The sequence below is a fragment of the Vibrio sp. genome (assembly GCF_984391705.1).
The window spans coordinates 172,559-230,229 of the sequence record NZ_CFHWOM010000002.1 but is presented as its reverse complement, the minus strand read 5'-3'; the positions used below and the strand labels follow the sequence as shown (position 1 = coordinate 230,229).

General features: G+C 45.4%; 52 protein-coding genes (2 of these 52 running past the window's edge). 23 read left to right on the top strand and 29 right to left on the bottom strand.

Annotated elements, in window-relative coordinates; translation table 11 throughout:
* Both AC4MRV_RS03390 and AC4MRV_RS03385 read right to left on the bottom strand, forming a co-directional pair.
* Nucleotides 1–125: the beginning of a 2OG-Fe dioxygenase family protein gene (locus AC4MRV_RS03390; RefSeq protein WP_491186012.1), read on the bottom strand. 619 nt of this gene lie to the left of the window's left edge; only the first 125 of its 744 coding nucleotides appear in the window; its start codon is at nt 123–125; the stop codon falls past the left edge of the window.
* 16 nt (nt 126–141) lie between these two features.
* Nucleotides 142–1,356: an argininosuccinate synthase-related protein gene (locus tag AC4MRV_RS03385; RefSeq protein WP_491186011.1), complete on the bottom strand. Its 1,215-nt coding sequence runs from the start codon at nt 1,354–1,356 to the stop codon at nt 142–144.
* 105 nt (nt 1,357–1,461) lie between these two features.
* Here AC4MRV_RS03385 and AC4MRV_RS03380 point away from each other — a divergent pair, with 105 nt between their 5' ends.
* The gene (locus tag AC4MRV_RS03380; protein ID WP_491186010.1) at nt 1,462–2,370 is read left to right on the top strand and encodes a LysR family transcriptional regulator; all 909 of its coding nucleotides are present in this window, start codon (nt 1,462–1,464) and stop codon (nt 2,368–2,370) included.
* A 57-nt stretch (nt 2,371–2,427) separates the two neighbouring features.
* On the opposite strand, the gene AC4MRV_RS03375 is transcribed toward AC4MRV_RS03380, so the two are convergent.
* From AC4MRV_RS03375 to AC4MRV_RS03365, 3 genes are all read right to left on the bottom strand, one after another.
* Nucleotides 2,428–3,357 (bottom strand): Gfo/Idh/MocA family protein, encoded by a 930-nt coding sequence (locus AC4MRV_RS03375; RefSeq protein ID WP_491186045.1) that lies wholly within the window; start codon nt 3,355–3,357, stop codon nt 2,428–2,430.
* 7 nt (nt 3,358–3,364) lie between these two features.
* Nucleotides 3,365–4,546 (bottom strand): MFS transporter, encoded by a 1,182-nt coding sequence (locus AC4MRV_RS03370; protein ID WP_491186009.1) that lies wholly within the window; start codon nt 4,544–4,546, stop codon nt 3,365–3,367.
* 274 nt (nt 4,547–4,820) lie between these two features.
* Nucleotides 4,821–8,063, bottom strand: a complete 3,243-nt coding sequence (locus AC4MRV_RS03365) for a S41 family peptidase (protein ID WP_491186008.1) — start codon at nt 8,061–8,063, stop codon at nt 4,821–4,823.
* 398 nt (nt 8,064–8,461) lie between these two features.
* Here AC4MRV_RS03365 and trhO point away from each other — a divergent pair, with 398 nt between their 5' ends.
* Both trhO and AC4MRV_RS03355 read left to right on the top strand, forming a co-directional pair.
* On the top strand, nt 8,462–9,442 hold the full coding sequence (gene trhO, locus AC4MRV_RS03360) for an oxygen-dependent tRNA uridine(34) hydroxylase TrhO (protein ID WP_491186007.1): 981 nt from the start codon (nt 8,462–8,464) through the stop codon (nt 9,440–9,442).
* Nucleotides 9,443–9,647: 205 nt separating this feature from the next.
* Nucleotides 9,648–10,139, top strand: coding sequence for a GNAT family N-acetyltransferase (locus AC4MRV_RS03355; RefSeq protein WP_491186006.1), 492 nt, complete (start codon nt 9,648–9,650; stop codon nt 10,137–10,139).
* Nucleotides 10,140–10,183: 44 nt separating this feature from the next.
* Here the strand turns inward: AC4MRV_RS03355 and AC4MRV_RS03350 are convergent, their stop codons facing one another.
* A complete protein-coding gene (locus AC4MRV_RS03350; protein WP_491186005.1) occupies nt 10,184–11,173 on the bottom strand; it encodes a phosphotransferase in 990 nt (329 codons plus the stop codon).
* Nucleotides 11,152–11,430 (bottom strand): GNAT family N-acetyltransferase, encoded by a 279-nt coding sequence (locus AC4MRV_RS03345; protein WP_491186004.1) that lies wholly within the window; start codon nt 11,428–11,430, stop codon nt 11,152–11,154. The genes AC4MRV_RS03350 and AC4MRV_RS03345 overlap by 22 nt, the downstream gene beginning before the upstream one ends.
* A gap of 159 nt (nt 11,431–11,589) precedes the next feature.
* Here AC4MRV_RS03345 and AC4MRV_RS03340 point away from each other — a divergent pair, with 159 nt between their 5' ends.
* Nucleotides 11,590–12,333, top strand: coding sequence for a flagellar brake protein (locus AC4MRV_RS03340; RefSeq protein ID WP_491186003.1), 744 nt, complete (start codon nt 11,590–11,592; stop codon nt 12,331–12,333).
* Nucleotides 12,334–12,382: 49 nt separating this feature from the next.
* Here AC4MRV_RS03340 and gltS read toward each other — a convergent pair whose 3' ends face one another.
* Entirely contained in the window at nt 12,383–13,609 is a 1,227-nt protein-coding gene (gene gltS / locus AC4MRV_RS03335; protein ID WP_491186002.1) for a sodium/glutamate symporter, read from the bottom strand.
* A 688-nt stretch (nt 13,610–14,297) separates the two neighbouring features.
* Between gltS and AC4MRV_RS03330 the strand changes: the two genes are divergently transcribed.
* Nucleotides 14,298–15,218 carry a polyprenyl-phosphate transporter gene (locus tag AC4MRV_RS03330; protein ID WP_491186001.1) on the top strand — a complete coding sequence of 307 codons (921 nt, stop codon included), beginning with the start codon at nt 14,298–14,300 and terminating at the stop codon, nt 15,216–15,218.
* A 62-nt stretch (nt 15,219–15,280) separates the two neighbouring features.
* Here the strand turns inward: AC4MRV_RS03330 and choV are convergent, their stop codons facing one another.
* The 6 genes from choV to betI form a co-directional block, all read right to left on the bottom strand.
* Nucleotides 15,281–16,465 carry a choline ABC transporter ATP-binding protein gene (gene choV / locus AC4MRV_RS03325; protein WP_491186000.1) on the bottom strand — a complete coding sequence of 395 codons (1,185 nt, stop codon included), beginning with the start codon at nt 16,463–16,465 and terminating at the stop codon, nt 15,281–15,283.
* Between the two features lie 2 nt (nt 16,466–16,467).
* Nucleotides 16,468–17,310 carry a choline ABC transporter permease subunit gene (gene choW, locus AC4MRV_RS03320; RefSeq protein ID WP_491185999.1) on the bottom strand — a complete coding sequence of 281 codons (843 nt, stop codon included), beginning with the start codon at nt 17,308–17,310 and terminating at the stop codon, nt 16,468–16,470.
* A 76-nt stretch (nt 17,311–17,386) separates the two neighbouring features.
* Nucleotides 17,387–18,325 (bottom strand): choline ABC transporter substrate-binding protein, encoded by a 939-nt coding sequence (locus AC4MRV_RS03315; protein WP_491185998.1) that lies wholly within the window; start codon nt 18,323–18,325, stop codon nt 17,387–17,389.
* Nucleotides 18,326–18,362: 37 nt separating this feature from the next.
* Nucleotides 18,363–20,054, bottom strand: a complete 1,692-nt coding sequence (gene betA / locus AC4MRV_RS03310) for a choline dehydrogenase (protein WP_491185997.1) — start codon at nt 20,052–20,054, stop codon at nt 18,363–18,365.
* A gap of 21 nt (nt 20,055–20,075) precedes the next feature.
* On the bottom strand, nt 20,076–21,536 hold the full coding sequence (betB, locus tag AC4MRV_RS03305; RefSeq protein ID WP_491185996.1) for a betaine-aldehyde dehydrogenase: 1,461 nt from the start codon (nt 21,534–21,536) through the stop codon (nt 20,076–20,078).
* Nucleotides 21,537–21,556: 20 nt separating this feature from the next.
* Entirely contained in the window at nt 21,557–22,153 is a 597-nt protein-coding gene (gene betI, locus AC4MRV_RS03300; RefSeq protein ID WP_491185995.1) for a transcriptional regulator BetI, read from the bottom strand.
* Between the two features lie 490 nt (nt 22,154–22,643).
* On the opposite strand from betI, the gene AC4MRV_RS03295 reads away from it, so the two are divergent.
* Nucleotides 22,644–23,375: a siderophore ferric iron reductase gene (locus tag AC4MRV_RS03295; protein ID WP_491185994.1), complete on the top strand. Its 732-nt coding sequence runs from the start codon at nt 22,644–22,646 to the stop codon at nt 23,373–23,375.
* Here the strand turns inward: AC4MRV_RS03295 and AC4MRV_RS03290 are convergent.
* Nucleotides 23,372–24,580, bottom strand: coding sequence for an MFS transporter (locus AC4MRV_RS03290; RefSeq protein WP_491185993.1), 1,209 nt, complete (start codon nt 24,578–24,580; stop codon nt 23,372–23,374). The two genes, AC4MRV_RS03295 and AC4MRV_RS03290, sit on opposite strands and share 4 nt — an antisense overlap.
* Nucleotides 24,581–24,733: 153 nt before the next feature.
* On the opposite strand from AC4MRV_RS03290, the gene AC4MRV_RS03285 reads away from it, so the two are divergent.
* The 8 genes from AC4MRV_RS03285 to AC4MRV_RS03250 all read left to right on the top strand — a co-directional run bounded on the left by AC4MRV_RS03285 (nt 24,734) and on the right by AC4MRV_RS03250 (nt 36,757).
* Nucleotides 24,734–25,501: an ABC transporter ATP-binding protein gene (locus tag AC4MRV_RS03285; RefSeq protein ID WP_491185992.1), complete on the top strand. Its 768-nt coding sequence runs from the start codon at nt 24,734–24,736 to the stop codon at nt 25,499–25,501.
* A 22-nt stretch (nt 25,502–25,523) separates the two neighbouring features.
* Complete coding sequence (locus AC4MRV_RS03280; RefSeq protein WP_491185991.1) at nt 25,524–26,417, top strand: ABC transporter substrate-binding protein; 894 nt, start codon at nt 25,524–25,526, stop codon at nt 26,415–26,417.
* Nucleotides 26,417–28,408 (top strand): Fe(3+)-hydroxamate ABC transporter permease FhuB, encoded by a 1,992-nt coding sequence (fhuB, locus tag AC4MRV_RS03275; protein WP_491185990.1) that lies wholly within the window; start codon nt 26,417–26,419, stop codon nt 28,406–28,408. The genes AC4MRV_RS03280 and fhuB overlap by 1 nt, the downstream gene beginning before the upstream one ends.
* 192 nt (nt 28,409–28,600) lie before the next feature.
* Nucleotides 28,601–30,406: an IucA/IucC family protein gene (locus AC4MRV_RS03270; RefSeq protein WP_491185989.1), complete on the top strand. Its 1,806-nt coding sequence runs from the start codon at nt 28,601–28,603 to the stop codon at nt 30,404–30,406.
* A complete protein-coding gene (locus tag AC4MRV_RS03265; protein WP_491185988.1) occupies nt 30,399–31,316 on the top strand; it encodes a GNAT family N-acetyltransferase in 918 nt (305 codons plus the stop codon). The genes AC4MRV_RS03270 and AC4MRV_RS03265 overlap by 8 nt, the downstream gene beginning before the upstream one ends.
* Nucleotides 31,316–33,079, top strand: a complete 1,764-nt coding sequence (locus tag AC4MRV_RS03260) for an IucA/IucC family protein (RefSeq protein ID WP_491185987.1) — start codon at nt 31,316–31,318, stop codon at nt 33,077–33,079. Before AC4MRV_RS03265 ends, AC4MRV_RS03260 begins: the two co-directional genes overlap by 1 nt.
* Before the next feature lie 62 nt (nt 33,080–33,141).
* Nucleotides 33,142–34,452, top strand: coding sequence for a lysine N(6)-hydroxylase/L-ornithine N(5)-oxygenase family protein (locus tag AC4MRV_RS03255; RefSeq protein WP_491185986.1), 1,311 nt, complete (start codon nt 33,142–33,144; stop codon nt 34,450–34,452).
* A gap of 139 nt (nt 34,453–34,591) precedes the next feature.
* The gene (locus AC4MRV_RS03250) at nt 34,592–36,757 is read left to right on the top strand and encodes a TonB-dependent receptor (protein WP_491185985.1); all 2,166 of its coding nucleotides are present in this window, start codon (nt 34,592–34,594) and stop codon (nt 36,755–36,757) included.
* A 60-nt stretch (nt 36,758–36,817) separates the two neighbouring features.
* Here the strand turns inward: AC4MRV_RS03250 and add are convergent, their stop codons facing one another.
* Entirely contained in the window at nt 36,818–37,810 is a 993-nt protein-coding gene (gene add, locus AC4MRV_RS03245) for an adenosine deaminase (RefSeq protein ID WP_491185984.1), read from the bottom strand.
* A gap of 205 nt (nt 37,811–38,015) precedes the next feature.
* On the opposite strand from add, the gene AC4MRV_RS03240 reads away from it, so the two are divergent.
* Nucleotides 38,016–38,681 carry a Crp/Fnr family transcriptional regulator gene (locus tag AC4MRV_RS03240; RefSeq protein ID WP_491185983.1) on the top strand — a complete coding sequence of 222 codons (666 nt, stop codon included), beginning with the start codon at nt 38,016–38,018 and terminating at the stop codon, nt 38,679–38,681.
* Between the two features lie 14 nt (nt 38,682–38,695).
* Here the strand turns inward: AC4MRV_RS03240 and AC4MRV_RS03235 are convergent, their stop codons facing one another.
* Nucleotides 38,696–38,923, bottom strand: coding sequence for a hypothetical protein (locus AC4MRV_RS03235; RefSeq protein ID WP_491185982.1), 228 nt, complete (start codon nt 38,921–38,923; stop codon nt 38,696–38,698).
* 197 nt (nt 38,924–39,120) lie between these two features.
* On the bottom strand, nt 39,121–40,098 hold the full coding sequence (locus AC4MRV_RS03230; protein WP_491185981.1) for an arginine deiminase-related protein: 978 nt from the start codon (nt 40,096–40,098) through the stop codon (nt 39,121–39,123).
* A gap of 313 nt (nt 40,099–40,411) precedes the next feature.
* Between AC4MRV_RS03230 and AC4MRV_RS03225 the strand changes: the two genes are divergently transcribed.
* Nucleotides 40,412–42,268, top strand: a complete 1,857-nt coding sequence (locus AC4MRV_RS03225; protein WP_491185980.1) for an ABC transporter ATP-binding protein — start codon at nt 40,412–40,414, stop codon at nt 42,266–42,268.
* A 49-nt stretch (nt 42,269–42,317) separates the two neighbouring features.
* Here the strand turns inward: AC4MRV_RS03225 and AC4MRV_RS03220 are convergent, their stop codons facing one another.
* The 5 genes from AC4MRV_RS03220 to catB form a co-directional block, all read right to left on the bottom strand.
* On the bottom strand, nt 42,318–43,145 hold the full coding sequence (locus AC4MRV_RS03220; RefSeq protein ID WP_491185979.1) for a helix-turn-helix transcriptional regulator: 828 nt from the start codon (nt 43,143–43,145) through the stop codon (nt 42,318–42,320).
* Between the two features lie 36 nt (nt 43,146–43,181).
* Nucleotides 43,182–43,775: a LysE family translocator gene (locus AC4MRV_RS03215; RefSeq protein ID WP_491185978.1), complete on the bottom strand. Its 594-nt coding sequence runs from the start codon at nt 43,773–43,775 to the stop codon at nt 43,182–43,184.
* A gap of 153 nt (nt 43,776–43,928) precedes the next feature.
* The gene (locus AC4MRV_RS03210; protein ID WP_491185977.1) at nt 43,929–44,777 is read right to left on the bottom strand and encodes a pirin family protein; all 849 of its coding nucleotides are present in this window, start codon (nt 44,775–44,777) and stop codon (nt 43,929–43,931) included.
* Nucleotides 44,778–44,889: 112 nt separating this feature from the next.
* Nucleotides 44,890–45,390 (bottom strand): DUF2867 domain-containing protein, encoded by a 501-nt coding sequence (locus tag AC4MRV_RS03205; RefSeq protein WP_491185976.1) that lies wholly within the window; start codon nt 45,388–45,390, stop codon nt 44,890–44,892.
* Between the two features lie 105 nt (nt 45,391–45,495).
* Nucleotides 45,496–46,125, bottom strand: coding sequence for a type B chloramphenicol O-acetyltransferase (gene catB / locus AC4MRV_RS03200; RefSeq protein WP_491186044.1), 630 nt, complete (start codon nt 46,123–46,125; stop codon nt 45,496–45,498).
* 194 nt (nt 46,126–46,319) lie between these two features.
* Here catB and AC4MRV_RS03195 point away from each other — a divergent pair, with 194 nt between their 5' ends.
* Nucleotides 46,320–47,615 (top strand): alpha/beta fold hydrolase, encoded by a 1,296-nt coding sequence (locus AC4MRV_RS03195; RefSeq protein ID WP_491185975.1) that lies wholly within the window; start codon nt 46,320–46,322, stop codon nt 47,613–47,615.
* 64 nt (nt 47,616–47,679) lie between these two features.
* Here AC4MRV_RS03195 and AC4MRV_RS03190 read toward each other — a convergent pair whose 3' ends face one another.
* Together AC4MRV_RS03190 and AC4MRV_RS03185 are read right to left on the bottom strand one after the other, a co-directional pair.
* Nucleotides 47,680–48,060 (bottom strand): VOC family protein, encoded by a 381-nt coding sequence (locus AC4MRV_RS03190; RefSeq protein ID WP_491185974.1) that lies wholly within the window; start codon nt 48,058–48,060, stop codon nt 47,680–47,682.
* A 102-nt stretch (nt 48,061–48,162) separates the two neighbouring features.
* A complete protein-coding gene (locus tag AC4MRV_RS03185; RefSeq protein WP_491185973.1) occupies nt 48,163–48,696 on the bottom strand; it encodes a dihydrofolate reductase family protein in 534 nt (177 codons plus the stop codon).
* Between the two features lie 101 nt (nt 48,697–48,797).
* Between AC4MRV_RS03185 and AC4MRV_RS03180 the strand changes: the two genes are divergently transcribed.
* From AC4MRV_RS03180 to AC4MRV_RS03165, 4 genes are all read left to right on the top strand, one after another.
* The gene (locus AC4MRV_RS03180) at nt 48,798–49,364 is read left to right on the top strand and encodes a TetR/AcrR family transcriptional regulator (RefSeq protein WP_491185972.1); all 567 of its coding nucleotides are present in this window, start codon (nt 48,798–48,800) and stop codon (nt 49,362–49,364) included.
* 41 nt (nt 49,365–49,405) lie between these two features.
* On the top strand, nt 49,406–49,819 hold the full coding sequence (gene arfB / locus AC4MRV_RS03175; protein WP_491185971.1) for an alternative ribosome rescue aminoacyl-tRNA hydrolase ArfB: 414 nt from the start codon (nt 49,406–49,408) through the stop codon (nt 49,817–49,819).
* Between the two features lie 79 nt (nt 49,820–49,898).
* Nucleotides 49,899–50,540, top strand: a complete 642-nt coding sequence (locus AC4MRV_RS03170; protein ID WP_491185970.1) for an START domain-containing protein — start codon at nt 49,899–49,901, stop codon at nt 50,538–50,540.
* Nucleotides 50,541–50,654: 114 nt separating this feature from the next.
* On the top strand, nt 50,655–50,990 hold the full coding sequence (locus AC4MRV_RS03165) for a hypothetical protein (RefSeq protein ID WP_491185969.1): 336 nt from the start codon (nt 50,655–50,657) through the stop codon (nt 50,988–50,990).
* A gap of 2 nt (nt 50,991–50,992) precedes the next feature.
* Here AC4MRV_RS03165 and AC4MRV_RS03160 read toward each other — a convergent pair whose 3' ends face one another.
* Genes AC4MRV_RS03160 through AC4MRV_RS03150 form a run of 3 tightly spaced genes read right to left on the bottom strand, consistent with a single transcriptional unit; the run spans nt 50,993 to nt 53,781 of the window.
* Nucleotides 50,993–52,165, bottom strand: a complete 1,173-nt coding sequence (locus AC4MRV_RS03160; RefSeq protein WP_491185968.1) for a MerR family transcriptional regulator — start codon at nt 52,163–52,165, stop codon at nt 50,993–50,995.
* Nucleotides 52,166–52,180: 15 nt separating this feature from the next.
* On the bottom strand, nt 52,181–53,227 hold the full coding sequence (gene rsgA, locus AC4MRV_RS03155; protein WP_491185967.1) for a ribosome small subunit-dependent GTPase A: 1,047 nt from the start codon (nt 53,225–53,227) through the stop codon (nt 52,181–52,183).
* Between the two features lie 17 nt (nt 53,228–53,244).
* Nucleotides 53,245–53,781, bottom strand: a complete 537-nt coding sequence (locus tag AC4MRV_RS03150; RefSeq protein WP_491185966.1) for a GNAT family N-acetyltransferase — start codon at nt 53,779–53,781, stop codon at nt 53,245–53,247.
* A 137-nt stretch (nt 53,782–53,918) separates the two neighbouring features.
* Between AC4MRV_RS03150 and AC4MRV_RS03145 the strand changes: the two genes are divergently transcribed.
* Both AC4MRV_RS03145 and AC4MRV_RS03140 read left to right on the top strand, forming a co-directional pair.
* Nucleotides 53,919–54,824 (top strand): LysR family transcriptional regulator, encoded by a 906-nt coding sequence (locus AC4MRV_RS03145; RefSeq protein ID WP_491185965.1) that lies wholly within the window; start codon nt 53,919–53,921, stop codon nt 54,822–54,824.
* 119 nt (nt 54,825–54,943) lie between these two features.
* Nucleotides 54,944–56,911, top strand: a complete 1,968-nt coding sequence (locus tag AC4MRV_RS03140) for an alkyl/aryl-sulfatase (protein WP_491185964.1) — start codon at nt 54,944–54,946, stop codon at nt 56,909–56,911.
* Nucleotides 56,912–56,970: 59 nt separating this feature from the next.
* Here the strand turns inward: AC4MRV_RS03140 and AC4MRV_RS03135 are convergent, their stop codons facing one another.
* Nucleotides 56,971–57,671: the final stretch of a methyl-accepting chemotaxis protein gene (locus AC4MRV_RS03135; protein WP_491185963.1), read on the bottom strand. It continues 1,036 nt past the right edge of the window; the window shows 701 of its 1,737 coding nt (coding positions 1,037–1,737); its start codon lies off the right edge, out of view; the stop codon is at nt 56,971–56,973.

The window sequence follows — 57,671 nt, the reverse complement described above, 5'->3', positions numbered from 1 at the left end:
TCGTCGACATTAGTCTGCAGTAGCGAAGTCATATGTTTGCCACTAACAAAAACATACTGATTTTGAGCCAATATTTGAGTAATAACTGAAATATTTCGGCTCGTTGCTTGTTTTACACTCTCCATGAAATGCACCTCTCTACTACACAACTTGTTGGGCCTTTTCTGTCGCCAAATCCAGGCTTAATGAACGATGACTTCTTTGCTGAGCCACTTCCACTTCCCAGCTGTCTCTGTCACACAGATACCTCGGATTTTCGGCAACGATACTCGTCGCCAGAGCACTCCCTCTGGTGAGATTGAATAGAACACTGCCAGAAATAAATTCGGCAGTGTGGGCAATGAACGCATAGCTAGCGTTTTGCATCATGCTTCCAAAACGGCCCTCGACCGCTTCTTGTGTCCACATTTCGTTATGCAATGCTTTGGCTTTGAGAACATCGGTAGGTAAAGCCGCTGTTTCCAGCAACTTGTAAGCCTTCATCAGAACGGTTGCGGCTGGTGCTTCTCGCACTTCTAGTACCTTTTCGTCCTGATCGAGATGGTCGAACCCTACATATCGACCAATCTCATACGCGCCAACGTGGTTGTTAATGAAGGCAATTAACTCAAGTAAATTGATCGGCTGATCATTTAAAGTGACGGGATAGCCATGGCGAAAGCCGATCTTGATTTGATTGTTTTCAAGGTGTTTCTCTGGCTGCCAACGAGACCAGGTAAACAATGATTCTGATACAGTAAAGCTCTCGGGATTATCCAGTACCCCGGATTCAAACTCGCGGCACCATAGGTTGGAGTCACCACTCACATTGCGGCTTTTGAACCCAACTAAGCCAGAATGAAACAAAGCCTTAGCCTTATCTTCTCGAGGCACAGCGGAGTACTCATAAGGCGAACCGTAATAACCCTGATAGCCCGAACTCTCTATCGCACCATTTAAACGACGCAAACTGTTTTGCGATTGGTTTGCGGTATGGATAATTGCGTCACAGCCTAAAATCTCTGCAAGCTCTACTGCTTTTTTAACGATAATAGGACGTGAAAGTGAAGAGCTCACTGGATAGTCTCCTAGATACAGCGACTGAGCCTGAATCGCTGACACAAGGCTGTGTTCTACAAATTCTTGTCGAGCATCAATGATCTTAAGATCAAAACCATAATGATCAGTAATGAGTTTTAAGCTAGATTCTTCAATCCCATCGCCTAAATCCACGGCAAGTGCCGTTACTTTTACTTTGCTGCTTTTCAAAAGTTCTAGCACATATGAGCTATCCAGCCCTCCACTGAATAAGGTCAAAATATGATTCGAAACGTTGGCAACTGCCTTAACATCCTCGATACTTCTGATCTTCTTCATGTTTCACGTCCTTTATTATTTTTAGTTGTTGTCAATTGACTTAATTAGTATCTATAAGTAACTTGAGCGAAACAATACAGCCATAATGCAAAGGATAATTGCGCCATGGACACAAATAAGCTTATTCCGCTACTTTCTGAGATGGCAATCTTCGTGAATGTGGTTGAATCAGGCAGCTTTTCAAAGACAGCCAAAAAACTGGGTGTTTCACCTTCTTCGGTCAGCCGTTCAGTAACAAGACTAGAGAGTGCTTTGGAAGAAAAGTTGCTTGAACGAACGACTCGGCAAATGCGTCTCAGCTCTACTGGCCAAGAGGTTTATAGCTTATGTGCCGACATGATGAATTCAGCGAAAATGGCCGTCTCAGCGGCTCAAGTTGATAAAACTGATGTATCTGGCTCACTTAGAGTCGCAGCTCCTAAAGCGCTGTCTAGACAAGTATTGATGCCGATGATTCTTGATTTCATCGACGACTATCCAAACGTTTCTTTACAGCTAAAAGTGGCTGACCACTACATCGATCCTATCGGGGATGAAGTCGACATCATCATCATGATTACCAATAAACCCACTGAGGGTTTGATTGCTAAACCTCTAGGTCAATGTCGATTAGTTTTATGCGCGAGTCCAGCCTATATCGAAGAATATGGGATGCCCATTCACCCAGAAGACATATCGGGTCACAACTGCTTGTGCTTAGGGGAAAACCCCCGTGACCGTGTTTGGGAGTTCACTAACAATAACAAGCGGGTATCGATCAATGTCAGTGGCTCGTTTATTGTTAACCATAGCGAGATTCGCCGAGAAGCGGTATTAAGAGGAGTTGGTATTTCCGTATTCCCTGAATTTGCCATTCAATCTTATATTGATTCGGGCCAAGTCGTTGAAGTTTTGAGAGATTGGCATGTAGGGGGTAACTATCAAGGCAAGATTATTGCTCAGTATGCACAGTCGAAGTACATCCCGAGTCAGATTAAAACTTTCATCGAGTACCTACAGCAAAGATTAGTGTAATAAATCTAAAAAAAGCGAAGAAGATGCTTCGCTTTTTAGTTGTGATTCATATTGAGATTAACTGCGTAACTTCTCTAGTCTTGTCACCAATGCCTCAGCGAGTTGGTGCGTTGCGATATTGCGATTCACTACCTCCGAGGCGAGGAGACCGCTGTCAATGACAGACAGCCATTCGTGTATCATGGCTGAGAAGCCTTTGCTGGTTAACATTGGAGTCCAATCTTTCAAAGCTAAAGAGGATTCTCTCCCTTCTTCCCAAAGTTTACCAGCGACAAACGAATCAAACTCAACAGCCCTATTTTTATAGCTCGCTGATACGCTTTCCGTTGTCACACCAAATTGGCGATTCATTGAAGCATGTAGGAGTGTGTCATTCGACTGCCATTGAATATCGAGTCGAGCCAACTGATCACCCGCCCATTGCTGAGTGACGTACGCATCTTGTATTTCGGCCCTGCTATCAAGATTGACGCTATCAAGCGGGTGAATAAAGTCATCAAAAACAAATGTTCGTATATCACCGGAAAGGTCATAGCGGTGCTTTTCCCATCGTAGGGATCTTAAATCACCACAGCCACCGCTCACTAATTCTGGCAACCACTCGTTGTACAAAGGGATGTGACGGCGATTAAACCCAACATAGAGAGGTGTATTGTGCTTACCCGCAATTTCATAAAGCTCTAGAACATCCGCAGCACTGTCCGCTAACGGCTTATCAACGAAAGTCGGTACCCCCAACTTCAAGAAATAACTGGCAATTTGTTTATGAACGCTGGTCGCAGCATGAATCATCACAGCATCTACCCCGAGCGTGGGTAACTCACGATAGTCAGTGCAGGTTTTTAAAACTCGATGCTGCTGCGCTAGCTGCTCTAGCACTGCTGAACTTCGTGTACAGAAGATAGGCTCTACCTGAGATAACTGAGTAATAATGGGAAGGTATGCCTTCTGAGCGATATCCCCTAAGCCAATTATGCCGATTTTTATCATTGTTTTAACTCCACTTTAGCATACGTACTTCATTGCCCTCTTCAGGTTTTCTTGGAATATTGAGCGACAGTAACAAGCTTACCATCGCCATCCCAGCACCGATATAAAACACGGCAGAGGGAGAGATTAACCAAATAAAGCCGAATGAGACTGGAATAAATACCGCCGCAATATGGTTAATAGTAAACGACACGCCTGCCGTCGATGCCATATCGGCTGGATCAGCAATTTTCTGGAAGTAAGTTTTAATGGCTAACGCTAAAGCGAAGAACAGGTGGTCAATGACGTATAGCGCGGCTGCCCATTCTGCGGTTTGGACCATTGCGTATCCAGTGAATACACCGATTAAGCCGATATATTCAAAAATCAGCGCTTTTCGCTCGCCAACTTGACCAATGAACTTACCGATTCTTTTTGCAAATAAGAAATTAAACAGGTAGTTGATAAGAAATAGTAAGGTGATATCCGCAGCCGAATAGCCAAACTTTTCTACCATCAAGAACCCTGCAAACACGGTGAAAATTTGTCGACGAGCTCCACTCATAAAGGTTAACGCATAGTAGAGCCAATAACGCTTTCGCAACACCAACTTTTTATTCTGAGGGACTTTCGACTGAAACTCGGGAAAGGCAAACGCCATCCAAACCACCAGCAAAAATCCAACGCCACCGAATGTCAGGTAAACCCATTTAAAGTCCATATGAAAGACCTCAAGACAAACCCAAAGAGCCCCATAAGTACACAGTGAGGCTAGCGCTCCTATCGATATAAACTTACCCAACATTTCCGGTGCTTCATCTTTCGACAACCACTGAAGTGACAGAGATTGCTTGAGGGTTTCGAAGTAATGGAATCCTATCGACATGAGTAAGGTCGTCATCAGCAAACCAAAGAGCGTGGGAAAGAACCCCGTGATAGCGGTGCCTAGAGTGAGCGCCGCAAGCGAAAGTAAAATAAAACGTTGCTCACGAATAAAAAGAAGTACGAACACGGCGGTGAACGCAAGGAAACCGGGGATTTCGCGTACACTTTGCAACAAACCAATATCTGCGCCATCAAAGTTGGCTTTCTCTATCACAAAGTTGTTTAGCAACGCCATCCAGCTTGAAAATGCGATCGGAACAACGATAGAGATAACGAGCAAAAAGTTTTGCGGTGTTTTCCAAGACGTGGCTTCAGAGTTCATAAACTTATCCTTGGTTTGACGAGTCGCTCCGACACGAATTGCAAGATTCAAATCATTCAGAGTCATAATTACTGGCGAGCTATTCGATATGGAATAATATGCGCAACCTAAGCGGACTCTAACACGTTATTCTCGCTTGATCTGCTCAATTGTCACGACTAGGTCTCTCGAAACAGAATCCCACACATCTTTAAGAGCACTCAAAAAAAGACACCTCCAATAGGCGTAAAACCTAAGTGGAGGTGCGTGGCTATGTTTAGTAAAGCGCGGCAGGCTATTGTTTATCGAGCTGCTTTAACATTGCCTCCACCGCAACTTCAAGTTGACGGTCTTTGTTCTTCGCGACATCTTCTGGCGATTTGTAGACCAAGATGTCAGGGACAATTTCTTGGTTTTCAAACCAATTACCGCTGTCATCTTTGAAGCCTAGCTGAGGCACACCATAGTTGATCCGAGACTCTTGCAGGCTTGGCCAAATTACCGCCGTCCCCGTCCCTGGTACACGTTCGCCGACGAGCATTCCTAGCCCCTCTCGCTTATAAAAGAAAGGCGTGATCGAACCATCAGAGTAGCTGTTTGCATCGGCAATCATAATGCTTGGTTTCGCCCAGCGCCTTTCGGGGAATGACGTCAATTGATACCCATCACGTGTTTCAATCGAGCTATGACGCACACCAGAAAGCACCTCCATCAATTGACTGGTCAAGTTGCCGCCCATATTAAAGCGCACATCCACGACCACCGCTTCCTTGTCGCGGTACTTACCAAACAGATCATTCTGCATTCGCTCAAAGCTATCTGGTCCCATTTCGGCTAAGTGGACATAACCAAGTCGACCATTCGACAGTTTTTCTGTGAGGGCTTGACGCTCCTCAACCCACGCATCATACGCCAGTTGCCCTTCTTGCCAAGTGCTAATAGGAACAAGCTTAAAGTCTTGCGCTGATTCATCGCCCGGCTTCAACACTTTGAGTTTGGTGATACGCCCCTTCTTAAAGTTGAGGTGTGAGTAAATGTCTTGATCTGGCGCGATCTCTACACCGTCTACCGAGTAAATTATACTGCCCGGTTTAATTGGAGACCGGTACGTATCCGCAGGACCGCCCGCCAACACCGCTTTTACTCGAACGCCTTTACCTCGGTAATTATGATCATAAAACAGACCGAGCGAAGAAGGCTCTTCCCAAGTACTCTGCCAGTCATCAAACTGGGATCCTGTATGAGAAGCGTTCAGTTCACCGGCAAGCTCGCTCAGTAGCTCGGCAAAGTCAATGTAGTTGTGAATACCCGAAAGCTGCTGTTTATATAGCTCACCATATTTATCCCAATCAACGCCATGCATATTAGGATCGTAGAACTTCACTTTGGTCAACTGCCAAGCATGGTCAAACATAGCACCAACTTCGGCTGAGAAGTCATAATTGGCCTGAGCCGCGTAGTCAATGTATTCGCTTTCAGCTGTCACAATATTGAGCTTTTCGATGCCTTGATCGCCAATAATCACCAAGGTTTCATCATCGGGTGCCATGGCAGCAGCGCGAACGTCGTAGTAACTTCGAGTGAAGAGAGGTGTGCGCTCCCCCGTTATTAGGTCAATCTCAGAGATTTCCGCATTGTCCCCTTCAGCACTGATGACCACCATATACTGATTGTTGGCGGATAAATGGGTGAACATCGGTGACGTAGAGTAAGCCGTGACACGCTCAGTTCGATATTTCAGTCCCTTCTCTTCAATGACGGTCGGCTCTGGTGGCGAGTTTTCATCACTACTATCGTGGTTTCCCGCAATTTCTTCATCAAGCCAACGCTGTTCATCGGTCTTATTGGCGTTAAACTGCGCTTGCTGATTTAAGTAGGTGATGTAGATATCTTGCAGCTGGGTAAATCCATCAATGCCATAAGAGGAATTGGCATTACTTAACCAATACACCGCTTGGCCATCTTGTGAGAATTTCGGGCGATTTTGGGTGAACCCGCTCTTAGTGATATTGATCGGTGCTTCACTGCCATCGGCTTTGATCAGAACGACATCACTGTCTAATTCAGAGTTGTTGCGAGTCGCCACATATTCACTATCTGGGGACCAGCTGTATGACAAGTCCCCATCCATGTAGGAATAGAGCGCTTGATTATCCAACAAGGTGTACGTTGCATCTTGCTCAAGATCGTACACTTTCAGCGTATTACGATCTTCTCGATACAACACGCGCTTACCGTTCGGTGAATAGAGCGGTTGGAACTCATCGACTGGTTTATCAGACAACTGCTCTTCGACAATATCATACGATGTCGAGAAGCTTTTCCCCGTGTCGTTCACATAACTTTGGAATACATCCCAGTTACCGTTTCGCTCCGACGCGTACATGATGGAGTAACCATCTTTAGAAAATGAAATGTCTCGCTCCGCGGCAGGTGTATCTGTAATTCGTTTTGTCATACCAGATAAAAGCGACACAACGTATACATCCCCACGTGCAACAATCGCCACTTCAGGCGCGTAAGGCGAGACCGCGATTTCCGTGGCTTCATTATTCAAAGTCACGAAGCGTCGCCCCTGATTTAGCGAGGTTTGACGAATAAACACATCAACAGGCTCTGCGTTTGCCTGCTCTGCTTTCTTAAGCCAGATTTGGCCATTGTAACCGTAGGCGAGATCACCGCTTAAACTCGCACTGAGGAAACGAACCGGTAAGGTGTCATGGTTGGTGATTTGCTCTGGCTCGGCGCCATCCTCCATGCGCTTTTTCCACACATTGAATGACCCAGAACGTTCGGACAAATAGTAGAAGTTTGAATCATCATTCGCCCAAACGGCATTTCTGTCTTCTCCGCGAAACGAAGTGAGTTTACGATGCTGCTTAGTTTGCGTGTCGTATCGCCAAATGTCACGAGTGGCGTCTGAAACTGCTCGCTTTCGCCACTCTTGCTCAAATGAAGGCTCATCAGTATAGAGATATGCTGTGCCATCCGATTTCATTGACAAAGCACTCACTGGGTTTGACAGCAGCAGCTTCTCGCGTCCACCTTCGCTTGATACGGAATATAAGTGCTTGCTACTGTTGCCCATAAAACCGTTATTCAGCGTTGCGTCACTGTCACCAAGTCGCCTTGAACTGAACAACACCTCTGAACCATCAAAGCTAAAAGCGTATGGCACGTCGGCGCTTGAGTGGTACGTTAACCTTTTTGCTTGTCCGCCAGTAACGGGCACGATGAACACATCACCAGAACCAAACCGCTTGGATTGAAACGCAATCGACTGACCGTCAGGAGACCAAACAGGATGATCGCTATACACATCACTCCCGGTCAATGGCGTCGCTTCTCCCCCGCTAGCGCTGATAAGCCATATCTGCCCGGCGTAGGTAAACGCGATCTTTTCGCCGTCTGGAGACATCGCGATATCTCTTAACCACTTAGGGCTCGTATTTTTAACGTCTGAAGCAGTGGCGACATTGGGTAATGCAAGTAACAAAGAGAGCGCAAGCAAGCCCTTTCTAGAACTGAGGCACAACATAATGGTCCTTTATTGTTATTTTAAAAAGATAATTACTTATCGTATTACGATAACTTTTTACTAGCAACGATTAGATGAAATTTTAAATAGAATAATTAATACAAATAAGCATTCTTAATGTACGACATAACTCATAGAGTGCATATATGAAGACTTTGAGAAGCGTCTCTATCAGAGTGCTAGGTATGTAAGATATCTGAATGAAAAACACTCTATTCAAAGCATGATCGCAAAATTTACACTTTCCATCATCTGGACAACAAAAGTAAGCGACCTGTTGCGAGCTGCTTTACCCCTAATAACTGTCCGTATTTGTGGGACACGGACTTGGTTATACTCTGCGCGAAATTAAACAAAAAGCTCTGGATTTACGATCCAGCTCGCTAATAGGAATCAACATGAACAACTACGTTGTGTGCGCACTCTACAAATTCGTTCGACTTGAAGATTACGTAGAGCTAAGAGAGCCATTAAAAGCGCTAATGGAAAAACATGAGATTCGCGGTACTTTGCTACTGGCGAACGAAGGGATCAACGGCACCGTTGCTTCCACTCGCGAAGGTATCGATACCTTGCTGACGTGGCTTAAAAACGACGAGCGCCTCGCGGATACGGTTTACAAAGAGTCTTATGAGGCTAACCAACCCTTCAACCGTACTAAAGTTAAGCTCAAGAAAGAGATTGTTACACTAGGAGTTGAAGGCATTGATCCTCGCCACGTAGTGGGCACTTACGTTAAACCAAACGAGTGGAATGATCTTATCTCTGATCCGGAAGTGTTTGTTGTAGACACTCGAAACGATTACGAAATTGAAATTGGAACGTTCAAAAACGCGGTTAACCCAAAAACTGAAACCTTCCGCGAATTTCCTGAATACGTTGCAGAAAACATGGATCCAACCAAACACAAGAAAGTGGCCATGTTTTGCACGGGCGGTATCCGCTGTGAAAAATCAACGGCCTACATGAAAGAGCAAGGCTTTGATGAGGTCTATCACCTCGAAGGCGGTATTCTTAAGTATCTTGAAGAAGTGCCTGAAGAAGAAAGCATGTGGGAAGGTGATTGCTACGTATTTGACGGACGTGTCGCTGTTAATCATCAGCTAGAGAAAAGTGACTACGAGATGTGCAACGCGTGTCGTCTGCCTATCACAGCGCAAGATATGGAGTCAGACGCATTCGAAAAAGGCGTGAGCTGCCCTAAATGTATCGACAAGCACACTGAAGAACAGAAAGCGCGTTTCCGCGAGCGCGAAAGACAAGTTCAGCTTGCCAATGCACGTGGCGAAGTTCACGTTGGCGGAGAAGCAGATCAAGTAATCGCCCAACGTAGGCAGGAAAAACTGGCGCGTAAAGAACAACAAAGAAAAACAAAATAGTTTTTGGATTTCGTATGATTAAAAGGGAGCTTAGCTCCCTTTTTTATTGCGATTAACATACAGATACTATCAAGAAATCTATCAAAAGCTTTTAGCATTCCAAAAAGACAATATATCATTCTAAATATAATTAAAAACAAAGCTTTAACAATTGACAATTTCCCTTTATGGTTGGGTAATGTTTCACCAGTCGAGAGAGTTAACTATGGAAATCATCATACGTCCGACGCAAGTCAGTGATGCAGCAGCATTATCAGAAATTTATTCTCAGCCACGTGCTCAACGCGAGACCCTGCAGCTGCCTAAACCATCAGTGACCATGTGGACCCAACGACTGGCAAACATGCCTACTGGTATCTATAGTTTTGTCGCAGAAGTTGATGGGAAAGTAGTCGGAAATATTGGCTTCGAGCATTCTCAGCGACCAAGAACCAGTCACTGTGCCAGTTTTGGTCTAGGGGTCCACGATGATTATCACGGCCTCGGTATCGGCAGTAAGCTTATCGAAACAGTCATCGATCTTGCCGACAACTGGCTACAAATAAAACGCATTCACCTAGAAGTGAACACTGATAATGAAAAAGCCATAGCGTGCTACAAAAAATTTGGCTTCGAAATTGAAGGGGAATGTAAAGCGGCTTCATTTCGCGATGGAGAGTATATCAACACCTACTCCATGGCTCGCGTAAAGCTGTAACCAAATAGCTCCAACCTAAATGTTTGATCATTTAGGTTGGATTATTAACGAGCTAATTCGCTAAGCGCACGTTCCTTCAGCGACTCAGTATACGAATTAATCTTCCAATGTTCTGGGCTCCAACCTTTCACAAAACGTTGAAAGTCTGCCCATGCAATCGAAAACAGCGGTCGCCACGCTTGTTCTACATCTAGCGCTTCCAACTTAGGTTGGTGGATACTTAACGCATCTCTAAGGTGTGAAAAATATTCATCTAGAATCCAAGCTTCCATCTCTGCGCAGTGCTCAGGAGCCACGGCACTACTCATAAACAAAGCCACGTCTTTCATCGCGCAACCCTTGCCTACATATTGAAAATCAACCGCAGCAGCCCTATTGCCTGACTTTTCAAAACAGAAATTCGCCAACTTTCCATCGCCATGAACCAGCGTTTGGTACGGCGCTGATTTTAACGTTTCATCAATTATCTGAGCAGCTTGTTTGAGGGAGTGGTCAGATAACGCCGCTAATTCATCTGGACGCGTTTCTAGGTGCCAGTAGGTACCACTCTCCCACAAGCCAACACCGGGATTCTCAATATGTTGAGCGTGAAAATGTGCGAACCAGTGAAGGCAAGCACTAAGCTGATGCTTTTCAGCTTGCTGGAGCACTTTGGTGAAGCCGAGCTGATGTAAATCCTCCATGACGAGCAGTAATTCATCCGCGCTATGCTCAACCAATAATGTCCGAGGCACTTTACAATCCGTACTGCATTCATTAGCGAATGCTTGGTAGAAACTAAGCTCAACTTGATAAGACCGAAGTTTGCGTTGATGAGAGAGCTCAGTATTCCAGCCACGAGGGTGATGTTCTGGTTTTGGCAGCAGGACATGTTTTATCACAATACTCGTGGAATCGACCCACAAGCGTACCAGCTCCCCATAGCCTCCCCATAAGGTTTGAAGAACTTGCTTACTGTGAATTGTCTGGTATCCAAGTCTTGCGACAATTGGCAGATAGTTATAGTTATCCATTACGCTTTCAGATGTTCCCATTCTGGATGACGATCCAAGTAGTGCACCACATAACTACACACAGGAACGATTTTTACCCCCATTTTTTCCAGCTCGGGTAGTAAGGCTTCCATCATAACTTTCCCGTAACCTTGACCTTGGAGCGCATCTGGCACTCGAGTAGAAACAATAGAATAGACATCATTTTCTACTGAGTATTTTATCGTCGCGTATTGGTCTGACGCCAAAAATACGCGAAATTGCTGCAATTCGGGCTCAAAAAGCACGACATGATTCATAGTAAACTCCTAAAATTGATACATAGCTCAAATAAATCATTACATTGGCATTTGAACAAACGCCCGTGCATAAATAGAATTTATGTCAGTCTGAGCATTTAGACGTGGAAATAACTATAACCTGCAGCAAACATAGCATGCAGGCTCAACGGAGGCTAGATGAGCACTCAGGCAGTCGCTACGAAGGATCACACTTCAAGTCCATACAATAAGCAAAGAAATGTGGTAACACTCAATAGTGTTGATGCACTGGCCATGATTGAGCATGGCGGAGAGTTTACAATGAGCATCACTACCCCAGTAGGAAGAACGTTTCGTTGTAAAACTGCATTTATCGGCACACATTCAGACAGAATGATTCTGGCTGAGTTACCAAAAGTTTCCGATGAAGATCTTGATTACTACTTCCAAGAAGGTTTCTGGTCAACCGTAAGAGCAATTTCACCACGAGGTGAAGGCGCTATCATTCACTTCAGAAGTCAGCTCCAACATATCCTTAAAGAACCGATGCCAATGGTGATGATGTCGGTGCCGCAAGACATGCAAGTCTCTCAATTACGAAAAGAACCTCGTTTTGACGTTAACCTTGAGGCAAAAGCAAAAAATGAAAACAGAAGTCTAGATTGTGAGATCAGAGATTTATCTAAGAGTGGTTGTCGTTTCTTTGCACCTCCGCTTAGCCGACCTTTTCAAGTCGGTGATGAGGTTTCATTGATTGTTCAAGTTCGCAACGGTAAACAGATCCAGTTTGAGCCCTTGTTTGGCACAATCTGTAATCTACAGCGATCAATGCATTATGCACGCTATGGGGTTCAATTTAATGAACTCGGCAAGAACAATGCGAAGACCTTGCTTGCCCACCTTAAGTTTGATGGAACCAAGCTCGCGTTACGAGCCAATTGATACAAAAACGCCCCGTCATGTGCGGGGCGTTGTCTTAAACGAATCACTGCTAACCGATAAACGAAATGTAGCCTTGTAGAATAATCAGGTTAACAATATCGATGAAAAAAGCACCTACGATTGGCACTACCATAAATGCTTGAGGTGATGGACCAAACTTGTTCACCAGCGAGCCCATATTCATCACAGCCGTCGGCGTAGCACCTAGACCAAAGCCGCAATGGCCGCCTGAAATAACCGCGGCATCATAGTTAGAACCCATTACTTTAAATGTCACAAAATAAGCAAAGAGACCCAGTACCAGAGACTGGACAGCTAAGATGATCAAGAATGGAACCGCGAGATCAAAAATATTCCACAATTTCAAACTCATAAGTGCCATCGCTAAGAAAAGTGACAATGACACAGTCCCTAAGATATCGACAGTTTCTGCGTCAACCTTATGAACTTTGGTAACTTCTAATACATTAGTGATAAACACACCGATAAACAGCGCATAGACAAAGTCAGGGATCATCAACCAGCTGATGTTAAAACTGCTCACCCATTGTTCGAGGTATTTTGCACCAGTCACACAAATGAGAAGAATAAATAGAACTTCAATCACTTTCTTGGCTGTGACTTTATCTTCCTCATACTCATTGTATGTCACCAATTCTGGAAACTTCTCGTGTGTCTGAGTACCACGCCCATACTCTGATTCAATACCGTGTTTATCAATCAGCTTTTGCGCAACTGGGCTGCCAATGATACCGCCGATAATCAAGCCAAATGTGGCAGACGCCATCGCGATTTCAAGCGTATTACTGATACCGTAACTTTCAGAAAAAGTCTGAGACCACGCCGCCCCAGTACCATGGCCACCAGACAAGGTGATGGAACCTGCAATCAACCCCATCAATGGGTCTAGACCCAGTGCGGTCGCCAAAGATACACCAACACCATTTTGGATAATGATGTAAAAGGATGCCACGGCAAGAAAGACAAACACTTTCGCGCCACCTTTCATTAATTGGGTGTAGTTAGCAGCAAGGCCGACTGTGCTAAAGAACATCAGCATAAAGGTGTTCTGTAGCGGCAGAGAAAACTGAAGATCAACGCCGTTAAAATGCATGAAAGTAATCACGACGGCTACAATCAAACCGCCGACAATCGGCTCAGGAATGTTGAACTTCTTCAATACTGGTAGCTTGGAATTTACAAAGTGACCTAAGAACAGAACGCTGATGGCGATTAAGAAAGATTCTAGTGGTCCAATTGAAATTATCTGATTCATATAACCTCTTTATTGTGTGTCACTCATCTTCCCTAACGAGTTAAGAGCCCTTTGGCTCAACGCTTAAGCTTTTGAATCGTCGCCTCGCGGCAGCAAACTTAAACGCGATTAATCACATTTCTCTATTGAAAAACTTCCTCTAAACAGTGGTGATTCCACTCTATTTCAACAGTAAAACCCTTACAAAATTGATAGGGTTGCGAAAAGAAAGCCGACATTATTAATAAAAATGGAGCAATTTGTCGAGTATAGACTGAAAAAACGCTTATGAAGCCAGTGTAAAGATGGATGTCATAAGTCGTCGCAAAACTATGACATATTTAGTAATTTTACGAATTTGAGGCAAAAAAATAGCCAATCGCAAGAAGGGCGATTGGCTTATATATTGTGTGAACAAATTACATTCACTAACAACGTCAGTTGGCTAGGTGACCCTCGGCTTAAAAAGGGTCGATATAAATAATGCAGAATGCGTGCCAACTTTAAAACGGCGATATTTGATGAATAAGCCGCATTTTTATCCGGTTTTTTATTACCATAATGCAATATGAAAATTGCAAAATGCAAAACATTGCAATCTGATATTAAACGAGATTCTTATAAACAGTTCTATCAGTTTATTTTTTCATACTTTTTTATAGCGAGAGTAGATATACTTCCTTCCACCTAAATTTATTAACTGAGTAGCATGAACTATTTTTCAACATTTCTGAAAGGCATGGCGATGGGCGCAGCTGATGTGGTACCAGGTGTATCAGGCGGCACAATCGCGTTTATCACGGGTATTTATGACACTTTGCTAGAAAGCATTCGCCGTATTAACCCAAAGGTTTTGGGGATTTGGAAACGCGATGGCTTTAAAGCAGCCTTTGATCATATCAACGGCTTCTTCCTAATTGCCCTTTTTGGTGGTGTATTAACCAGTATTGCTACTTTGGCAAAACTCATTTCTTGGCTTTTGGTTGCTCATCCAGTACCTATTTGGTCATTCTTCTTTGGTTTGATCTTAGTGTCAGTCTTCCACATCTTGAAGCAAATTGAGCAGCGTTCAATGAGCCGCTTAGTGTTCTTACTGCTTGGTATTGCCTTTGCTTACAGCATTACCGTGCTACAGCCGCTACAAATGGATCCAACCAATGTCAATATCGTTATCGCGGGTGCCATCGCGATCTGTGCGATGATCCTTCCAGGGATTTCAGGTAGCTTTATCCTGCTATTGATTGGTATGTACACTCCTGTGCTTGGCGCTGTTAAGTCATTTGACTTGGTGGTCATTGCTCTATTCATGAGTGGCTGTGTGCTTGGCTTGCTAAGCTTTTCACACGTACTGTCGTGGCTATTGAAGCGCTTCCGTGACTTTACCTTAGTATTCTTAACGGGATTAATGATTGGCACGTTACCAAAAATTTGGCCATGGAAAGAGACTCTAACTTGGCGCACCAATTCAAAAGGTGAGCAAGTGCCTTTGATTGAACAAAACCTATCACCGTTTGACTTTGAAGCAGTGACATCTCAGCCAGCGCAACTAGGTATAGCCATTGTTATGATGCTGTGTGCTATTGCACTGGTACTTGGTTTAGAGAAATTTGCTGAGAATAGAGATATCTAACTCTCAGACAACAGAAAAGGCGACACAATGGTGTCGCCTTTTTTAATCATATTCGGTTTCGATTAGGCAGCGGCGTTATAGTTCCCAAGCAGCGCATCATAGAACTCACTGTCATTAAGTACACCAACCAAAACACCACCTTCAACTAACAAAATGGGCTGACCGCTACGTTGTTTAAGCTCAATGGCCTCACGCATTCCTATATCTGGGCTGGTCACAATAACTGTCGATCTATCAACCTCATCAATTTGGCTGGCTCCAGCTTCCCAATGCATCAATTTCAATGAAGCATTCTCTTTGACTAAGTTTAACTCTTGTTGATTCTGCTCAACCCAAATTGGCTGCGATGAGCATACTTGCAGCTGCGAGTTTTTACTCTTCAGTTCACTGACTGGCAGCATCAAAGATCGACCCTTTAGCACATTCAGTGGGTTAGTATGGGCAACAAAATCACGCACATAATCATTTTCTGGTGTTAGGATGATCTCTTCTGGCTTACCGTGTTGAATCAAGCGTCCAGACTCCATTATGGCAATGTTGTTGCCAATTTTAAGCGCTTCATCGAGATCGTGACTGACAAACAAAATTGTTTTATTTAGCTTTTCTTGGAGTACTAATAACTCATCTTGTAACTGCGCTCTAATCAAAGGATCAAGCGCAGAGAACGGTTCATCCATCAGTAAGATGTCCGTATCCATAGCGAAGGCTCTCGCAAGTCCGACACGCTGCTGCATACCACCAGAAAGCTCATGGGGATATTTGTCTTCCCACTCAGCTAAATCAACCATCTCTAGCTGTTTGCGTGCTTTCTCACGCCGCTCAATTTTGCTCATACCTTGTAATTCAAGACCAAACGCGACGTTATCTAAAACGGTCAACCATGGCATTAAGGCAAACTTTTGAAACACCATGGATACTCGGTGCGTTCTCAGGTGACGAAGGGTGTCTTCATCACAGGTCGCTAAGTCCACTTGCGTACTTCCATCTTTTAGCTCTAGCTTTCCACGAGAAATCGTATTTAGGCCATTCACCGCTCTAAGTAAGCTCGATTTTCCCGAACCAGACAGCCCCATTAAAACGCAAATCTCACCTTCCTTTACACTCATGGACACTTTATCAACGCCAACGACTTGCCCTGTTTCATCTATGATCTCTTGGCGTGTTTTTCCTTGGTCTAAGCTTTGCAAAGCCAATTGCGGCTTATCGCCAAATACGACATCAAGGTCAGTAATCGTAATTGCTTCCATGATTAAGCTTCCTTCTGATTTGGTGATTTACACAAACGATCCAAAATGATGGCAACCAACACAATCGCCAGACCAGCTTCAAAACCTTGCGAGATATTAACGGTGTTCAGGGCTCGTACCACTGGCTTGCCTAGGCCATCCGCCCCAACAAGTGCCGCAATCACCACCATCGAAAGTGAAAGCATGATGCACTGTGTTACCCCTGCCATAATCGATGGCATTGCCGCTGGTAATTCCACTTTGAACAAGAGTTTCATTCGGGTAGCACCAAATGCCTTACCCGCTTCGACTAGCTCTTCAGGCACTTTTGTGATGCCTAAATAAGTGAGTCGAATTGGCGCTGCGATGGCAAATATGATGGTTGAAATCAAACCAGGTACAATGCCGAGGCCAAATAAAACCAGAGTCGGAATAAGGTAAACAAATGTAGGAACCGTCTGCATTAAATCAAGGATGGGTCTGAGCAGTGTATAAAGCCAAGGTCGATGTGCAGCCATAATGCCGACAGGCACGCCAATTAATACAGAAATCGTTGTCGCGGCAAAAACCAAAACAAAGGTTTCTAGCATTTCTTGCCAATAGCCAAGGTTTAAAATGGTCAAAAGGGCACCAACTACAAACAACACCAGTGGTACGCTTCGGTGAAGGTACCAAGCAATCGCCGCTGTCATTAGAATCGGCATCGCTGGCGGCATCCATTTAAAAATATCTACAACAAAAAGAATGATGGTTTCGAGAAAGATCGAGATCGCATCAAATAAACCAGCAGCGTTATCAGTCAACCAATCAACACCAGCTTCCATCCATTGACCCAGTGGGATTTTGTTGTCGGTAATAAAATTCACAATACAACCTATGCGTTACTTATACTTTGTTATGCTGTTTAGGTTTGGGTGGGAACAATCGCCCACCCTTGCCAAATTAAGCCTTCGAGCCAATATAGTTTTGAACCGCTGAATTGGCGTCACCACCTTTCAGTGTTTTAACACCATTTAGCCAAGCTTCTACTTGCTCAGGGTTCGCTTTTAACCACTGCTGAGCCGCTTTAGCAGGTTTGACATTTTGGTTTAAGATGGCCTCCATTAGTTGGTTTTCCATCTCTAAACTAAACTCCAGATTTTTAAGCAACTTACCTACGTTCTGACACTCTGTTAGATAGTTTTCTCGTACGTTAGTGTAGACATTAGCGCCACCGTAATTTGGGCCAAAGTAGTCATCCCCACCAGCTAGGTATTCCATCTCAACATTGCTGTTCATTGGATGCGGAGCCCAACCTAAATAGACGATCCATTGATCACGACGGACCGCTCGCGTTACCTGCGACACCATGCCTGCTTCACTTGATTCCACTAAGCTAAACTCTTTAAGGCCAAATGCGTTAGTGTCGATCATCGACTGGATTAAACGGTTACCATCATTGCCAGGTTCAATACCATAAATGCGGTCACGGAACTTATCCGCATGCGCCGCAAGGTCAGCAAAGCTTTTCACACCAGCGTCATAAACGTATTTTGGTACCGCTAAGGTATACTTTGCGCCCTCAAGGTTCGCGCGTACCGTTTCTACTGTGCCGGCTTCACGGTATTTAGCGATATCTCCCTCCATAGTTGGCATCCAGTTTCCAAGGAAGATATCGATATCACCGTTCGCCATCGAAGAGTAGGTCACTGGCACGGAGAGCAGATCAGTTTTCGTTGTATAGCCCAAGCCTTTCAGTAGCTCAGAAGTGACAGCCGTAGTCGCGGTAATATCCGTCCAACCTACGTCAGCAAAACGTACCGTTTCACATTGGTTTGCGTAGGCATTAAACGCGAGCGTACTTAATGCCATGGTTGAAAGTGTTTTTGTCATTACAGACATAGTGTTTTCCTTGTAATAGTTACTGACTTTATAAGAGTTAATCCAATTCTCTTGTAGGAGAGCCGGTTCGTTGATTGTTTTGCCATTCAGGCGCTATCCAGACGGGCGCATCTTGTTGAGCAAGAAGAGCGTGACCTAAAATCATATCTGCCGCGCGTTCTGCGACCATTATGGTTGGAGCGTTCAAGTTGCCATTAGGTATTGTTGGAAATATCGAAGAATCAACGACACGCAGACCGCTGATACCTCTGACTCGACACTGCTCATCTAGCACAGCGTATTCGTCTTCATCACTGCCCATTTTGCAGCTACAGGATGGATGGTAGGCACTTTCAACATTCTGTTTGACCCAGAAATCAATCGCTTCATCGCTGGTCACATCCATACCTGGTTGAATTTCTTCACCGCGAAATGAATCCATCGCCGGCTGCATTAAGATTTCTCGTGTCAAACGAATACAATCGCGCCAGTCTTGGCGGTCTTGCTCAGTCGAAATGTAGTTAAATTCAATCAAAGGCTTACTCAGCGGGTCAGAAGAAGTAATCGCAACCTGACCACGGCTCTCTGGCTTATTTGGTCCAACATGAACCTGGAAACCATGGCCATCAAAGGCAGCTCGACCGTCATAGCGCATCGCTGCAGGAAGGAAATGGTATTGAATATTGGGCCATTTCAACCCTTCACGTGAGCGTATAAATGCACATGATTCAAAGTGGTTCGTTGCCCCTAACCCTTTGCGAGTGAGAATCCACTCTGCACCAATCAGTCCTTTACTCACCAAATCTAACTTACTGTTTAGTGTAATAGGCTGCTTGCAATGGTATTGAAAGTAGATCTCTAAGTGATCTTGAAGGTTCTCACCTACACCTGGTAATTCATGTTTCAGTTCAACATTGGCCTTACTCAAGACCTCTTTGGGTCCGATACCAGAAAGTTGCAGTAACTGGGGAGAGCCAATCGAACCCGCACTTGAAATCACTTCCTTATTGGCAAAGTACTGTGTCACCTTGTCTGACTTCTGAAGCTCAATCCCAACGGCTTTTTTCCCTTCAAGCAAGACTTTACGAACAACGACGCCTTTAAGAAGCGTCAAGTTAGGTCGTTTTAATGCACGCCTTAAGTAAGCGTTAGACGTCGAAGCGCGAACACCCTTGTCGACTGTCATGTGCATCGGGCCAAAACCCTCTTGCTGATAACCATTGTAATCTTTGGTTTCTGGGTATCCCGCTTCCTTACCAGCTTCGATAAAAGCTTGGTATAAAGGGTTAAGCGCCATATCGTTACCATTACAAGTACCGACAGGTCCCGCTCCACCGCGATATTCATCTTCTCCACCAGACCAAGACTCAGCACGACGGAAATAAGGTAGGCAAGCCGCATAGTTCCAACCTTTCGCGCCTTTCTCCTCCCACTCATCAAAATCGCAAGCATGGCCACGAACATACACCATTCCGTTGATGGACGAGCTTCCTCCCAACACTTTACCTCGCGGACAGTGCAATTTACGTCCATCGAGTCCTTTTTCCGCTTCGCTTTCAAACTGCCACGCGTAACGTTCGCTATTCATTGGATACGAAAGCGCGGTAGGCATTTGAATGAAAATGCTCTTATCTGTACCTCCAGCCTCAAGCAATAAAACTTGATGTTCTCCACTCGCACTTAAACGGTCAGCCAGCACACAGCCAGCAGAGCCCGCGCCGACGACAATATAATCGTAGCGTTGTTCCATGTTATTTCTCCGTGACTGGGCTTATGCGTAAGGGCTGGCGTAGTCGCCTAACTCAATAAGAATGCTCTTGGTCTGAGTGTAATGACGCAGAGTTTCAACGCCATTCTCGCGGCCAATGCCTGATAATTTGTAGCCTCCGACCGGCATCTCTGCTGGAGAGTCTCCCCATGTATTCACCCAACAAATCCCCGCTTCCATTTGGTGTATCACGCGATGAGCTCTTGCTAAATTTTGAGTAAAGACACCCGCAGCGAGACCATAGTCAGTATCATTTGCACGCTGAATCACCTCAGCCTCATCTTTGAACGTCATTACTGACATGACAGGGCCGAAGATCTCTTGCTGAACATGTGGCATATCATCTGTACACTGAGTGAAAATGGTAGGTACAACAAAATTGCCATGCTTGAGATCGCCATCAGTCACCTGATAACCCCCGGTGAGTAACTCGGCGCCGCTTTGTTTCGCTAACTCAATCGCCCCAAGAACTTTTTCCATGTGTTGCTTAGAGATCAACGCGCCAACTTGAGTCGTCATCTCACGAGGATCACCAACGACAAGCTTCTCTGTTCTCTCTTTCAGCTGGGAAATAAACTGCGGATAAATCGACTCATGCACAAAGACGCGAGTTCCGTTGGTACACACTTCGCCCTGAGTGTAAAAGTTAGCTACCATTGCGGCAGAAACAGCATCGTCTAACTTAGTATCTTCAAAGATAATCATCGGTGACTTACCGCCAAGCTCCATCGTCACTTGCTTGAGTGAGCTAGCGCTGTCTGCCATCACTTTTTTGCCTGTACCAGATTCACCAGTGAAAGAGACTTTTGCGATCTCTGGATGCGCAGTGAGCATTTGCCCGACTCTGTGATCACCTTGAACGACATTAAATACGCCATCAGGCACACCAGCTTCAGTGAAAATTTCAGCCAGTTTAATCGCTGTTAATGGCGTTTCTTCTGACGGTTTGAAAACCATCGAATTGCCTGCCGCGAGCGCTGGTGCTGATTTCCACATTGCGATTTGAATAGGATAGTTCCATGCACCAATCCCCGCGCAAACGCCAAGCGGCTCACGGCGAGTGTAGAAAAACTGAGATTCACTAAGCGGCTGTTGCTCACCTTGCATTGCAGGCGCTAACCCCGCAAAGTATTCGATAACATCGGCACCCGAAGCGACATCGACGTCAATCGCTTCTTGTAAAGGTTTACCCGTATCCTGAACTTCAAGCTCAGCGAGTTCATCATTACGTTCACGGAGTATCGCCACGGCTTTGAGCAATATACGGCTCCGCTCAGTAGCACTCATTTTTGACCAAATCGCAAATCCACGTTTTGCAGACTCGATAGCTAAATCAACGTCCTTTTGGCTAGCTTGATCAATCAAAGCCAGCGCTTCCCCTGTTGCTGGGTTATAAGTAGTAAAACGCTCACCAGAGGTGGCCGAGCATGTTTTTCCATCAATAAAAAGTGATTTCGTTTCCATATGAGAATCTGACTTAATAGTTATTTTTTAGAATAGAATGTGAGCTGTTTATCGAGATAGTCGTTAATGATATAGCGTGCTTTGATGGCATCAATTCCCGATGGATTGAGCGTTCCGCGTAGCCAGATACCATCAATTAGGGAAGCAATACCGAAGGCGATCACCTCCGCTTGCTCAGGAGCGAAAAGCCCTTTCAGCTCGATGGTTAGATGTGAAAGCAAGCGTCTTTCATTAACGGATTGGAGTCGTTTTAGCTGAGCGTCATGCATTGAATAAGACCAGAACGCGAGCCAAGTCTTAGCAACCTTGTTTTCAGCTTGGAAACCAACAAAGTTGCCATCAATGATCGCATTGATTCGTTCAAGGTGGTTGCCTCTAGGGATCTGACTCAAACGTGAGGTTATTGTTGAAGATAGCTGGCGCAAAATCTCTCGCATTGTCTCCTCGAGCAAACCTTGTTTCCCGCCAAAGTAGTGGTTAATGATTCCAGTAGAAACCCCCGCTTCTTTGCTGATCAACGAAATGCTTGCAGCATGCAAACCTACCCTGTCAATCACTGCCATCGTAGCTTGGACTAACTGAGGTTTTCTGATTTCAGGCATACCCACCTTCGGCATTTTTTAACCCTTTGTTATTTTTAATTGAACGATTAGTTAAATATAAAATGCCTTAAATTTAGTTTGTACTCAAATTAATTTTCCATAAATCGATCAAACTCAGCAGATAATTTCGCAAAAATTCATTGGAGAACAAACCAATTTCAATCAAAGCAGCGTTGCAACACACCATTCAACACAAAGAGGAAGAAAAAATAATAAAAATCTAAAAATCAATAACTTGAACTCAAGACATCAAGAGTACACAAACCTAGAAACCTAAGATAAAAACTGCCAATTTTTAACGCCATTTAGAAAATTGTAACCAATCTACAAAAATATAGTTAGTACACTAATCATTTACCCACGAAGCTCATCTTTTGTACAAAGAGTCTAACCGTTAGGTTTTCTTCAAATCGCTCAATCAACACACAAATGATAATCAATTGCATTGTTAACATAATTTAACTAGGCTAGCGCTTCACGAACAAAATGATAATTTGCTGTAAAAATGAGCGACCACCAATTCTTTGAGCATCTATTTAAGCATGCGAAACAAGTGACCCCGTATCTTGATGGGAAGCTTGCGAGCCTTCCTGACAATCTCACCTCCGAGCACCTAATCCATATCGATCACACTTGCTCAGAGCAAATCAGACAGCTATATGCTTGCTTAGAGAAATCTCACCCAGAGGCAGGTTCAGCATATTGGTTAACACGCACCTGGACTTTGCTCTGCTGGCAGCCAATTTACGTCGCTTTTATCTCTGTCTACGCGTGCCAGGGGATCCCTGATCTGAGGTCAATCGCGCAGAAAATTCAGCCAAGCTTTGTAAGCGGATTTCAGTTTGTCGACACGACACATCAGCACGGTACTATCGATGAGCTTATTGAACTTGCGGGGGAGGACCTCACTGAACTGTTTGATTACTATCGTCAAGAAATGAACTTATGGACTCGTATTAGGCCTGGGTTTACTAAGCACTTGATCGCGGATGGTATTTTGGGCTGCATTGTAAAGTTAAGCCAATTTGCGCCACACCTAAGTCATGAATACCTCAAGCATCAAGCCTCCCAATGGCTAGAGGCATGCAACTTACCTACAAAACTGGTAAACACCTTACATCTTGATGAAGCCACTTCCTCACTGAAGTTGGTTCGGACGAGTTGTTGTCTTGTTTACAAATGTGACGGTCGCGAGCTATGTAATGACTGCCCGCGACACCCTGATAATAAACGCTAGCCTTGATTTTTAACTAGGCGCATACCACCAGCTTGAGACCGAAAAGCGAGCACGCAAACCAGGGATGAAAAGAGCAATGACAAGTATATTGGATAGTGGGGAGATAGCGTCGCGGTAAAAGCTAGCAGAGACGCAACCCCATAGCCAATGGTATGAGACATGGAAATGTATCCAGCGACAGCGCCTGGTGTATCAGATAAGCGCTCGGTTGCCATTGTTGTATACGCTGGCACTAGTAACGCTGCACCAATAGCGACAATAGCGGCGGCCGCTGCAAATATCCACATGTGTTCCGACAAAAATAGCGTAAAGCCAATAATCAACGCCACCCCACCAAATCGGTACATAAACGTGGGTGTAAGACGCTTTTTCTTGATCACCATTATTTGTGTCAGGAATGTCGCCGCTGCACTGATGGTCAGTAGTATGCCAATAGCATCACTGATTTGGCTCGTTGACCATTCAGTTACCGCATAGATCAATGGAGAGAAACTGTATTGCAGTAAAGCAATGACTGCACATAACAATAAACCACTGATTAAAAATGGCACCAAACTCAATTTTGGCAACCAAGGTGCGGATACAGGCTGTTTAGAATCGTCAATCTCACGATGAGGTGCGGGTAACCATACGGCGGCAAGCAAAGCCACAGAGGGTAATGCAACCATAACCATCAGTGGCGCAAAAGGTGATACCTTCAAAGTTAAAACCGAAATCAGCGGACCAAGTAGCCTACCAACACTCAGTCCAATACTGACTGAAGTAATCGCTTGTAGTCTATTCTCCTTACCGCATAAAATGATCGCCCAGTGCTGACTGGCGGGAACCATCCCTGACACTGTACAACCGTAGATCACCCTAGCTAAAACCAAGCCAGCTAAGGAAACAATAAACATTCCTTCGTGGGCACTACTGACCATCGCGAAAAAACACAGTAAAGAAAAGCTAACCGCCATGCCCACTAAAGCTTGTAACACCACTTTTTTGGGCCCATGACGATCACTGAAGCGTCCCCAAAATGGTGCCGAGGGTAGAAACAAGAAACTTCCAACGGCTATCAGTATTGACCAGGTAGAGAGGTTGAATGCTGATTTCTCAACCAAAAATGGCAACGAAACAAGCAACCCATTTTGTCCAATACCCATCAAAGCAGCAACTAAGCCGATAATTGCAAGCTGACTTCGTGAAGATTTCGCCACTGACATAATATAAAAACTCTTGAATATGAGGTTGATTCTACGCTCATAGTGAACGTGGCATCAGGATTTGTTAATTATGATTTTGAAAATCATTATCATTAAGATTTAGTTGTGATAAGGTTAGCGACTTGTAGACAATAACTCAACTTGTAATCCACTATGTTCCAGCTGGTCGATGCATCGTTCAAAATCGACGATAGAAATATTCTGTCTCCTACATCTCTCTCTTTCGAAGCAGGTAAAGTCACCACTTTACTCGGCCATAACGGCTGCGGAAAATCGACCTTGATGAAATTACTCAGTCGACAAAATACCGCGTCATCCGGTGCAGTGCTCTTCGATGGAAAGCCAGTTGCACAGTTGTCTCCTTTAGAGTTTGCTCATAATGTCGCTTACCTTCCTCAACACCCTCCATTGACAGATGGTGTCACAGTCAGAGAGCTGGTTGGTTTTGGCCGCTATCCATGGAAAGGGGCATTTGGTCGTTATAACCAAGAAGACTACCGACTGATTGACCAAGCAATAGAGAAAGTTGGCTTAGAATCATTCTCAAGCCGATTTGTAGCTACTCTGTCTGGCGGCGAACGACAACGTGCCTGGGTAGCCATGCTGCTTGCTCAACAAAGCCAATGCATTTTGCTTGATGAGCCAACGTCAGCATTAGATGTAGCGCATCAATATGAGTTGCTCGCTTTGATAAAAGAGCTTAATCAGTCAATTGGGCTCACCGTCATTATGGTGCTTCACGACGTCAACATGGCTGCCAAATTTAGTGATCATCTCATCGCCTTACACTCAGGTCATGTCATCGCGTCAGGTGCCCCCGACACAATGATGACACCGGAAACACTACTCAAGATTTACGGAATGGAGCTGGCTTTATTCCCACATCCAACAACGGGGCAACCAATCAGCTATGTCCCTTAACTCAAAATCAAAAGGATCTGTCGTGAAAAAAATATTTTTAACGCTTACGGCGCTGCTGGCCTTAAACGCGAATGCCATTGAAATTAAACACGAAATGGGCGTTGCGACATTCGACAAACAGCCCGACAAGGTTGTAACCCTTGATTGGGCCCTTACCGAAACCGTACTCAGTCTTGGCATTGCGCCTCAAGGCATCGCCGATGTAAAGGGCTACAACACTTGGGTAGTTAAACCTGAGCTCACTCCAAACATTATTGATGTAGGTTCGCGACGCGAGCCAAACCTAGAACTGCTAACGGAGCTAAAACCTGACGTAATTCTAATCAGTAAACATATGGCTCCAGCCTATGAGCAGCTACAAAACATTGCACCTGTCGTTGTGTTTACTGTCTTTAGCGAAAGCAAACAACCTATTGAGTCTGCAAAAAATATCACCATTGCTTTGGGTGATCTTTTTGGTAAAGAAGCGCAAGCACAACAAGTCATCGCCGAAACAGACCTAAAGCTGAAGCAGAATGGTGAAAAAATTCGCTCAGCCAGCCAAACGCAAAAGCCCTTGTTGTTTGCTCGATTCCTAAATGAAAAAACATTGCGCGTTCACAGTGATGGTTCACTTGCTCAAGCGACCATTGAAGGGATGGGCTTAAAAAACGATTGGCATGAAGAGACCAATGTTTGGGGCTTTACGACCGCAGGAACCGAAAAACTAGCTGAGCATCAAAAAGCCAACGTGATGCTATTTGGACCGCTAAAAGCCTCAGAGCGTGAACAACTTGAGAGCAACGCCCTTTGGCAAGCAATGGAGTTTACTCGTACCGATTCAGTTTACGAGTTGCCTGCAATCTGGACATTCGGCGGCTTAATCGCAGCCCAGCGTTTTAGTGATCACATTACTCAGCAGTTAGTCGAGCAGTAATGAACACCACCAGCATAAATAGACCCGCAAGGTACTCATTTAGAGTACCTTTATTTATCCTAGCCACTTTGGCCACAATTGTTGCTCTTATCAACTTTTCTGCACCTTACTCACAAGGCATAACGCTGATTTGGGATACGGTCATGCACTATGACTCAACCAACTACCAGCACCTCATTACTCATCTTACCTATCTGCCCAGATTAGTGGTCGCAATATTGTGCGGTTTTGCTCTTGCAATTGCAGGATGTGTGATGCAGTTTGTGCTCCGCAACCCTATTGCTTCCCCTACTACACTCGGCGTTGCTGCGGGTGCCGAACTCGGTATGGTACTTGGCATTCTATTTATTCCGACTTCGCTTGCCGTTTCAGGTTTTATCCCCGCTTTCTTTGGTGGATGTTTTGCTACCGCTCTGGTATTTGTGCTCAGTGCGTCAAGAGGTTTTGCACCTTTACATATGGTGCTAGCCGGTATGGTAATCAGCCTGTTTTTAGGCTCTCTCAATACCATGTTAGTCATGCTACATGAGCAGCAGCTAACCAGCGTATTCGTTTGGGGAGCAGGGGCCTTAAACCAAAATGATTGGAGTAGTGTTCAGGCGTTACTGCCACTCATCTTAACTCCAACAGTGTTACTTCTCCTACTCCAGAGGCCATTAGCCGCATTGCAATTTGGTGACACTGTGGCGACGTCAATTGGTGTCAATATCAAGCAAATCAAACTGGCTTGTTTATCTCTGGCCATTTTAATAACTGCGGCAGTAGTCAGTGAAGTCGGGTTGATCGGCTTTGTTGGTATCGTAGCTCCCGCAATCGCACGTATGCTAGGTGCTAGAAAGCTGTCAGAACAAATCCTAGCAAGCGGCGTTATTGGCGCGGTCATGCTGCTTATCGTGGATCTCATTATTCAGCCGTTCTCTGGTGTTGGCGGAGAGATGTTACCGACAGGCGCAATGACAGCATTAATCGGCGCTCCATTCTTATTATGGTTATTGCGCAGGACTTCGCTACAAAGTGATCTTAAAGCGCGTTCAGAAACCACCCAATATTATCAACACGCTTCATTTGTAAAAGTTGCAAGCGTACTGGCGTTGCTTCTCTTCACTACTGCATTTTTGGCAATTTATATTGGTAGGAATCAATTTGGCTGGACGGCTAATCTCACCGAATCTTTGTTAGAACTTCGCGCACCAAGAGTATTTGTTGCGCTCCTTGCCGGCGTCGGACTAGCGTTTGCAGGGACCATCATCCAAAGAATTTCCAATAACCCAATGGCTAGCCCTGAAGTCCTTGGTATCAGCTCTGGAGCAGCGCTCGCGTTGGTCTTAGGCACCATGATAGGTGGAGCAGTCACTCGCGATCAACAAATGCTCATTGGTACCCTCGGCGCTCTTTCGGTAACGGGAGTCGTTTGGCTAATGGGTCGCAAACACCAATTCGCACCGACTCAGACCTTATTAACCGGCATAGCGTTAAGCGCTGGACTTGATGCCTTTTTACGCATCGCAATGAGTTCAGGGCACGACGATGTTCGCGCGCTGCTTACTTGGTTGTCAGGTTCAACCTACTTAGTCTCACATGATGACATCATGCTGCTTCTAGTCGGCGTTATACTGCTTGGAATGGCCTCTTTAACCGTGTCTCGCTGGATAGAAATTTTGGGGCTCGGTGAAGTGACTGCAAGCGCAATCGGTGTCAATTGCACCTCTGTTCGTTTGATTCTTTTGCTGCTTGTCGCTGCCTATACGACTTTATGCACTATCGTTATTGGTCCATTAAGCTTTATCGGCTTACTGGCACCTCATATGGCCCGCTCAATGCACCAATACCGGGCAACACCGCAAATGATCACGGCAGCTCTTATTGGTGCCTTAGTCATGGTCGCGGCAGATTGGGCAGGTCGAACGCTTTGGTTTCCTTGGCAATTTCCTGCGGGCCTGCTGGCTTCCATTATCGGCGGCGGATATTTCCTCTACCTCATGAGGCGATAACAAAAACTAGGCCGACTGCCCCCGGATTCGGCCTTATTCACTTCCTCTGCTCGATTCTCCATCAAATGAAAGTGTTTGATATTCAATTCGTTTGTTAAAAATATCGATTATTTATAAAAAACAAGTTGATCATAATAATGATAATAATTAGCATTCGCATGTCAGTTTTGTTAATAACAATCGAGAACTATAATGAATCGTACAAACGATCTGCTCAACTCAGCTTCATTAGAAAGCAAATTGCCCAAAGAGATAATCGGTAATGCACCGCCTATTGCCTGTTTCCTCAACTCATTAGCACGTGAATCTCAATCCGTTCAAGTGCAGCATCAAGACAATCAACCAACACTCTCTATCCCTTTAACAGCTCAGCGAACAATACAAGTTCCTCTTCGCTACTACTCTTTGTTAGGGAGCCATGAGTACCAACTTCCAGCCACGTTAGTCGAACCAAACGGTTCGAGGGTTATCGAAGTCAAAGAACTCATTGAGCTCATTGCCGCTGACCCCGGCTTAGTCGGCATGATAACTCCAGAGCAAAAAGAGATTTTCATCAGTCGCGTCATAGAAAGTATTGCCAACACCTACCAAGCTGTAGAGCATTCTCCCTACCAAGTTGAACTTTTCGAACAGGCTCTCGACTTTAAGACCGCAGAGCAAGGCTTATTAATCGGCCACTCATTCCATCCAGCCCCTAAAAGCCGTGAGCAATTTACCCTAGAAGATGCCAAACGTTACTCGCCAGAGATGGGCGGAAGCTTTTCCCTTCACTGGCTTGTTGTAAATAAGCACAGACTTCAATTTGGCAGCTCAGCTGACACGAACTTCGAACAGAGGATGGAGCAACTCGTAGAACACGACCCCGAACTTGTCTCTGCATTAAAAAGCGCAAAAGCTCAAGACAAAGCGTTATTGCCAGTTCACCCATGGCAGTGGCAGGTGATGTCTGAAAGTAAACACATTCAGCAGTACATTGAACAGGGAGAGATCACTTCGCTAGGCCAGTTAGGAGCAACGTGGTACCCAACCTCCTCTACGCGCTCTCTTTACGCACCAACATTGCCTTATATGCTTAAGTTCTCTCTGAGCGTCAAGTTGACCAACTCTATTCGTAACCTGTCACTTAAAGAAGTGATTCGTGGTACTCGCCTCAATGATCTATTCCATGCAACTGATCTCGACAAGCAGTTAGGCGAGCATCAAGGTTTTCAGTTGATGCAAGAACCCGCATTTGTTGGTCTGCTTGACCTCGACGGCAAAATTATTGACGAAAGTCTTGTGGCATTTAGAGACAATCCACTGGCCCAGAAGCCAGATGAAGAAGCCGTGGTTCTCGCCACTCTCACGCAGCAAAACCCTTACGGCTCCCTCTCGCTGGTTGCCCACCGTATCAAAGAGTACGCGAGCGTTAAAAACATCCCTGAGCAACTAGCGGCTCAGCAATGGTTCGATGCTTATTGCCAACATGCCGTTGTTTCTTTGTTTGATATGCAAGCCAATCAAGGGGTGGTGTTCCTGGCTCACCAACAAAACATTGTTATGCAGCTTAAAGCGGGCTTCCCTATTGGTATGTATTATCGAGACTGCCAGGGAACAGGTTACACCGACCTAGCATTCGAGCGTTTCAGTGACACCCTATCTAATGATAAAGAAAACCTTGAGAACTATTGGGATCAAGACAAAGTTAGACGCTATTTCGCTTATTACCTAATCATCAATTCTACCTTCAATGTTATTTCCGCCATCGCCTCTGGCATTGATATTGAAGAATTTGCCTTAGTCCGAATCCTTAAAAACCAGCTGCAGGCGCTACTGGACTCAGGTGTCAAAGATGACCTTTGCCTGAGATACGTTTTAGAAAGTGATGCTCTGTGTTGTAAGGGTAACTTCTTCTGCTACTTACAAAATTTCAATGAGAATTCCATTCCCGATCCTGCCGTGATCTATTTTGACCTGACCAACCCGCTTACCCAAGTCAAGGAGCCTTCTCATGTCTGATTTCCGTACCTTTATCTATGAATCTCAACCCGAGCCTAAGCTCCAAGTCACATTGCAATCAACCGACATAGAAAGCTCGACAACCCGTGAACTTTTTATTGAAGACCTTGACCGCTTACTCACGTTAGAGAAGTCTATTTCAGCCTTCAAGTTGCAATGTGCCGATCCATCGATAGAAAAATACTTACAAAACACTTTGCCACTGTTTGCAGGAAAATTAACTCGTGAATCCTTTTACCAGTTGGGCTATCACTGGCATAAGCACAAACCTTCGGCCAGCTTTCCTCTACAGAAAACTCAATCCGACAGTCGTTACCGCCACCATCCACTTAGACCAGAAAAGCCCGCCGGAGAGGTGTATCGACGTACCGACCTCGATGCAGATTTAGACATCAGCTTTCGTTTGCTCAACATAAATGAAGATATGCCGATGTTCACTCGCTGGATGAACGATCCCAGAGTCGCGCATTTTTGGGAACAAGCTTGGAGTGAAGAGAAACTCACAGAGTTTGCCCAAGAGCGACTAGCTGATCCACACATACTGCCATTAATTGGCGAGTTTAATGGCCAGCCATTTGGCTACATTGAAGCGTACTGGGTATCAGAAGATCGGCTCAGCCCTTATTACGACGTTCAGGATTTTGACCGAGGTATCCACTTGCTAGTTGGTGAGCAAAATTTCCGCGGTCCCGTTTTCTTCAATGCTTGGATGAGAGCGATCAGCCATTACTTGTTCATCGATGACAACAGGACTCAACGCATCGTCCTTGAACCCCGCGCAGATAACGAGAGATTGTTTAATCGGATCTTACCAATGGGTTACCAGAAGTGTTTTGAATTCAACTTCCCCCACAAACGTTCCGCACTGCTGATGTTACAACGAGATTCTTTTTTTAAGGAGCAATGGTAATGGAACAGCTTGCTCTGCAAAAATATTGGCCTCTCGCAAATAGAGCCCTGATAGGAAAAATTATTTCCGAGTTTGCCTATGAACAAGCATTTAAGCTTGAACAAACCGATGATTGTTTCCTACTGACATTAGACAAAGGAGTCTGTTACACGTTTCAGGGTGAAAACAACATTTGGGGACAGGTGCGTATTGAACCTCAATCGATTGAGCGTAAGAGTACTGACGAACAGCAAAGTGAACTGACGGCTGCACAGCTAATGCGTGATCTACAGCCACTGCTCGACATGAGCGATGATGCGTTCGCTGAACATCTTGAAGATCTCAACGCTACACTGCTAGGCGACTGTAAAACCATGCTACGTAAGGCAGCCATGACAGCCCGAGATCTGGCGCTACTTAGCTGTGAACAGCAGCAAACCTATTTCGATGGACACCCGAAATTCGCGTTCAACAAAGGTAGACGAGGTTGGGGTACGCATGACCTGCGCGACTACGCTCCAGAATCGGAGCAACCACTCCAACTCTACTGGGTCGCCGTTCACCGTGACATTTTACAATTAGCCACGAATGACCAAGTGGATTGGCCAGACTTGCTATCCGCTTCTATCTCTAGCAGTGAACGCCATCAAATGGACAGCGTCGTTGCATCGTTCGATGTCGATATTGCTGATTATCACTATCTACCCGTTCATCCTTGGCAATGGGACAACAAGGTGTCACTGTTGTTTAGTCGCGAAGTCGCCCTCAAGCAAGTCTTGTTTATTGGCCAATTTGGTGACAAGTTCCTGCCACAGCTTTCTCTGCGTACTTTAAGTAACCTTACTCGACCCGAAAACTACGATATCAAGCTGCCTCTTACTGTAATGAATACCTCATGCTATCGAGGCATACCTGGCCGCTATATCTTAGCCGGCCCGAGTGCATCAGACTGGATAGATTCGGTGTTTAAAACCGATCCATTGCTATTGGATAAAGGAGCACAAGTACTACAAGAGCCAGCCGCTGCATTTACCAACCAATATGATTACTCACAGCTAACCAAAGCGCCATATCGCTATCACGAACTGCTTGGTGTGATTTGGCGAGAATCCGCGTCAAGTAAGCTTACCCAAGGCGAAAGCGCAATCTTAATGGCAGCGCTAATGGAGTCTGACAATTTAGGTAACCCTCTCATTGCTGAGTACATCGAACTCTCCGGGCTCTCGACAGAAACATGGTTAAGCAAGCTCTTCGACAGCGTCGTTATCCCATACTACCACCTACTGTGTAAGTATGGTGTGTCACTTATTGCCCATGGACAAAACGTCACTTTAGTCATGGAGAACCACCAACCGAAACGAATTCTCCTCAAAGACTTTCAAGGCGACATGCGACTCGTCGACCAAGATTATCCGGAGCAAAGCGATCTACCTCAGCCAGTGAAGGAAGTGACGGTTCGCTTAGCAGAATCACTGATCATTCATGATCTTCAAACTGGGCACTTTGTGACAACTCTTAGGTTTATCTCGCCACTGCTCGCAAAACTGGGATACAGCGAATCACAGTTTTACCGCTTACTAGGCGATCGGCTCAAAGCCTATATGTCCGCAAACCCAGAATACCAGCACCGCTTTGAGAAGTTCGATCTGTTTAAACCACGCATTCTGCGTATCGGACTCAACTTAGCCAAATTCAGACACAGCACTGATTCAAGTGCGTCTCGAATGCTTCCAGACATGGATGACATGCTGGATAACCCGCTATACATCACGCAAGTGAAGTAGCAACCAACATAACTATAAAAATATTAATAACCGTTTAAGCCTAGAAAATAAGGATTGTTCAAATGGAACACACTAACAACGTCAAGCTAGACCTCGCAGGAATTGGAGTTGGCCCCTTTAACCTTAGCGTTGCTGCGCTATTGAACTCACAACCACACATCAACGCAACCTTCTTTGAAGGAAGGGAAAGCTTTGCCTGGCACCCAGGTCTGCTGCTCGACAACACCAATATGCAAACCATGTTTTTAAAAGACTTGGTTAGCGCTGTGGATCCTGAAAGCCGCTACTCGTTCCTTGCATACCTAGTACGCAACAAGAAGTTCTACCGATTCCTATCCGCAGAGCTCAACTGCATTAGCCGTCACGAGTTTTCCGATTACTTAGCATGGGCTGCGCACCAAATGCCGAATGTTCAGTTCTCTACTAAAGTTGAGCAAGTAGAGTATGACGGCAGTGCTTTCACCCTACACACAAACCAAGGGAGCTACCAGGCAGCTAACTTATGCATCGGCACAGGAAAAGTACCTTCGTACCCGGAATGCAGTAAAAAATTCATCAGTGACAAAGTGTTCCATGCCGCTGAAATTGGCTTACGCGAACGAGATTTTACCAATAAACGCGTCATGATCGTCGGTGGTGGTCAAAGTGGTGCAGATATCTTCCTCAACGTTCTACAAGGCAAGTGGGGCAAGCCGAGCTCTTTAGATTGGCTATCTCGCCGTTCAAATTTCCAGCCTTTGGATGAGGCCGCCTTTACTAATGAATTCTTCACTCCTGACTATGTAGGAGCTTTCATTAACTTATCGCCAAATGTAAAACGCCAAGAAATCACTCAGCAAAAGCTTACCTCGGACGGCATCACGCAAAAAGCCTTGTTGATGATTTACCAAGAGCTTTACCACCGCTTTGATGTGCTAAAAGAAAAGAAATGGGTCCGCTTGCTGCCGCACCGTACATTGACCGACCTTCGAGAGGTGACCAATGGCTATGAGCTCTCTGCAAACAACGCATTGAGCCAGCAAACAGAGTTTCATAACGCCGATGTCATTATTCTTGCCACCGGTTTTTCCGCACCCACGCCAAGCTGTTTGAACTCGATTCTTCCATTACTCGATCTTGATGAGGATAACCGCTATCAGCTGAGCGCCAACTTCGAGATCAAGTGGGAAGGCGCAACCAAAAATAAGATCTTTGCAGTCAACGCAGGAATGCACAGCCACGGAATAGCTGAACCTCAACTTAGCCTAATGGCTTGGCGTAGCGCACAGATCATCAACCAACTTGCTGGACAAACCTTGTTCGATACCGATTCAGGCCAAGGGATGATTGAGTGGCTGTCACCGGACAGCACCACAGCCAAGATCATCGCTTAACCGCAGTTATAACCTCAATTTGCCAACACTCTTACGTTAACAAGGGCGTAAGAGTGCGGCGTTTTTGTAGCAACAATGAAAGCCATGGATCTAAACAGACCGTTTGATCGGGCGATCTAATTAAATAACAGAGAAAAAAATGAAACTGAAAAAAGGAAGTTTTCCACTATCGACCATCGCTCTAGCGATTGCTTCAACCACCTCGGCTGTTGCAGTACAAGCCCAAGAGTACACAACCTTTGATGAAATGGTGGTAGTATCGAGTCGCTTGCCAAAAGCCATCAGCGACATTCCAGGTACCGTTTGGTACATCGAATCAGAGCAAGTCGAACAAGAGTATCGTGGTGGCAAAACCTTAGGTGAGATCCTAGCGACGGCGATTCCTTCACTTGATGTAAGCAGTGGCGCTCGTACCAACTACGGCCAAAACTTACGTGGTCGTAAAATGCTAGTTATGATTGATGGCGTATCTCTTCAATCTTCACGTCCAATTAGTCGCCACCTTGACTCTATTGATCCTTTCAACATTGATCGTATTGAGGTTCTATCTGGTGCAACGTCCATTTACGGTGCTGGCGCGTCGGGTGGCGTTATTAATATCATCACCAAAAAAGGATCTGAAGATGGCGTTGCACTAGAAACCTTAGTCGGCGGTTCAAGTGGCTTCAATTCAAGCGAAGATCTGGATTATAAGTTTGCTCAATCTATTGCTGGCGGAAACGAGAAAATCCAAGCTCGTACCTCGATCGTGTATTCCAAAACACAAGGCTACTTCGATGCTGATGGCGACATCATCACGCCAGATATTTCCCAAGGTTCAATGCAATTCAATGAAACAATTGATGTTATGGCTAGCGCAAATATCAACCTCACTGAAACACAGAGCCTGAGCCTATTTGGTCAGTACTATGACAGCGAACAAGACTCACCGTATGGCTTGTATATCGAGGGTCGCAACTTTATTGACGTAAGAGATGGCTTTGAGTCAGATCGCCAGCACGGCACAGAGCGAATTATGCTTAGCGCGGTGTACAACCATGAAGCCTTCTTGGGTCACCAACTGATCGCGGAAGCGTCTTATCGTAAAGAAGACCAAACTTACACGCCTTATTATCAAGGCGCTTCACAACAAATCACTGACGTAATCACCCTAAAAGCCGCACTATCAAAGCAGCTTGGTAACTTTAACCTTGTTTACGGCATCGATGCTTACCGCGATAAGCTAGACAGCAACCAAGCACTGTTTGATCCTGATACAGCGAACAACTCTGGAAACCTGATTAATGAAACCTACGCCCAAGTCGGCCGTTACCCTGGCGTAGAGGTAGGCTCGGTCGCCAGTTTCATTCAAGCAGACTGGGCGATTTCAGACGCTTGGCAACTACAAGGTGGTTTGCGCTACCAATACATGAACAACAAGATCGACGATTTTGTCGCTTATGGCATTCAGAAAAAAATCGCGGCTGGAAATGGAACATCAGCGGATGCGGTTCCGGGTGGTGAAACAAGCTACAACATTGGCCTAGCGAACCTAGGCGCCATCTACAGTATTAGCGATACCTCTCAAATTTGGACGAACTTCTCGCAAGGCTTCGACCTAGCGGACCCGGCTAAGTACTATGGCCAAGGCACATATGCGGCGGCACCAGATGCGAATGGGCACTGGGCTCTTCAAGACAGCATTAATGTCGATTCCTCGAAGATGGAGGGAGTAAAAACCAACAGTATTGAGCTCGGGTTCCGTACTAACCAAAACGCATTCAGCCTACAGACTGCAGCGTACTACTCTCAGTCTGACCGCACCATCAAATACAACAAGGATACCTTGTTGATCGAAAAATTGGATGACAAGCAACGCGTTTATGGTGCTGAGGCCCTTGGTACTTACTGGCTAACAAGCAATCTACAACTGGGTGCTTCAGGTCATTATGTGATTTCAGAAGTTGAAACCGATGATGATTGGGATGCGATGAGCGCGGGCAACGCAAGTACCTCGAAAGCAAGTGCGTGGCTTGGTTGGTACGATGACAACCTAGCCGCAAAACTACAAAGCCAAACGATGTTTGACTATGAAGACGATGCCGACAACAAACTTGAAGGTTACACCACATTGGATCTCGTGGGTAGCTACCAACTTCCAGTGGGTAGCCTAGGCTTTGGTATTCAAAACCTACTCAATGCAGACTACACCACGATTTGGGGACAACGTGCACAAATCTTGTACTCTCGTCACTACGCTGCTGAAGCTTACGACTACCGTGGCCGTGGCCGTACCTTCACATTGAATTACCAAATGAAGTTCTAAACAAAAAAACCGCCCGACTGATCGGGCGGTTTTTTATCATGCAAGCTTGTTCAATATCGATTAAACAAACTGCATTAAATGTTTCTTCACTTCATCAGAGGCAAAAGCTTGCTCAACACTTGCAGCGTAAATATGCTTGTAGTCTTCCGCGCTAAGCTCAAACTGATCCATGACCTTTCTCACTTCATCAGTCATCGTGGTGTTAGATACCGTTCGATTATCTGTGTTGATCGTCACAGCCAAACCATCTTTGTAGAAATCGTTTAAAGGGTGCGCTTTGAGCTCAGGGATCGCTTTAGTCTGAACATTGCTACTCGGACAAGCTTCTAGACCTACCACATCCTCTTTAACGCGTTGGTAAGCTTCGGCGTGATCTTTAATTGCCACACCATGACCAATACGCTCTGCTCCGAGTAGCTCAATTGCGTCGTACACATTTTGGCCACAGCCTTGCTCACCTGCATGAATCGTAATGCGGTAACCTTTTTCACGAGCGTATTGAGTGTACTCCACATAATCATGAGCGAAGTTATCCAGCTCAGCACCTGCAAGGTCAAAAGCGACAACACCGTTGCCTACAAATGGGACACCCGCATCAATGATGTCATTAACAGAGTCAATCGGCAGAAGTTTTACCAACGACAAAATGTAGTTACCTTTGATATCGTACTGCGCTTCAGCACGTTTCATCCCCTTAACGACACTATCGATGATGTCTGAATAGGTTAAACCCTGCTGTGTATGCAGTTGTGGCCCAAAACGAACTTCAAGGTACTTGACGTTTTCTTTCGCTGCATCTTCAAACAGTTCAAACGAAATACGCTCAAGACTTTCTCGGGTTTGCATCACTTGGATTGGCAGAGCAAAACGGTCTAGGTACTCTTGTAGGTTTGGACAGGTTTCCGGCGCAACCATCATTTCTTTGATCACTTCCGGATCTTGGCTTGGTAGTTCAATTTTTTGCTCAGCCGCTAAGTCAATCACTGTTTGCGGGCGAAGGCTACCATCTAGGTGGCAATGAAGATCGATTTTTGGAAGATCAAAGTAATTCATCTGTTTACGTCCTAACTTTCACTTTTTTATTCGATAAAGCGACTTGCGCGGTCACACTATAACTATAGTAACAATCATCTTAATCACGCTTTATCTTTTGTTTTTGATAACGATTTAACTCATGGTATATGATCAGCTAAGGTTAGCAACACGACAATTGTCCGGTAGAGCGAAAAAATCGCCAAGACGCTGTAAATAAGTCACTATGGATAAAGATAAAATACTAAACATTGGGCTGAGTAAAATCCGCCAGCTCGTGAAAAGTGATGAGTACAAAACCATCCGCCTCCAAAAAGGCGACTTCATCATCAAGCAACATACTGAAGTCAACGATGTCTATTGGGCAGACAGCGCACAATTTTCGGTCCTACATACTGCTGAAAATGGCAAAACACTCAGCTTAGGTGACTATCGACACAATGATAACTTTTTCGGTGAAATGGAATTTTTCTCTGATGGACCGAGCCCATTTAGCGTCGTAGCAACGGCTGACGTTGATTTAATTGTGATTCCAAAAGAGAAGTTTGCCGAGTTGCTCCTTCTGGATGGTCATATTGCCTTCTGGATGAATCACCGAATGTCGAACATCTACCTTAATACCATGGAGATCGCCATTGAGCGTTCTCTATATCCTCTCAAATACAACATCATCAAAGATATCGTGGATCGCCACTCTCACAATGGGAAATCACAAGGTCACGTGTATATGTATCAAGAGGCACAACGCTTTGGGTGTACAGAGCGGGCATACACACGAATCATTCGCGAATTGATCAATGAAGGTTTGGTCGAGAAAAGTGTTGATAACTCCGGTATCACTGCGATCGACATTGATGGGCTCACACAATCCCTTGAAAAATACTATCAGTAGTGCCCAATGGTTGTTTAATCCATCCGAGTTCTTTGAAAGTAGATGACCTCTAACTGCGCAAGAATAATCTCTTTGTAGCGTTTAATGGGGTTACTCGCGAGCTTCGGCTCATTGCCACTCACCAACCGCAGCTCATTAATATCGCTTTCAAGCTCGTGAATAGGCTGACAGCGGGCATGCTTGTATAATTTGTTCGGTGTCGACGCAAATAGCGCTTCATCCCACCGGCTTGCAGAGGACATAGATAAGTTTCTCAGGGTATTTATGATGCGAAGCTGTATCAACGACAAGCTGCGAAAACCCATATAAAACTCAAATTCTGCAGTGAATTACACGAAGGGAGATTAAGCGAAGTTAAGCTGGCTAAGAACGTAGCAAAAGAAAAAGCGCTTCACCCCAAAAGGATAAAGCGCTTTAAGAATCTTACCGAGCGGAAGAATTACAGAGTGCGAGAGCGACTTGGTAAAAAGACCTCTCCAAGCATACAGCGCACACTACCACCACCGATGTTTTCAATCGTCTGTACATTGAATGGCATCAAACGCCCGTGGCTAGATAGCTGAACACGTTGTGCCGGTGAAAATGCATCGTAAGCAGATTGCGACATAGCAATCACTTTCTCGCCATTGACTGTTTCTAGCTGAAGAATGTTGCCACAGAATTGATTCATCTGTTCCAGCGAAATAGAAATCACCTGCTTATCTTTCGCGAGCGATTTAATCACAAAACGGCGCTCAAACTCTGGGATCACTTCATCACAAATTACGCAGAAGTTTTCACCAATCGCCATCATCACATTGGTGTGATAGATAGGCTTTCCTGACGGCAGAGCAGTCTGGAATGAAACCACACGGTTGTAACCGATACGCTCTGCGTAATCTTCCAATACTTCGCGATCACAACGCTGTGATAATGCAGCATAAATAGTGCGGTTAGGGTGATCCATAACCATCACACCTGTACTTTCTAGGTGTGCATTGATGTCGAGATAAGAAGTCAGTGAGTCCAGAGAATTCACCTGACGACCAGCAAGCTCTAAAGTTTCACGCAGAGCTGACGGTTTGACCTCTTGCTGACGGTTGCGACAAGCCATCGGGAAAGTGAATAACTCACCATTTGGTGTTGTGCTAAACCAGTTGTTCGGGAATACCGCGTCAGGTGTCTCAATGTCACCTAGAGGGTAATCAAATACAACTACCTGAACTCCAGCTTGACGTAATTGATCAACCATATCGCTAAACTCTTGCATCGCATTTTGGCGAATATGTTCGTTAGTATCATTAACTTGATGCTGGAATTCATTGTCTTTGGCTGTTTCTGCGTTAAACGCAAATTCTTTTGGTGGCACCATTACTACGCAGTTAGCGTTTTGTACCACTTCTAATTCTTTTTCTAGTAGGGTTTGCTGTTTCAACATCGTGACAAACTCATATTTCCTCACTCAATGAAGCCAATTGTAGACATATTGTTAAATCAAGAATCACTGAAGTTAAACTAAAAGCCATACCTAAAACAGCAATAACACCTGCATCAATAACAAAACTCAGCAATATTTATTGGCACCAGCCCCGTTTAAGCAAAATGAATGAATAATATGCAAAATTAAGAATATTCCACTAGTTACATTTTAATTACGAAAGGTATACCATTGACAAGCCTTCCCAATTAATGGACGAACACACTCGTCGTATCGACACATTCTGTGTTATTTGTGCGTTTAGGAAACATGTATGTTTAAGAAATTTGAAGGGTTTACAACACCTTTCCCTGACGAAGAGCCTAGCCAGCCCCCACAGGGGATCTTTGCTTTTTGTCGCTATTACACCCGTGGCTATGAAGTCCCGTTGATAATTATGTCGATCATGGCAACGATCGTCGCTATCGTCGAAGTTTCTCTGTTTGGTGCGATGGGCAATCTCGTTGATTGGCTAACAAACAGTAATCCAGAAACCTTCTGGCAAGACAATAAAGGTGAACTTATCTTTTACGGCGTGCTATTGCTTGTCGTGATGCCCATTTTAGTCGTCACCTACTCATTGCTAGTCCACCAAACTCTGCTCGGTAACTACCCGATGTCAATACGTTGGCTAGCGCACCGTTACCTGCTAAAACAAAGTCTAAACTTCTATCAGGATGACTTTGCCGGACGTGTTGCAACCAAAGTGATGCAAACTTCACTCGCAGTGCGCGAAACAGTCATGAAGACTATGGACGTCTTTGTCTATGTCTCTGTCTATTTCACTGCGATTATCGTTCTGTTGGCGCAAGCCGATTGGCGTTTGATGATCCCAATGCTGATTTGGCTGATGTGTTATGTCGCTATCCAAATCTACTTTGTACCGAAACTGAAAAACGTCGCCTCTGAGCAAGCTGATGCTCGCTCGACGATGACAGGCCGTATTGTCGATAGCTACACCAACATCGCTACGGTAAAACTGTTCTCACACAGTAAGCGTGAAACTGAATATGCTGAAAAAGGCATGCGCGGTTTCCTTAATACGGTTTACCGCCAAATGCGCTTAGTGACTGGCTTTGATGTCGCAGTCGAGATCACCAACTACCTGCTGGTCTTCTCTGTCGGCGCACTCTCTATCTTTTTATGGATGGACGGCTCAATCAGTGTCGGCGCTATCGCGATTGCTATTGCGTTGGCGCTGCGCATTAACGGTATGTCAATGTGGATCATGTGGGAAGTCGGAGCACTGTTTGAAAACATGGGCACCGTCGTTGATGGCATGAAGACGCTCTCTAAACCTATCGATATCGAAGATAAACCAGGAGCAAAAGCACTAAACGTTCAGCAAGGTGGCATTGAGTTTGATGACGTTAGCTTCCACTACGGCGATAAAACCAAAGGCGTTATTAGCAACCTCAACTTGAACATTAAGCCAGGTGAAAAAGTCGGTTTGGTGGGTCGCTCGGGTGCAGGTAAATCAACACTGGTCAACCTACTGCTACGTTTCCATGATGTTGAAAGTGGCAAGATTAAGATTGATGGACAAGTGATATCTGATGTTACCCAAGATTCACTGCGTGCGGAGATTGGCATGGTGACCCAAGATACCTCACTGCTGCACCGCTCAATTCGCGATAACATCCTTTACGGTAACCCAGATGCGACCGAAGAGGATCTCCTCCGTGCAACCAAGCAAGCTCATGCCCACGAGTTTATCGAAACCCTAAGCGACCCATTTGGCAACCTTGGTTACGATGCTCAGGTTGGTGAGCGAGGTGTGAAACTTTCTGGTGGCCAACGTCAACGTATCGCCATCTCTCGCGTATTACTGAAAGACGCGCCGCTATTGATCCTTGATGAAGCGACTTCAGCGCTCGATTCAGAAGTCGAAGCCGCTATCCAAGAAAGCCTAAATGAGCTAATGGAAGGTAAAACGGTTATTGCCATTGCGCACCGCCTATCTACCATTGCAGCCATGGATCGTTTAATCGTGCTGGATAAAGGTGAAATAGTCGAGCAAGGCACCCACCAAGAACTGGTGAAAAGTGGTGGCATTTACGCTCAGCTATGGAATCACCAAACAGGTGGGTTTATTGGTGATGACGAGCCAGTCCAAGAGCTCTCTGCGTAATTCGATTCAATACCTGTCACAACCAAAAAGGAAGCTTCAGCTTCCTTTTTTAATCAACAAAATGTGATTGATAATACTTAGGCGTCACCGCTAGCCGCTTCTTAAACTGGCGCTGAAAATGGGCTTGATCAGAAAAACCTAATTCATACGCTACCTGCGAAATCTCTTGCCCAGATTTCAACATCACTTTCGCCCGCTTGATCTTTTCATCTAATAAATAGGAGTGAGGCGGCAAACCAAAATGATGCTTGAATGCGCGAAGTAATTGGTAGCGGCTCATCTCTGCTTCCTGAGCAAGCTGCTCCAGTTGATGCGAACCATTGATTTCATCTAACAGTTTTTCCTTTACTCTGCGCAAGGAACCGCTAGGTTTAGCTGCGATATTTTGTCCTGTTCCAAGTCGCAAACTGGTTTGAATAAAATCATACAAACGAGACTCTACCTGTAACGCATCCGCCTCAGATTGCAAAGCGTGAAACAACCGTAAGTAGCCATGTCTTAATGTCTGGTCTCGTTCGAAGTCCGCCTTAAACGGCTGATAATCTTCACCTATCCTACTCGCCTCATGCTGTAGCACATCCCTTTGTAAGGCTCCCATCTCGATAGCATCGATAAACAACATACTATAAGACCAAGTGCCCGCTTCTGGATTACATGAATGAACATCAGCAGGGTTAATAGTGACGATATCGCCTTTGCCAATTCGGTGCGATTGATGACGATTTCGGTACTCGGCTCGACCTTGCTCGATGATGCCAAATGAAAATTCATCATGAGAGTGTGCGTCATAACATGCGCTACTGCGATTAGCGATACGCAGTTCGACCCAAGGCAAAACCGTGCTTTGTTTAAAGCTCGCACTGCTGTCTTTTTTCATTTGCACTCCTTGCCATTGCTGAATCCAGCGGGCTCACTAGAGCCACATCATGCTGACCGACATAACGAGAATAATCGCCATAGCTCGATTAAAGATACGCTGTTTATTAGGTTGCGACAAATAAGTAGCTAACAACCTACCGAGTAATGCCCAGACTCCAACGCCAATCAAGCACGCGCCAAGAGAAATAAAGGTAAAAATCCACAGCCATTGGTGAGAATTCACCTGCCCAACCACGTATACACTTACTCCAGACATTGCCACCAGCCAAGCCTTAGGGTTAAGTAACTGAGCCAGCGACCCTGTTACCCATCCAGAAGCCGTTCTCCCCTCCACCTCAATGTTACCAACAGGTGCACTGGCAATCTTGTAAGCTAGCCAGATGAGAAAGCCAGAGCCCAATAGCTGCATAGACGATTCAAGCATGGGCAGTTTATCTGTCGCGGTCGACAGCATCGATCCAGACAGGTAGACAACCACCGCATAAGCAAGAGAAGCACCTAATACATGTTTGAGTGCCTGTATGCTGCCCTGCTGAACGGCGGTAGACGTCGCCAATAAGTTTACCGGCCCTGGCGTAACTGCGCCAACAAAGGCAAACACCATCATCGCGAATATAAGGTTGTCCATAGTTCCTCCTCAATCTGTTCAACTCAAATTACCCGTAATGTGAACACCTTTATTGAACGATATTGCAGCCACAAAAAAGCCGCCCAAAACGGGCGGCGGTGCGAAAGTGCTGCAGCAGTGGATTGAAGCAACAGTTGCATTAACAAAAAGACATCAATAGGTTTCAAACACTCCGTCATTGTAATCGCGAATAGTCTGTTCTATCTCAGCCATACTATTCATAACAAACGGGCCATAATGGACTACAGGCTCATTAATCGGCTCACCGAGAAAAAGCAAAGCACCACTATTTTCTAGTGACTTAAGGTCCACTAAGTCGCCTTTCGAAAGCATGACCATTTCACCTCTCGAAGCTTGCTGACCAGATACCTCAATTGCACCTTGATAGACATACATCATCATATTGAAGTGTTCAGGCGTGTGTACTTGCGATACTTGCCCTTTAGTTGCTCGCCAATCTGCTACGCTCAATGGCACACCAGTTTTGTCTAGCGGACCATTGAGCGTCTCCCCATCGACATTTAACGCACCAGCAAGTACGCGGTATAAACCGTTGAGCTCGCTTTCACGCTCAGCGATCATTTCCGGTTGGAAATCGAAATACTGTGCCGGATTCATCTTGTCTCGGGCCGGTTGGTTTATCCAAATCTGAAAACCGTGTAGATCGCCCTCTTCCATAATCGGCATTTCGCTGTGGATCACCCCTCTACCCGCAGCCATCCATTGGGCACCGCCTGATCTCAGCTCCCCCACGTTGCCCATGTGATCACGGTGCTGGAAATGGCCTTTCATCATATAGGTTAAGGTTTCGATGCCACGATGTGGATGAGGAGGAAAACCGCCTACATAGTCAGAGCGTTGATCCGATTTAAGCTCGTCAACCATTAGAAAAGGCGAAAAGTTTTTATTGTTAAAACCCGCCACACGGGAAATTTTTACTCCATCACCATCTGAAGTGGCATGTGAACGGATTACTTGGGTGACTTCTCTTAGCTTGCTCATCATTCTTCTCCTTTCTCACTATAAGAATGAGTGTATCGCTCAGAAGAAAAAAGATGAGCTAAGGGATTGGAGGCACTTATTCGAAAAAATCGAACAAGACTTGGCGAGCCTATTAATAATGACGTTCTAACGCTTTAAGACTAGCAGGTACGATAAGCTTATGCATGGGAGCGACAGGCAACATATAAAGGCGACCAAGCCAATTTTTAACATGGACAGCCGTTGTCACGTGCAAAGTGACATGCTCACCATGTGGAACCAGTAAAAATGACAAACGCACGTTAAGGTGTTTATCACAATCTTCTGCCAATAACTCATTGGGGGTCAGCTTGACCAAGGTAAAAATCCCGATCCGGTCACCGGGTTTGCAGGAGGCCTCATCCATATCAGCACTTAACTCACTCATACTGCCAAGGTTCTTTAAACCCACCATAGCGACAATACGATTACGCCATATCATCAAACGGTTAACCCATTGAGGAGAGCTTTTCATTAACGCTGTATAAATTTCAAAAGCTGATTGCTGACGATTGGGAATAGTCACAGAAAAGCTATCAGCAAAACTTGCGTTATCTAGGTAAGGTTCGATAAGTGAGTGTTGAGAAGTTTCCATGCCGGCTCCATTCTGTTGCACGTAAAATTCACCTTATCGAATAATCAAGGTATTGAATAGACATTAATTATTCAATACCTCGCTAATCTCACTTAAAAGGCTAAGTTAACGAATAACTTTATGCCAGTAGTCATATAAGGCGGAAATATCAGCAGAGCAAAGGTAGCGCATCGCCCCTTTTAGTTGTTCATCACTCCAATACCACCACTGCATTTCAAGCAGCATATTGATTTGCTGATCTGAGAATCGAGACTTAATGTGTTTAGCCGGATTAGAGCCCACTACCTCGTAAGGAGCGACATCCTTTGTGACGACAGCACGGCTTGCAATCACAGCGCCATCACCAATCTTCACCCCTGCCATAATCATCGCTTCCGAGCCAATCCAGACATCATTGCCAATAACGGTATCGCCTGCACGAACGAAGCCATCACTTGCATCGGCAAAATTCTCATTCTCTTGATAAAAGAAAGGGAAAGTACTTGCCCAGTCAGTCCTATGACCTTGGTTACCTGCCATCATGAACACAGCGCCAGAGCCTATCGAGCAGAAGTTACCAATAATCAGCTTATCGACATCGTCTCTGTCAGGGTTTAGGTAACGCGCACAATCATCAAAACCGTGACCATGATAGTAGCCAGAATAGTAGCTATGACGCCCGACCAAAATATTCGGGTTAGTCACTTGATCAGACAAAGGTTTGCCTGAAAATGGAGATTCAAAGTAGTTCATAATTTCATTCTTTTCGTTTTCTATGAGTCACAATCAAATCTTTGACTGCTACTGAAGCATAAAGGAAAACATGATATTGGTCACTGAGAAAACGGAGACCTCCTACTGAGCACGCACAAACTCAAGCAAGCATTGGTATCTATCTAACAAAAGGCTAAGATACCGCATCACTTACGTCACGGATGTACTATTACAATATGAATGCTCAACAGTTTATTGATGCTGGAGTCAAATTCACTCCGCACTACTTTCAAGTTCCACTAGATTACGCCAAACCAGAAAATGGCACGATTGAAGTGTTTGCACGCGAGCTGTCACTGGTTGCGGATGGTGAAAGCGACAAGCCTTATTTAGTCTACTTTCAAGGTGGCCCTGGTTTTCCTTCTCCTCGCCAAAATGGATTTAATGGCTGGGTAAAGCGCGTTATGCAGCAATACCGAGTGTTACTGCTTGATCAACGCGGCACGGGCAACAGCACCGTAATCAGCCATCAAACACTGGCTCATCTTTCTCCAGCTGAACAAGCTGAATATTTGGCTCATTTCCGCGCTGATAATATTGTGCGTGACGCTGAGTTTATTCGTGAAAAATTGGGCGTAGAACAGTGGTCAATTTTGGGCCAAAGCTTCGGCGGTTTCTGCTCGTTGACCTATTTATCGCTATTCCCACAAAGTTTGTCTCGTAGCTATATTACCGGGGGCGTGCCGTCTATCTCTCGTCATTCTGACGATGTCTATCAAGCGACGTTCAAGCGCACCATGGAAAAAAACCAAGCCTTCTTCCAGCAGTTCCCTCAAGCGCAACAGATGTGTCAACGCATTGCTGATCATTTGCTCGAACACGATGAATTTTTACCTAATGGCCAGCGTTTCACCGTCGAGCAGTTCCAGCAAATTGGCATCAACTTCGGCATGAGTGACACCTTCCTACCGACATACTACCTACTGGAAAATGCCTTTGTTGAAGTCAACGGCAAACCTCAACTGCGCTATGAGTTTCTAAATAGTATGTTGATGGAACAAGGCTTCCACACCAATCCGATTTATGCCATTTTGCATGAGTCGATTTACTGCCAAGGCTTTGCCTCTAACTGGAGTGCACATCGCGTTAGACAGACTCGTGAAGAGTTTAACTATCAATCGGGCAAACCATTCTACTTTACGGGAGAAATGGTCTTCCCTTGGATGTTCGACCAATATGAGAATCTAAAACCGCTCAAGCAAGCAGCAGAGCTATTGGCAGAAAAGAGCGATTGGACACCACTTTATGATGCCAACACCTTAGCTGAGAATAAGGTTCCAGTTAGCTGTGCCGTGTATGCGGATGATATGTTCGTTGAGATGGACATCAGTCGAGAAACTCTTGCCCTAATACCAAACTCAAAAGCATGGATCACCAACGAATATGAGCACAATGGGTTGCGCGCTGACGGCGAACGTATTCTCGATAAGCTGATTGCCATGGGTGAACAAACTGCGGCGACATTGAAATAATCATAACGCCCCAGCTCACTGCTGGGGCGTTCTCACTAAGATAAAAATGGTAAGCTCACAAACTCTAAACCATCGAATGTAGGCCGATTGTGTTTCCTTCCGAATCAACCACAACAGAGATAAAACCATGAGGACCTATCGAGAATTTTTGCGCCATCACTTTACCGCCAGCGCCTTCCACTCTGGACTCTTCTACAGCGCAATCTTGGCATGAAAAATAGACCATAGTGCTGTTACCACCCGCAGAGACACCGTCCATTTTAGCTAAAGCGCCAGATGCCCCATATTGCTCCATATCCGCCGGAAAACCCCACATTTCGACGCCCACCTTCGCCTCGTCACCGATACGCTCAAACGACAGATTAAACACTGCGCCATAAAACGCTTTTGCTCGCTCTATGTCATCGACGTAAATTTCAAACCAACCAACCGGATTCATTTGCATAATGATGCTCCTTGCTTTTATCCACTCCTATTTAAGTTAGTCGATAAGCTGCCTGTTTTGGGAGCAATCACAGAAAGATGACTCGTTGTCTCAGTTTCGGCATTAGCGAATTCGTAGGTATCGACTTTGCACCATCGCATCTAAGTAGACTTGGCTTTCAACCAGCTGGAAGTTTTGCATCTTGTCTAGCTCTGCAAACAGTGGTGAACCACCACCCAGCAATACAGGAATCGTCGTAATTACGAGCTCGTCTATAAGGTCTTGTTTGAGGAAATTTTGAATCGTAACACCGCCATCAATGTAGAGATCTTGATAGCCTTGGCGATGTAAATCAGCCAGCAGTTCGCTTAGCTCGCCATGTACAATCTGCACTTTATCTTCATAACCTGAAGGGACTTCTGTCATGGTATTACTCAACACAAATACAGGTTTGCTGTAGGGCCACTCAACACCAAAACTCAGTACCGCCTCTAACGTATTTCGCCCCATAACCAAGCCATCCACACGCTCTAGCAAAGGCCCAAATCCGGTATCGATGTTGTCAGGATTCGGTACTGACATCAGCCAATCTAAACCACCATTTTTGTCAGCAATGTAGCCATCTAAACTGGTTGCAATAAACACGATATTCGCCATCAGGGACTCCTCATATTGAGTATTTGGATATAGAACAGAACTGAGTTACAATTTAATTCTACGGTGTAGAATTTATATAATTAGCTTAAAGAGGATCAACAATGTCTGTCAAGCAAAAACGTCGCGGTCGACCAAAAGGCAGCCAAGTACAGCTCAGCGCAGAAACGATCTTAAACCAAGCCAAAAACATGATGCTTGAGCTCGGAAAAATGCCGAGTGTCCGCGCCCTTGCCACGGGACTAAACGTCGATGCCATGGCCATTTATCACTACTTCACCAATAAAAATGCGCTCCAAGAAGCCATCGTTGTTTCCTTGATTGAAGAGGTTTATCAGCCGCAAGACAACGGCCAGTGGCAGCAAGAGCTCAGCAAACTGTGCTTTAGTTATGTTTCGCTACTTCACCAATACCCTGGGTTACTGGAAACGCTATTGAAGATGGAGACAAGCGGGCCTGCAGAGGTATTCATGGAACGTTTTGAACAGATTCTCACGCCATTAGCTCTAGCTGACGAGACGAAAAAAGATGCCATTGATCTACTGGCTGACTATTTACATGGCTTTGCATTAGCCATGAATTGTCAACCTAGCTGTGAGTTAACCCTTGAGATGATGCAAAGGCCACTCAATTTCTACTTCCAAGCATTTCAACCCGCGCAGAAAGCCTAAATCGTTTACAATGACGACGTGTTAAACATAGAGTGACTGCAATGCTGAAGATTTCAAACACCGTTACCCTACAAGCTTGGGAGATCCAACTTACGGCAATTCGAGCTCAAGGAGCTGGCGGGCAAAACGTTAATAAGGTCTCTTCAGCGATCCACTTACAGTTCGATGTAAAACACTCAACACTGCCTGCAATCTACAAAGAACGTATCTTGGCGCTGAAAGATTCACGCATCTCTAAAGAGGGTGTGATTACCATTAAAGCCCAGCAATACAGAACTCAAGAACAGAACAAAGAAGATGCCTTAAACCGTTTAGCAGAGATGATCCAAGCAGCAATGGTGGTACAAAAGAAACGTCGAGAAACTAAACCAACCCGAGCATCCAAAGAACGACGTTTAAAAGGAAAAAGTATCAAATCCCAGACAAAATCATTGCGTGGTCGCGTTAAACACTAATCTAAGGTGCAATTGAACCTAATCTGTTCTAAGTTCATATAAGTTTCAGATTTTGCTTAATTTTCTATATAGGTTGTTCATGTTGAAACGTCTCTTGATGGTCGCTATAACCGGCCTGATTTTTTGCTCTTATTCCTCAGCTCAACCCAAAGCGTCATGGAAATTTGAAGAGTCGGTGGATGGCATCTCTGTCTATTCGCGAGAACATAAAGACGGCTTAGTTGAAATCAAAAGCCAGATGTTCACGCCGACCACTTATGGTGCGTTTCTCTCCCTATTGGAAGACTCCAGTAATGTTCCCAACTGGATTGATAACGTCAGCCATAGCCGAGTCCTTAAGCAGTTATCTGCGAGTGAAAACATCGTTTACACCCAGTTTGCCGCGCCTTGGCCAGCCAAAGATCGAGACATGGTGACCTACTCAAAATACTCGGTTGATGAGCTCGGTTTTACTTTAAGCATTACAGATGCTCCAGAATCAACTCTCGTCGAGCAAGAAGGCTACATCCGGATATCATCAGTGAAGGCGCAGTGGCAATTGCAGAAGTTAACATCGGGCACGACACTGATCGAGTATACCGCTTTCGCCGATCCTGGCGGCGCGCTCCCCGATTGGCTGGTAAATCAGCTAGCGAAAGAGAGTGCCCGTAAAACGTTCGAGCAATTAAGATTGCAACTGCCCAAGTATCAGTCGGTAAAGCATCCTAATATTGCTGAGTAATTCTCTAAACACCTATGCAAGGCTTACACATCAGTGACTAGAGCCTGAGCGCTACAAATCAAGCTTGTTTACCTATACTTAAACTGTATCTTTGGCGAATAAGGAGCCAAACAAATGAACAGCTTGATTCTCTATGCGCTAGCGCTTTCTGCATCAACGATCAGCGTCGACTCCAGCTCATTGCCACTCAAATGCCGACTACTCGACACTGCCGACAACTTCTGGTTCTACCAAGATCAAATGGTCTACCAAAGTGAGCAATTCGCCATTTTCCACAACTTTAAAGGCCGGACTGTTACTCAGGTCGACCTAAAAACCAATGAACTGATTCGCACGACTTACTTGGGCCATTCCTACCAGCCTAAATATCAAATTCTATTAGGCCAGTGTGACAAAGCAGCACATATCTTAGACATTTGGCATCTGAGCCAAATGCCGTATGACAACTAACGTTAGTCACATACTTTTAGTATCAACATCTGATAGTCGAACTGACCATTTCTCGTTGAAAAACTATCAAGTTCCTCACCTAAGTTTACAAGCGCTTGAGAGCCTTGTAGCTGCTCGTTTAGATGATTGACTCTGGTCGCTAAGGGCTGATAGTAATTTTCCCAAGATTCATCACTTAGCTTAAAGCTATCCACTACCTTAAACCCTAAGTGCTCCGCCTGTGCGATTCGGTTTTCCACACTGGTCATATCTGGGTATTCCTTTTTCCAGAAACGACTGGCGGAATCACTTGGCGTCAGCGTTGACCAAACTAAATCGCTGACAACCAGCATACCTCCTGGCTTTAATAAAGGTCGCCACGTGGCAAACGCGTTCTCTACGCCCATCACATAGGCGCTACCTTCCGACCAAATCACATCAAAACTGTGTGGTTGAAACGGCAATGCCATCATGTTGGCACAGACAGGCGTGACGAAATCTGCAAAGCCTTTAGACTTAGCACACTTCATCAGCTCATCAAGCGCTGACGGCTCGTTATCTACCGCGGTAACATGCCCATTGAGATTTTGTGCTAGCCATTGGGTCGCAAGACCTTTACCACAACCGATTTCAAGTATGTCTAACTCTGATTGCGGCAATAACTCAGCAGCTCGCGCCGTATCAGACTCGCTGCCGGGTCCCCAACGCTCAAGCCCTTCAAACACCAACATAAAATCATGCATATATTGATCATGCTGATTGATGTCTTTCGATAACCATCTCAAACGCTGGATTTGTTTGTCATCGAAGCCTTGCTTCTTCAACCACTCGGCATGTGCTTGGGGCGCAACCTCATCGAGACTCTCATGCCAATCGGTAAGGGGAGATTCACCCAGCAATGCAGCGAGAAGCTCGCGAGATTTTTGCTTTTCAGCAATCTCTTCATCGAGCTGAGTCAGGCGCTTTTGCAACATCTCTCGCTCAACCTTCTGTTCCAAACACGCTTGGCACTCTTTCAGCGTCAAGCCCCCCGCTTGTAGTTTCTGGATTAAACGCAAACGCTGCAGATCTTTATCACTGTAGACTCGATAGCCATTGTCCAGACGCTTACCTTTAATCAGACCGAGCTTTTCGTAATACAGCAGCGTCGTCCTTGATAAACCAAGCTGTTGGCCAAGTTGAGATATTTTATACATTACAATGCCTGCTGCTTATCGACCTTGTTTAAGAGAGCGACTTTGCTGCTGAACGGTATTAACCATCTTGCCAAAAGCTTTGTCCTTAGCTCGTTTCTCTGCCAAAGACGCACTATTGAACGCTTGTTCACGCATCAGTTTAAGGTAACTGTCTAAACGGCGTTGCTCCAACTGCCCATTGGCAAGTGCCGCTAAAATGGCACATCCAGGCTCTGAGGTATGACTACAATCAGAGAACTTGCACTGCTCGGCAAGCTCAGTGATCTCACTAAACGCTTCACTGATCCCTTGCTCACAAGCACTCAATTGTAGCTCTCGCATCCCCGGTGTATCCATCAACAATCCGCCGTGTGGCAGCCATTGAAGTGAACGATAGGTCGTGGTGTGTCGACCTTTGCTGTCATCTTCTCGAATCGTACCAGTAGCCATAGTTTCATTGCCCATAAGCCCATTCACCAGCGTCGATTTACCCACACCAGAAGATCCAAGCAGTGCAATGGTTTTACCTGTGCTGCAATAACCCGCAAGCTCTTTAAGATGCTCAGGATCCAATGCGTTAATGGCATGAACCAAGAGCAAAGGATCAAGTTTTTGTACTAGGCTTTGTTTATCACTCACCTCTGCACATTGATCGGCTTTCGTCAGCACCACAATCGGCTCAACTTCTGCCTCTTTAGCTAAAGCTAGATAGCGTTCAATACGATTTAAGTTAAAGTCATCATTAAGCGAACATACGATGAATACGCTATCAATGTTGGCGGCAATGAGCTGAGTATCTAACTTACTCCCCGCCGCTTTGCGTTGGAACAGTGAACGTCGTTCTAACACTCGGCTTAGTCGATGTTGCTCATCAAACGTTACCCAATCCCCAACACACACTCGCTGTGAATTTGGCGTAAGAGTCAGAGTGACGCGCCCCGCATCTGTCATGGCAATCACTTGGCTACGATGCTGCTCTACCACGCGGCCGATTGCTTGTGTCTCTAATTCTGTTAGTTCCAACTGCTGCTGAAAATAGGGCTTCCAACCCAGTTGTTGTAATGAAGGATGTTCACTACTCATTATCTCTCTCCTAAAGCCTACCAAAACTCAGGCTTATTAAACGCGGCAACGCACTGGCTCGTCCCCTGGATTGCTGACAGTGGTTGCTCTGTTAAAGATTGAGCCAACCAGCCATGAGGATAGCTTAGTGGCAAAGGAGCCGCATAATTGCTTTCCAACACCGGAGCAAACCCTACCTTAACGTAGTAATTTGGATCACCGTAAGTAAACGCTAACTCAGCGCCATTGCTCGCCAACAACTGTAATCCGTAATTGATCATGGCCTGGCCAACGCCTTTACCTTGCGCTTTTGTTGCCACCGCTACTGGGGCAACAAGAAACGCTTGCTCAGGCGCATCATAGCGTAAGCGCGTCATTAGAATGCTTCCCACAATCTCGCTCTCTTGCTGCGCAATCACAACGTAGATGTCTTGATTACTTGTTGTCGCCATAAGGTCGGCAACCAAAGCACCAATCGCTTTGCCTTCCGACTCGCCTTCCGAGTCGCTAAAAGTCGTCGTAAACAATTCAATAATCTGCTGCGTTTGCTCTGGTCTAGATAGTTTGTATTCCACAATATAATCCTCTATTGATAATAGCTCGAGGATAAACTGTAAAGCTATAGACAGGTCAATACTCTAAAGAGTAAATATTTCTTCGGACTCTCAAGCCAGTTATGATTAGCCTGAATTGTTCGATGCTAGGAACTAAGATGGATCTCAATCTACTCAAAACCTTCGATGTGGTGATGAAAACGCGCAGCGTCAATGATGCAGCAGAAAGCCTTGGAATTACGGCCCCAGCAGTCAGCCATGCGTTGAATCGGCTAAGAGAGCAGTATCAAGATCCACTTTTCATTCGCAAAGGGCGTGGCATAGCGCCGACCAACTTTGCCGTAGAATTGCATGAAGAGATCCAAGAGCCGCTCAATTTACTGTTAAACGGCGCTAAATCTAGACAGCAATTCAATCCCGCACTGAGCAACAGAACGTTCCGTTTGTCGAGCCACAAAGATCTCGACTTAATGGTAGTGCCACCATTGATTGATTACCGAGACCAGAACGCACCAAACGTGAAGCTAAGTGCCGACATAGAACATACCAATGAAACCAATCGCCAAGCCGATTTGCGCATGCGTCGCGTCGATTTGATACTCGCCACCACACCACTCGATGAACATGGTTATCACAACGAGCTCCTTTTTGAGTTGCCGCTGGTGGTCATTTGCCGAAGTGAGCACCCAAGAATCCATCAACATATCAGCCATCAGCAGTTCTTTGCTGAGCGCCACTTACTATGGGGGACTCAGCGCCTTAATCAAGACATTGTCGATTCATTAAGCATTGAGCCTCAGCCGCAACGCAATATCGTCTATAAAACGGACTCAATCTGCAACGCAGTCATGATGGCAGCACAAACTGATTGGCTATGTGTCACCAGTCAATGGCACGCGAATTTGTTAGCACCAGCCCAGCAGATGCAAATACTTCCCCTGCCCTTTGAGCTTAATACTCTTCCCTTCTACATGACGTGGCATCATTCACAGCAGCAAGATACTGGCCACCAATGGCTTAAAGAGACCTTACTTAACGTCACAGCGCCGTTTCGAAACCCATAGTGGATTAAATGTTATTTAATCCACATTTTAGTTTTAGTCTATCGATTGATTAATCCACGAGCCCTACTATCTCTCCATCGACGAGCAAGACTCTGCTCGCCCCAAAAGAGAGATAAATTATGAAACTTGAAAAATCTATCGTGTCATTGGCTATTCTCGCTACCCTTGCTCCCACTCTTAGCTTCGCCGCACCAACCACGAGTGCGCCAAAGGAAGCATCAAACTTCACTATCGCGAAAAATGAACAACTCAAACAGTACCTAAACTTCGCCAACCAAAGTGACTTTGATAATGCCTCTCGCGGCTTCATTGCTACCTGGCCAGAAAAAACCATCAAGGATGCCGATGGTAAAGTCATTTGGGATTTCTCCAAGTATGATTTTATCGACCAAGACACAAACACCGACACCATTAATCCGTCACTGCTGCGCCAAGCCAAACTGAACAATATTGATGGTCTATTTAAAATTAAAGAGGGCATTTACCAAGTACGCGGCTTTGATCTTTCTGTCATGTCCTTTATTCGAGGTGATGACGGCTGGATAGTGGTCGATCCTTTGATCTCTCCCGAAACCGCGGCTGCGGGCTTGAAACTGCTACGCGACAACGTGGAAGATCTTCCGGTAACTGGCGTTATCTTTACCCACTCACACGTTGACCATTTTGGTGGCATCTTAGGCGTTACCAGCCAAGCAGACATCGATGCAGGTAAAGTCGATATTCTCGCTCCTGAAGGGTTCTTTGATCACTCGATCGCTGAAAACCTAATGGCAGGCAATACCATGTCGCGCCGCGCTTCTTACATGTACGGTAACTTGCTAGAGGCCAGTAGCAAAGGTCAAGTCGATGGCGGCTTAGGTAAAACCACATCTTCTGGTGCACCGGGTATTGTTAAGCCAACCCATATTGCCAACATTACCGGTCAAGAGATGGAAGTTGATGGGGTAAAACTTGAGGTAGTCATGGCGCAAGAGTCAGAAGCGCCGTCGGAGTTCATGTTCTATTTCCCTCAGTACAAGACCATGATGGCAGCGGAAGTGATGACGCACACAGTACACAATATCTCTACGCTGCGCGGTGCAAAGACCCGTGATGCTTCCTCTTGGGCGGAGTACATCGACGAAGTTCTGCATACCTATGGAGAGAAAGCGGATACCATGATTGCGTCTCACCACTGGCCAACCTTTGGTAAAGAGAACATTCAAAATCAGCTAGAAAAAACACGCGATATGTATAAGTTTGTCCACGACCAAACTCTGCGTCTCGCCAATAAAGGCTATACTCCAAACGAGATTTCAGCTTCTATTCAGTTGCCAGATGCACTCGGTAAAGAGTGGTACAACCGCGGCTACTACGGCACAGTGTCACACAACGCACGTGCAACCTATGACTTCTACTTTGGCGCGTGGTGGGACGGTAATCCAGCGAACCTAAACCCATTAACACCAACAGAGCAAGGCACCAAATATGTTGAAGCAATGGGCGGTGAAGAGAAGGTTATCGACCTCGCCGAAACTGCGATTAAAAAAGGTGAATACCGCTGGGCAGTGACACTGCTCAACAACGTGACATTTGCAAACCCAGACAATATGGATGCTCGTTATCTTGAAGCCGATGCAATGGAGCAGCTCGGTTACCAAGCAGAATCTGGCCCATGGCGTAATTACTACCTAGGTGGTGCGAAAGAACTCCGTGAAGGAATTAAACCTGTCGCAACGCCAAACACCGCGGCGATTGCTAAAAACATGCCGTTTGATCAGTTTATGAACTATCTCGGCGTCACGGTAAAACCGGAAGCGGCGAAAGGGTTAGATATCAAAGTGAATATTGATGTCACAGGCGATGGCCAATACGCAATGGATTTGAGTAACTCGGTATTAAAGTCCTACTCTGACAAGCAATTTGAAGAGGCAGACTTAACGATTACTCTGTCACGTCAAGCCTTCGAAAACATGATGACTAAACAAGCCACTCTTGGAGAGGAAATCAAAGCGGGTAACTTTAAAGTGTCTGATCAAGTTGAGTTTAATAAGCTAATGTCAGTGTTTGACCAATTTGATATGTGGTTTGGCGTGGTAACACCTTAACCCAAGCCCAATGTCCAAATAGTTATATAAAAAAGCCCGCTTGTCCGCGGGCTTTATTGTTATTGCACCTTAAACTGGGCGACCACACTACTTAGGTTTCGAGATGTGCCACTTAACTCCTCACTCACTGCTGCAGCTTGTGAAGCATTTCCATTAAGGATGTTAATGATGTCTTGAATCGCTACCATATTACGGCTAACTTCATCCGTCACATGACGTTGCTGCTGCGCCGAAGTGGAAACATGAATGTTCACTTCATTGATTTCCGTTACCGATTCCGTGACTTCGTTCAGTGATAACATCACCTGCTCTGTATGTTCAGCCGTGACTTCACAGCTCTGGCGCGTCACATCCATCTCATTAACAACACTGTTGGTTGTATCTTTAAGCTTTTGCAGCATCTCATTAATCTGAGAAGTGCTCTGCTGAGTGCGTCCGGCCAATGCGCGAACCTCATCGGCAACGACTGCGAAACCTCGACCTTGTTCACCTGCACGCGCCGCTTCAATCGCCGCATTCAGAGCAAGCAAGTTGGTTTGCTCAGCAATTTCGCCAATCACTTGAAGCACAGTACTGATCTGTTTTGTGTCTTCATCCATGGTACTAATGGTTGCCGACATCGACGTTACTTGCTCAACCATCTTGCCAACACTTTCAACCGCGTTCTCAACAGTCTGCTTCGATTGCTCAGAATAACGATTCGCTTGCTCTGTCAGCTGCGCGGCATTTTCAGCACTTTGGGCGATAGATACAGCGCTGG

Bases quoted from the DNA above. Each gene is read 5' to 3' on its own strand.
- AC4MRV_RS03270 (WP_491185989.1), top strand. From the start codon at position 28,601: ATGAATCGTACAAACGATCTGCTCAACTCAGCTTCATTAGAAAGCAAA.
- AC4MRV_RS03385 (WP_491186011.1), bottom strand. From the start codon at position 1,356: ATGAAGAAGATCAGAAGTATCGAGGATGTTAAGGCAGTTGCCAACGTT.
- betI (WP_491185995.1), bottom strand. From the start codon at position 22,153: ATGCCGAAGGTGGGTATGCCTGAAATCAGAAAACCTCAGTTAGTCCAA.
- AC4MRV_RS03345 (WP_491186004.1), bottom strand. From the start codon at position 11,430: ATGAATCATGTCGTGCTTTTTGAGCCCGAATTGCAGCAATTTCGCGTA.
- arfB (WP_491185971.1), top strand. From the start codon at position 49,406: ATGCTGAAGATTTCAAACACCGTTACCCTACAAGCTTGGGAGATCCAA.
- AC4MRV_RS03165 (WP_491185969.1), top strand. From the start codon at position 50,655: ATGAACAGCTTGATTCTCTATGCGCTAGCGCTTTCTGCATCAACGATC.
- AC4MRV_RS03265 (WP_491185988.1), top strand. From the start codon at position 30,399: ATGTCTGATTTCCGTACCTTTATCTATGAATCTCAACCCGAGCCTAAG.
- AC4MRV_RS03235 (WP_491185982.1), bottom strand. From the start codon at position 38,923: ATGTCCTCTGCAAGCCGGTGGGATGAAGCGCTATTTGCGTCGACACCG.
- AC4MRV_RS03180 (WP_491185972.1), top strand. From the start codon at position 48,798: ATGTCTGTCAAGCAAAAACGTCGCGGTCGACCAAAAGGCAGCCAAGTA.
- AC4MRV_RS03315 (WP_491185998.1), bottom strand. From the start codon at position 18,325: ATGTCTGTAATGACAAAAACACTTTCAACCATGGCATTAAGTACGCTC.
- AC4MRV_RS03160 (WP_491185968.1), bottom strand. From the start codon at position 52,165: ATGTATAAAATATCTCAACTTGGCCAACAGCTTGGTTTATCAAGGACG.
- AC4MRV_RS03350 (WP_491186005.1), bottom strand. From the start codon at position 11,173: ATGGGAACATCTGAAAGCGTAATGGATAACTATAACTATCTGCCAATT.
- fhuB (WP_491185990.1), top strand. From the start codon at position 26,417: ATGAACACCACCAGCATAAATAGACCCGCAAGGTACTCATTTAGAGTA.
- add (WP_491185984.1), bottom strand. From the start codon at position 37,810: ATGAATTACTTTGATCTTCCAAAAATCGATCTTCATTGCCACCTAGAT.
- AC4MRV_RS03220 (WP_491185979.1), bottom strand. From the start codon at position 43,145: ATGAAAAAAGACAGCAGTGCGAGCTTTAAACAAAGCACGGTTTTGCCT.
- AC4MRV_RS03340 (WP_491186003.1), top strand. From the start codon at position 11,590: ATGAGCACTCAGGCAGTCGCTACGAAGGATCACACTTCAAGTCCATAC.
- AC4MRV_RS03170 (WP_491185970.1), top strand. From the start codon at position 49,899: ATGTTGAAACGTCTCTTGATGGTCGCTATAACCGGCCTGATTTTTTGC.
- AC4MRV_RS03330 (WP_491186001.1), top strand. From the start codon at position 14,298: ATGAACTATTTTTCAACATTTCTGAAAGGCATGGCGATGGGCGCAGCT.
- AC4MRV_RS03240 (WP_491185983.1), top strand. From the start codon at position 38,016: ATGGATAAAGATAAAATACTAAACATTGGGCTGAGTAAAATCCGCCAG.
- gltS (WP_491186002.1), bottom strand. From the start codon at position 13,609: ATGAATCAGATAATTTCAATTGGACCACTAGAATCTTTCTTAATCGCC.
- AC4MRV_RS03145 (WP_491185965.1), top strand. From the start codon at position 53,919: ATGGATCTCAATCTACTCAAAACCTTCGATGTGGTGATGAAAACGCGC.
- AC4MRV_RS03380 (WP_491186010.1), top strand. From the start codon at position 1,462: ATGGACACAAATAAGCTTATTCCGCTACTTTCTGAGATGGCAATCTTC.
- AC4MRV_RS03365 (WP_491186008.1), bottom strand. From the start codon at position 8,063: ATGTTGTGCCTCAGTTCTAGAAAGGGCTTGCTTGCGCTCTCTTTGTTA.
- AC4MRV_RS03260 (WP_491185987.1), top strand. From the start codon at position 31,316: ATGGAACAGCTTGCTCTGCAAAAATATTGGCCTCTCGCAAATAGAGCC.
- AC4MRV_RS03140 (WP_491185964.1), top strand. From the start codon at position 54,944: ATGAAACTTGAAAAATCTATCGTGTCATTGGCTATTCTCGCTACCCTT.
- AC4MRV_RS03195 (WP_491185975.1), top strand. From the start codon at position 46,320: ATGAATGCTCAACAGTTTATTGATGCTGGAGTCAAATTCACTCCGCAC.
- AC4MRV_RS03250 (WP_491185985.1), top strand. From the start codon at position 34,592: ATGAAACTGAAAAAAGGAAGTTTTCCACTATCGACCATCGCTCTAGCG.
- AC4MRV_RS03215 (WP_491185978.1), bottom strand. From the start codon at position 43,775: ATGGACAACCTTATATTCGCGATGATGGTGTTTGCCTTTGTTGGCGCA.
- AC4MRV_RS03230 (WP_491185981.1), bottom strand. From the start codon at position 40,098: ATGTTGAAACAGCAAACCCTACTAGAAAAAGAATTAGAAGTGGTACAA.
- betA (WP_491185997.1), bottom strand. From the start codon at position 20,054: ATGGAACAACGCTACGATTATATTGTCGTCGGCGCGGGCTCTGCTGGC.
- trhO (WP_491186007.1), top strand. From the start codon at position 8,462: ATGAACAACTACGTTGTGTGCGCACTCTACAAATTCGTTCGACTTGAA.
- AC4MRV_RS03225 (WP_491185980.1), top strand. From the start codon at position 40,412: ATGTTTAAGAAATTTGAAGGGTTTACAACACCTTTCCCTGACGAAGAG.
- AC4MRV_RS03290 (WP_491185993.1), bottom strand. From the start codon at position 24,580: ATGTCAGTGGCGAAATCTTCACGAAGTCAGCTTGCAATTATCGGCTTA.
- AC4MRV_RS03295 (WP_491185994.1), top strand. From the start codon at position 22,644: ATGAGCGACCACCAATTCTTTGAGCATCTATTTAAGCATGCGAAACAA.
- AC4MRV_RS03285 (WP_491185992.1), top strand. From the start codon at position 24,734: ATGTTCCAGCTGGTCGATGCATCGTTCAAAATCGACGATAGAAATATT.
- choV (WP_491186000.1), bottom strand. From the start codon at position 16,465: ATGGAAGCAATTACGATTACTGACCTTGATGTCGTATTTGGCGATAAG.
- AC4MRV_RS03355 (WP_491186006.1), top strand. From the start codon at position 9,648: ATGGAAATCATCATACGTCCGACGCAAGTCAGTGATGCAGCAGCATTA.
- AC4MRV_RS03210 (WP_491185977.1), bottom strand. From the start codon at position 44,777: ATGAGCAAGCTAAGAGAAGTCACCCAAGTAATCCGTTCACATGCCACT.
- AC4MRV_RS03255 (WP_491185986.1), top strand. From the start codon at position 33,142: ATGGAACACACTAACAACGTCAAGCTAGACCTCGCAGGAATTGGAGTT.
- betB (WP_491185996.1), bottom strand. From the start codon at position 21,536: ATGGAAACGAAATCACTTTTTATTGATGGAAAAACATGCTCGGCCACC.
- AC4MRV_RS03370 (WP_491186009.1), bottom strand. From the start codon at position 4,546: ATGAACTCTGAAGCCACGTCTTGGAAAACACCGCAAAACTTTTTGCTC.
- AC4MRV_RS03185 (WP_491185973.1), bottom strand. From the start codon at position 48,696: ATGGCGAATATCGTGTTTATTGCAACCAGTTTAGATGGCTACATTGCT.
- rsgA (WP_491185967.1), bottom strand. From the start codon at position 53,227: ATGAGTAGTGAACATCCTTCATTACAACAACTGGGTTGGAAGCCCTAT.
- AC4MRV_RS03205 (WP_491185976.1), bottom strand. From the start codon at position 45,390: ATGGAAACTTCTCAACACTCACTTATCGAACCTTACCTAGATAACGCA.
- AC4MRV_RS03190 (WP_491185974.1), bottom strand. From the start codon at position 48,060: ATGCAAATGAATCCGGTTGGTTGGTTTGAAATTTACGTCGATGACATA.